This is a genomic window from Paenibacillus camelliae (assembly GCF_023715345.1).
Classification (GTDB): Bacteria; Bacillota; Bacilli; order Paenibacillales; family Paenibacillaceae; genus Pristimantibacillus; species Pristimantibacillus camelliae.
This window is the reverse complement of sequence record NZ_JAMBNY010000009.1, coordinates 1-57,671: the sequence shown is the minus strand read 5'-3', so window position 1 is coordinate 57,671 and position 57,671 is coordinate 1. Positions and strand designations below refer to the sequence as shown.

The window sequence follows — 57,671 nt, the reverse complement described above, 5'->3', positions numbered from 1 at the left end:
AGCCTTTTGTAGCTCCGGCTGAGAGGTTGACACTATGAATAATTGTTTTCTGCGTAAAAATAAACAGTAACAGCAGTGGAGCGATCGTCATTGCGCTGGCAGCCATAATGAGTGGCCACTTTAACCCGTATGCACCTCCTTCCACAAAGAAGCTCCGCAGACCAGCAGACACTAATTGCAGCTTAGGGTCATTGGTAATCAACATGGGCCAAAAGTAGTTGTTGTATTGCTCTATGAAAGTAATGAGTGCTAGTACAGCAAAGGATGATCGGGTAATCGGAACAATAATCGTCCACAATATACGAAAATGAGACGCACCATCTACCTGACCTGCTTCAACCAGCTCATGTGATACCTGTAAAAAGGCTTGCCGGATTAAAAAGATCGAAAATACACTTACACAGTTTGAGAAAATGAGTCCAGCATAGCTATTCAAAAGCCCAAGCTCATTCAAGATCAGATAACTCGGCAAATACGTTGCGGTAGCGGGAATCATATAGCCAATCAAAATCGTGGTCGTAAAGAAACCGCTAAGTCGAAATTTCATATGCGTAATGGCGTATGCAAGCATGCTGGAGTTCAAAACCTGCAGCAGCACGATCATGGATGCAACAAATACACTGTTAAACACATATTGAGCGAATGGTGCAGCCAGCCAGGCTTCCTTAAAGTTGTGCCATAGCGGATTGCTAGGCCACAAGGTTGGCGGGAACTGCCATATTTCATCGTTCGTTTTTACAGCGCTGCTAACCATCCAGAAGAATGGAAATGCCATCGCTATAGATAGGGCAGCCATAAGAAGCTGTCTGAATGATCGAGTAACCAATTGTTTAGATAGCATGAGACCTTCCCTTTCCCGATTAGTTATAGTGAACCGTTTTCCTAGCAACGATAAAGGATAGACCAGATAGAATCAGACATCCCAAAACGATAATGATCGCTATGGAGGAAGCTTCACCGATTTGATAGGATGTGAAGGCTGATTGATAATACATGTACAGCAAGGTTCTGGTTGATCCAGCAGGTCCGCCTTGAGTTAGTACATTAATTTGATCGTAGGCTTGTATTGCTTGAATAAGCTGTACGATAATAAGAAAGAACGTAGTTGGCGATATTAGCGGCAATGTGACGTGAACCAGCTTTCCCCAGTAACCAGCACCATCGAGCTCTGCTGCTTGGGACAGCTCGGGAGGTACGTTGCGAATCGCTACCATATAGAAAATCATTGCCCAGCCAGCTGACTTCCATATCGTTACGATAAGAACAGCGACCAGTGCCCAACTTGGATCCTCTAGCCAGCGGATCGGGTCTTGTCCGAGCCAGGACAAGATGAGATTAATGAGGCCGATTTTCGGCTCATACATCCATGACCACACTATGGATACTGCAACAGTAGGTGTTACCCAGGGTGAAAACAGCAGCGTTTGATAGATAGCCGTGCCTTTCATCTTGCGTTCAAACAATAGAGCAAGCGCGAATCCGATGATTATTATGGGCAGCACACTTCCGATGCAGAACAGCAGCGTGACCCGCAACGCCTGGTAAAATTGTGGGTTATCGAACAATCGGATATAATTGTTCAGGCCTACATAGGTTTTAACAGGATTCATAAAGTCCCATTCCATAAAGCTTAAGTAAATAACGTACCCAAGTGGGATAAACCAAAACAGCATTAAAGGAACAAGGGCAGGTAGGGTAAATGCCAAAGCCTTTGCATCATTCAACAAGCTTTTCCTCACAATTTTTCCTCCTAGATGGTGTTTGAAAATTCAAATTTTATTGAATGTTTGTTATAATTGTAATGCAATACCGTATTTTTTCTCTTTGTTCAAAAAATATTGTACGTTAATTTGTGATATAAAAGGTTAACTAGCTGTAAACATGAATTTAAGCTTTTGTAAATCAGAAATCACTTGCGGAGGAGTTCTTATGAGAAAAGCGAGAATGGATAAACTGGAACAGCATGCCACGAAGGTCGATCAGCTCAGAGCTAAAGTTATTGATGCGATTGCTGTAACGATGGACTTGTACGGAGTAAATTACACGTTCGGCGAATTGTACGGCGTTATGTTTTTTGAGGATCGTCCGATGACGCTGGAGGAGATGCAGGAGAGCATGGGCATGAGTAAAAGCAATATGAGCTATGCGATTCGCTCATTATTGAATACTCAGATGGTAACGAAGCTTAAGGAGAAGGATGAACGTAAAGACCTATATCGTGCGGAGACGGATTTCTTTCATACCTTCCAGACGTTCTTTGCTAATAAGCTCCAGCGTGAAGTTGATGTAATGAAGGAAGCGATATCGCAAGCCATTCCCATCTATACGGATGTAATCGTGGACCGGGAGACAGATGAAGAGGAAAGAAAGCTCTGTCTTGAGGACTTACATAAGCTGAAGGAGGCGTTTAGCTACTACGATTGGCTTCAGCAGTTCGTTAATCAGTTGAAGGAAGGAAGCTTTTTTCCAGAGAATCGTACTCAGAAGTTATAAGAAAAATACAAAAAATATTTGTCTTGTGATGATAATCTAATAAACCTGTGCATAGGATTAATTATCACCATTAGGAAACCGATTCCCAAAGACACCGAGAATCACTCACTTATTTGCCACTTTATCGTGCTGTAAGCGTTTGATTGCGGTGTTTTTTTGTTTAACGATTTCTAAAATGAGAAGGTTGGGAGGTTGCGTCATGAAAATCACCATTGCAGATGTAGCTCAAAAAGCGAAGGTTTCTAAGACAACTGTCTCCCGCATTATTAATGGAAACTATGCACATACAACGGAGGAAACGAAGCAAAAGGTTCTAAGAGCGATTGAAGAGCTTGAGTATCGTCCTAACGCATTGGCCCAAGGATTAAAAGCAACAAAAACGAATGTCATTGGTATGATTTTATCGAATTTGAAAAATCCATTTTGGTCGACTGTCCTTGAAGGCATAGAGGATACGTGCAGAGCATCGGGATATCATTTGATGATATTTAATTCTAATGAGAACGAGCTTGTAGAAAAAGAGCTCATTAAGGAATTTAAGACACGAAGAGTAGATGGCATTATTATTCATCCGACGTGCAAGGATCAGCTGATCTATGACAGGTTAATTGAGGAGAAGCATCCGCTTGTCATTATTAATCGTAGGGTCGACAATCCAATGGCAACAGGTGTTGTGGTGGATAATGTAAAGGGAGCTTATATTGCCGTCAACCATTTGCTCAAATATGGTAGAACCGGAGTGGCGGTCGCAGTTTTTCAAAATCCATACGTAAGCACATGGAAAGAGCGTGTTGAGGGCTACAAAAAAGCAATGCTTGCTAACGGATATGCTGAGGAGCAATGCAAAATTTTAGAGCTGGAGGAAGGCAAGCCGCAAATCGAACCGATTAAACGATGGATCAAAAGAAATTCTGATGTGGATGCCATCTTTTCGACTAACACAACGGTGACGTTGGAGGTTATCGGAGCATTGAAGGATATGGGGAAACAAATTCCACATGAAATTGCGATTGTGAGCTACGATGAAACGATTTGGTCGAAATACATCGATCCACCGTTAACAACGATTAAGCAGCCAGGTTATGTGATGGGTCAGCAAGCAGCGCAGTGCTTAATTGATCAAATAGAGACGAAAGAAATGCTAGAACCGCAAATGAATGTGCTTGTACCTGAATTAATTATAAGAGCTTCATGTGGAGCAATACCGCAGGATTAGACTTGAAAGGGGTGATGTTCCTCTGTAATGGATTGAGACTCCAAGCAGGCGAGCAATAAATAAAATTATGACATGAGGAGAGGGTTAGTAATGAGTGAACAAAAACAAGCAATGACGGAACGTGAACAATTGTTAGAGCTGTATAAGGATCTTCGCGTGACAGATGTACGTGACGGAATGGACTGGGTCGGGATGCATGGCTATGGTACCGTTCATCATGACATTAAGCCTTTGTTTCGTACCCGTGTTGTTGGGATTGCACGTACTGCACGTTATTTGCCATATGAAGGTCCAGCGCCGAAGCTAACGGGCGATGAATATACGAAGTGGGTGAAATGGTACTACAAAGAGGTATGCAATGATCCGTGGGGACAGGATATTGAAGAAGGAGATTTTATCGTCATGGATGTTGCTGGTGTAGATGTCGGGATTCTTGGCTCCAACAATACGCTTGATTTTAAATTAAAAGGGGCAAGAGGATACCTGACGAATGGCGGCGGAATTCGTGATACGGATGAGGTTATTATGCAAGGGATTCCAGTTTGGTCTAAATTTATCTCTCAAGGGATGGATCAAGCACGTATTCGTTTCTACGAAAAAGATACTCCAGTTGCAATTGGTGGCGTAGCGATCTATCCAGGCGATGTTGTCGTTGCTGATGGTGATGGGGTAATCGTGGTACCAAGAAAACTTGCCTTCGACGTTGCTAAGTACGCACATCAAGAGCTTAACGGAGATAAAGCAGGAAGAAAAAGACTATATGAAAAGCTCGGTTGGGAGCTCGATGAAACGGTATTATAAAAACTCCAGTAACTGGTCCTTACTGGAGTATGATCGGAATCCTCTTTAGTGTAGCACAAGATTTGTTTTTCCACAATTTAGAAATAACATAACGACAAAGGAGTTAGAAGAATGACTAAACCATCTGTTGGGTTTCTTGGTCTAGGCGCTATGGGGCTGCCTATGGCAAAGCATCTAATTCAGAATGGCTACCCGTTGCATATTACGTGCAATAGAAGCCGTTCTCCTGTTGATGCGCTTGTCGCTTTAGGCGCTACAGAGCATTCTTCTGCTGAGGAAGTCGCTAAACATAGCACATTCATTGTGACGATACTGCCTACGGATAAAGAGATGGAGGAGGTACTACTAGCTCCATCCTTTATTCAATCGTTAACACCAGGAACTACCTTAATTGAAATGACTTCGGGTTCTCCATCGGTAATGAAACGAATTGCTGAAGCTTACTTAGCTTCCGGTATACAGGTGCTGGATGCACCGGTAAGTGGGGGAACAGTGGGTGCTGAGAAAGGTAAGCTAACCGTAATGGCAGCTGGTGATCCGAGTACGCTTGACCATTGTCAATCCTTGTTGTCCTGCTTTGCCGCAACGATTCATTACGTAGGCTCCATCGGTGCAGGTAAAGGGATCAAGGCAATTAATCAGATGATGGCAGCAGTACACATGCTCGCTGTATCAGAGGCTACAGTGCTAGCCGAGCAGTTGGATATTGAGCCGCATATTTTGAGAGAAGTCATTATGAGCAGTTCAGGGGCATCGTGGATGCTTGAAAACAAACTGGAAGCACTGCTCGAAGAAAACTATATGCCGGGCTTCAAATTATCTCTTATGCGAAAGGATATTCAAATTGCAGTAGGTGAAGGAAAAGCACTGGATTTGCCGCTTTCGAACTTCGCGCTAGCGTTATATCAACAGGCAGAATCAACATACGGAAATTTAGATTTTGCTGCGATATCCCATTATCTATCAGAAAGAGGTACCTGAGGCATCGTATATGTTGATCAAGGGAGGAAACAGGATGTCAAAAATGATGAAATCGCTAATGCTTTATGCGCTAAGCATCATCATGCTTGTTACAGTAGCCGCTTGTAGTTCCAATACTCCAAACGATGCAGCCAATACAACCAGTACCCCAAAAGCTACAAATCAAAATGATCCTAATCAACAAAATGAACAAAACGATAAAAAAGATGAAGTCGAAATTCGGTTTACTTGGTGGGGCGATACGACGCGCAATGAGCTCTATAATGCAATCGTCGATCGTTTTGAGGAAGAATACCCCCATATTAAGGTTAAACGAGAATTCGGTGGCTGGGGAGATTACTGGGATCGGTTAACAACCCAAGTTGCCGGAGGCAATGCACCTGATGTAGTGAGTATGCATCAATTCTATGTTTCTGATTATGCGCGAAGAGGCGCGCTGCTCGATTTATCACAAGTCGTAGATAGCGGAAGCTTGGATCTAACGAATTTCCCCGAGTCTGCCATTAATAGCGGACGTATCAATGACACGCTGTATATGGTTCCAAAAGGGGTAACGATGCCAGGCTGGGCCTACAATACTGCCGTTTTTGATGAGCTTGGTATTGATTACCCTGATATGAACTGGACATGGGAGGACTATGCTGCAAAGGTAACGGAGATCTATGAGAAATCAGGCGGTAGCCTTTGGGGCTCAGTAGATGGAAGTGGTGGCCAACCACAGCCGAATTTCCGCTACTTTACAAGGCAGCATGGTCAGGATCTGTATACAGCAGATGGACAGATTGGCTTTACCGAGGAAACACTCGTTAAATGGTGGAGCATGTGGGATGAGCTGCGTAAAAAGGGTGCGATTCCAGATGCTGCAACTGGTACAGAATATGAAAATGCTCCACTCGAGCAAAACATGTTCGTTACAGGACTAGTAGCGATCACTCAAATCCCTGCGAATCAGATTTATTTGTACCAGCAGCAGTTTTCCGAGGGTGAAATTCGGATGGTAAGGATGCCAACACTTGCTGGTGGTCAAAATGGTGAATATATTGAAGGCGCATACTTAAGTATTACTGAAAAGTCTAAGCACCCTGAGGAAGCAGCGCTGTTTATAGATTTCTTCATTAATTCAGAGCGTTCGCTTGAGTTGTTTAAAGTAGAGCAGGGCTCACCTGCTTCAACAACGATGAGTGAATTTGTTAAACCACTGCTTGAACCTGCTCAGCAGCGTGCAGTTGATTTCATTCAGGAAGTGCTGCCATATGCGACTGATGCGGTTTATGCTCCACTAGGCGCAGCAGAGATTCAGCAGCTGTTCAGTGATCAGGCTAGTAAAATTGCATTTGGGCAAATGTCGGTAGAAGAAGCGGCAAAAGCATTTATGACTGAAGCACAAGCCATTCTTCAACGATAGACGACACTCATCCTAAGGGATAGCAGCATACAGCTATCCCTTAAAGGAGGAAACAGAATGAACAAATTAAAACAAGCCTGGAGGAACAATTGGGTAGGCTATTTGTTTTTAAGCCCATGGTTAATCGGTGTTCTGACTTTAAGTGCTATTCCCATGCTTGCTTCCTTATACCTGTCCTTTACGAGCTACGATATGTTTACCCCTCCTAAATTTATTGGCTTGGATAACTATGCAACGATGTTTCAAGATGCAAAGTGGCGTGACTCGCTTCGTGTGACATCAATGTATGTGTTTTTAGGTGTTCCTTTACAGCTAATCTTCGCACTTGCCATCGCGTTATTTCTAAATCGCGGAATCAGTGGGTTGAAGTTTTATCGTGCAATCTACTATGTTCCTTCTTTATTTGGCGGCAGCGTAGCGATCGCCTTGCTATGGCGTCAGCTATTTGGCAGCAAGGGTCTCGTTAACAGCTTTTTAACTACGCTCGGTTTTGAGACGAAAAACTGGATTGCTTCGCCAGATACTGCGCTTTATACGCTTATTGTGCTTATGATTTGGCAATTTGGCTCACCGATGGTTATCTTTCTCGCGGGCTTAAAGCAAGTTCCGATAGAATTGTACGAGGCGTCTAAAATTGATGGAGCTTCGAAGTGGAAGCAGTTTAGTAGGGTGACGCTGCCACTAATTACTCCAGTCGTATTCTTTAATCTTGTTATGCAGATCATCGGCGCATTTCAAGCATTTACGTCAGCCTATATTATTAGCGGCGGAAGTGGTGGGCCACTTAATTCAACTTTATTCTATACGTTATATTTATATCAAAAGGGCTTCACTCATTTTCAAATGGGCTATGCATCTGCGATGGCTTGGTTTCTGCTGCTGTTCATCGCCTGTGCGACGGCAATCTTATTTATAACCTCGAAGAAATGGGTCTATTATCAAGAGTAGACGAGGTGATTCTATGAAAAAAGACACCGTATACGAAGTAAGAACATATTCAAGCACTTCCATCAGCAAGCTCTCCAAAAAGCTACTAAAGCATGTACTTATTGTGACCATAGGATTAGGTATGCTTTATCCATTGCTTTGGCTGTTTAGCTCCTCATTCAAGCCTAATACTGAAATATTTCAAAGCAATTCCTTCTTCCCTCAAACCTTCACATTAGACAACTATAAGCAGGGCTGGAGTGGTTTGTCCGGCGTCACGTTTGGCAAGTTTTTTGCGAACAGCTTTTTTATAGTCGCGATGTGTATTATCGGAAATGTCATCGCCTGCTCCATGGCGGCATTTGCATTTGCACGCTTGAAGTTTGCTCTTCGCAAAATGTGGTTTGCCATTATGCTGATCACAATGATGCTGCCCTTCCACGTCACGATCATACCGCAATATATTATTTTCAATTCTTTAGAGCTGGTGAACACCTATGTACCGTTAATCCTGCCTAAGTTTCTAGCTGTAGAGAGCTTCTTTATCTTTTTAATTGTTCAATTTATACGCTCGATTCCTGGAGAGCTCGATGAAGCTGTCAAAATCGATGGCTGCGGACCGTTTAAGCTATACATCTATCTCATCATGCCATTAGCACTGCCAGCTTTAGTAACGACAACGATCTTTACCTTTATCTGGACGTGGAATGATTTCTTCGGCCAGCTGCTCTATATTAGTGAAATTAACCTGTACACTGTGGCACTTGGATTACGCATGTTTTTAGATGCTATGGGTCAAAACTCTTGGGGCGCACTTTTTGCGATGTCCATATTATCACTTGTGCCGCTGTTTGCTATTTTCATATTTTTTCAACGCTACTTGATCGAAGGAATCGCTACGGGAGGACTAAAAGGATAAGAGAGAGATTAGGAGGTAGAGCCTTGACGAATCTTGGATTTCGAGTATTGCCTTTAAAAAGACGACCGTCACAGCATCTGATCAATGAATATAAAACGGTGGTTACACCTCATATCAGTGATAATTTGAACCGTATGTTTGCGATGAACGCTTATCTTCAGCCTTACCATAAACAAGGGAAGCTTGTCGGCCCAGCGATTACTGTACGAACACGTCCCGGTGATAATTTGATGGTTCATAAGGCGATCGACATGGCTAAGCAAGGTGATGTCATCGTCGTGGATGCAGCAGGAGATATGACCAATGCTATAGCAGGAGAGATTATGCTGCGTCTTGCGAAGAAAAAAGGCCTCAGTGGATTTGTAATTGATGGCAGCATACGTGATGTTATGGCGTTCCGAGAGGATACGTTCCCTGTTTATGCTAGAGGCGTTACCCATAGAGGTCCATACAAGGATGGGCCTGGTGAGATAAATACTCCGATTAGTGTAGGAGGGGCTATCGTGCACCCTGGAGATTTAATCGTTGGTGATGAAGACGGTGTCGTCGTTGTCCCGTTTGATGAGATTGATCATGTCCTGCAGCTCGTCAAGGCACAACAGATGAAGGAAGCGGAAATTATGCAGGCGATTGAGGAAGGTACCATTGATCGTAGCTGGATCGATCAAACATTGAAGCAAAAGGGATGTGATTATTGTGGTTACACCCCGAACGTATAATTGGAGGATGCTGCTTCAGTTTTGCAGCGAGCTGTTTATTCGAGCAGGCATATCCAAACAAGATGCTGATATTATTGCAGGCTCATTAGTCGAGGCAGATCTACGAGGTGTAGATTCACATGGTGTTGTACGTATGCCAATTTATCTAAAGCGTGTTGAAAAAGCGATGATCAATCCTCATGCGGAGATGAAGCTGGACATGGATCTTGGCCATATGTGCTTACTGGACGGGAGCAATCATTTCGGTGCGGTCATTGGACAACGGGCCTTGGAGCTAAGCGTAGAGAGGGCTAAGAAGCATGGCATCAGTTTAATTGGGGTGAAGCACTCCAATCATTTTGGTACTGGCGCATTTTATGTTCAGCAAGCTACAGCTGAAAATCTCGCCTTAATCGTCATGTCGAATGCTTCCCAAACGATGCCTCCAACTGGAGGAATCAGACCATTTATAGGCACGAATCCTATTGCTGTCGGTGTACCAACGAAGCATGATCCGCCTTATTTGCTAGATATGGCGACTAGTGTTGTTGCACGAGGGAAAATTATTGTTGCAGCACAAAAAAATGAAGCTATTCCTGAGGGGTGGGCAGTTGATAAAGAAGGAAATCCTACGACCGATCCGTTCGCCGCACTGGATGGGGCTGTATTGCCGCTTGGCGGGCCAAAAGGCTATGGCATTTCTATGTTCATAGACATTTTTAGCGGGGTGATGACAGGAGCCGGTTTTGGGAAAACCGTCAATAACATGTATGAGAACTGGAATGTACCTCAAAACGTAGGTCATATGTTTATTGCGATCGATATTGATCGGTTCATGCCAATTGAGCAATTCAAGGATCGAATGGACCAATACATTCAAGATATAAAAGGGGAGCCTAAAGCACCAGGCGTTTCAGAGATTTACATTCCCGGAGAGCTTGAATTCTATCGGAAGCAGAAGAGGATGAAGGAAGGCATTGTTTTATCAGATTCCTTAGTAAAGGAATTAAGTGAGATTGGTACGAGCTATGGTATTCACTTTGAAGAAGCTCAGGCAGGAGGATGAAGTGATGAAGCTAAGACAACAGGTAACCTATGAGATTCCAACAAGGATAGAATATGGGATTGGCAGCATTCGCAAGCTACCGAGCTTGATAGAGCAATTGCAAGGTTCAAAGGTACTCATTGTTAGTGATCCTGGCGTGCAGCGGGCAGGCGTTGTAGACCAAGTGAGTCAGTTGTTGGATCAAGCAAGGCTGCCCTATGTATTATTTACAGATATTAAAGCAGATCCTGATCTAACTTCCGTGGATGGCGGACTTGCACTCGCTAGGCAGGAAGGCTGCAATCTAGTGATTGGGATCGGCGGAGGAAGTGCGCTCGATATCTCTAAGGCGATAGGCATTATGCTAGCAAATTCAGGCCATATTCGTGATTATGTGGGCATCAATAAAGTTCCTAACCAAGGCGCTCCAGTTATCGCTATTCCTACGACTGCGGGAACAGGCAGTGAGGTCACGATATGGTCGGTATTGTCCGATCGAGAGCATAAAGTCAAGCTAAGTGTAGGAAGTACGTATAATTGCCCTGCCATCGCATTGCTCGATCCAGAGCTTACACATTCACTTCCTGCCAGTGTTACGGCAGCTACAGGAATGGACGCGCTCACACATGCGCTCGAATCCTATGTCAATAAGGCAACTCATCCGATCTCAGAAGCTCTCGCGATTCATGCGATGAAGCTCATTGCTAAAAGCTTGCGTACTGCAGTCGCTCAGGGCGATCATATTGAGGCTCGAGCCGATATGCTATATGCAAGCTTGCTTGCAGCAATGGCATTTAACTCCACTCGCTTAGGCTTGTCTCATGCATTAGCATTGCCGCTAGGCGCTCACTTTCATATCCCTCATGGTACAGTCAATGCGATGCTGCTGCCTGAGGTTATGGAGTTTAACCTTATTGGCAATCTGCCTAAATACGCTGAAATAGCAGCCATCTTTGGTGAGCGAACGGAGGGGTTGTCACAGCGTGAGGCAGCTATGAAATCGGTAGATGCGATTAGACGGCTGAAGGTGGATGTGGGGATTACACAGACACTGACAGATTATGGCGTACGCGAGGAGCACTTGACACTTATAGCGGATGCAGCGATGACCTCTGGGAATGTACTAGTAAATCCGCGAGGAGCAACTGTCGAGGATTTAAAAGCGATCTGCCGACAATTAATGGTGTAACCAAGGAGGGGGGAACCGCATGCTGGAATGGCTACAAAACCAAGGTGGAACATACCATAACTTTATTGATGGAGCATTTGTAGAGAGTCGTACCTCGTATACACCGATCTACAATGCTGCCAATGCGGAGCAATTGCTAGGTTATTTTCCAGACAGCTCGGAGCAGGAAGTTAACGAAGCTGTCGATGCAGCAGAACGAGGTTTATCTCGCATTGCCCAGCTCTCCATGACAGATCGATCACATATCATGCTGCGATTTGCTGAGCTTCTGTTAAGAGATCGTCAGGAGCTTGCTTATCGAATCGCGGCGGAGCAAGGAAAGGTGCTGTCTGAGGCGTTAGGAGAAGTGGACCGAGCGAGAAATGAAGCGATATTTGTTGCTACCGAGGCACTTCGTGTGCAGGGCTTGCATGTCCCTGCGGAACGGGCTGGAATGCACAATTATGTTCAACAAGTCCCGATAGGCGTGGTTGCTGCGATTGCGCCTTGGAATTTTCCAGTTGTGACACCTGTAAGAAAAATTGTACCTGCATTTATATATGGCTGCTCGGTCGTATTTAAGCCTGCTTCGTATACTCCATTTGCTGCTGCTAAACTGATGGAGCTATTTGCTGAAGCAAATGTTCCCAGCGGCGCGATTAATATGATCGTAGGCAGCGGTCGAATAATTGGTAAAGCTTTAGTAGCTCATCCTAAGGTTAGAGGAATAAGCTTTACAGGATCTACTGATCAAGGAATGAACATTCAGCAAGTCGCGGCAGCTCGACTCGCGAAAACACAGTTAGAATTAGGTGGGAAGAATGCAGCCATTGTGTTATCTGCTGATCATGTAGCCAAGATTGCTAAGCAAATTGTCAGCGCTGCCTTCGGTTGTACGGGACAGCGCTGTACAGCAATCAGCAGAGTGATTGTGCGATCATCTATAAAGCAGGAGCTAACTAGTGCAATCGTAGAAGAAGCTCAGAAGCTTAATATTGGTCCGGCGTGGAAAGAAAGTTCACAAATGGGGCCGCTTATCAATGCTCAGCATATGAAGTCTGTTTGCACACATATTAAGGGCGCTCTAGATGAAGGGGCAAGATTGTTAACAGGTGGTGGACGGATGACAGGTGGGCTGTATGACAAAGGGAACTACCTTGAGCCAACCATTTTCGATCATGTACAAAGTCAGATGAAGATTGCCACTGAAGAAGTATTTGGTCCCGTATTAACGATTCAAGAGGTAGACTCAGTAGAAGAGGCGATCGAGGTGGCGAATGCAACGAAATACGGCTTGGCGACATCCATATTCTCGACGATTCTCCAAGAAGCCTTCGCTGTTTCTAACGCGATTCAATCTGGGATGATTCATATTAATCATGGTACATCAAGCGCACATCATCTGCCATTTGGCGGTGTGAAGCAGTCAGGCTTTGGCGCTTTTTCTATAGGTTCAACCAATCAACAGTTTTACACGGAGCCAAAAGTAACGTACATTGAATATTAGATATACATTAGATCCGTCGAGTAATGAGATTGCTCGCTTGGTGCTTTGGTGGTGATTATATGAATATTGTTATTGCTCCGGACTCCTTTAAGGGGTCATTGTCCGCAATGGACATTTGCGAAATGATTGAGTCAGAAATTAAGCTGGATCATCCACAAGTGAATTGCATCAAGCTCCCATTAGCAGATGGAGGTGATGGAACGCTAGATGTACTGCTTCATTCAACAAAAGGCCGGAAGCTAACGTGCAGCGTATCCGATCCATTAGGCAGAACGATCGAAGCGTCCTACGGTGAGATCGATGAACAATCGGTATTTATCGAGATGGCTCAAGCATCTGGATTGCCATTACTAGAAGTTCATGAGCGTAATCCGTTGCAGGCCTCTACAAGAGGTACAGGAGAGATGATTGTTCATGCTATGGAAAGTGGATATCGAAACATCTACGTAGGACTAGGCGGCAGTGCTACTAACGATGGTGGAGTTGGTATGCTGGAGGCGCTAGGCATCTATTTGCGCTCGGAGCAGGGTGAACGACTGCCTGCACTTGTAACATCGCTGCAACAAGCAGCTACAATTGATGATAGTAAGCGTCATCCCTTATTAGATGAGACAACTTTCTTCATGGTAAGTGACGTCGACCATATACTGTGCGGTCCTCAAGGAGCAAGTTATATCTTTGGCCCACAGAAAGGCGCAGATACTGCAATGGTCGAACAGCTTGATCGGTGGCTGCAAAGCTTTGGAAAGCTACTGACTAGTAAATATCGCTACGAGCAGCTTGCGCAGCAAGCAGGGACAGGAGCAGCAGGTGGTCTTGGGGCTACCATGCTTGCAGTTTTGAAGGCGCAGCGAAAAAAAGGGATCGAATTTGTATTAGAAGCCTTGCAAGCAGATAACGCCTTTCGTGATGCAGACCTCATTATTACGGGAGAGGGCAAACTGGATCAGCAAACGCTGGGCGGTAAGGTGATTGCAGGGGTAAGTGAACGAGCTCAAAAGTATAATAAGCCTGTTATTGCGCTCTGTGGCAGCATTCAGCTCACGATGGAGGAGCTGAAGCAGCTCGGTTTGCTATCTGCATTTTCTATTGTACGGCAGCCATGCACTCTGGAGGATGCCGTTAATCATAGTGAAGAACTGTTGCGCTGGCAAATTCAACAAATCATTCGTACCTTTATGCATTCGAACGCTATGAAAGGATGAGGGTGCTAATGAAGCCACAAATTTATGTAACGAGGAAGATACCCGATCAGGCTCTCCAGCTGCTATTAGAGCATACTGACGTGCTAATGTGGGAGAATGAGGATGTGCCAGTTCCAAGAGACATACTTGAAGCGCATATCCGTCAAGTGGATGGGCTCTATTCCATGCTCACGGATACGATCGACGCTACGCTGCTCCAGCAAACAACTCGTCTAAAGGTCATTAGCAATATGGCCGTTGGCTATAACAATATTGATATTAACGCAGCCAATAAAAAAGGCATTACTGTGACCAATACTCCTGGGGTATTAACCGAAACGACAGCTGATTTAACGTTTGCTCTATTGATGGCGACAGCAAGAAGAATTGTTGAATCACAGCAGCTTGTTATGGCTGGGCAATGGAAAACTTGGTCACCTATGCTGCTAACTGGCCAAGATATATTTGGAGCAACGATCGGTATAATAGGGATGGGACGTATTGGTGAGGCTTTGGTTAAAAGAGCACAGGGCTTTCAGATGAACATTCAATATTATAATCGAACGAGAAAGCCAGAGCTGGAGCATCAGTATCGTATGACTTACACTGATCTACATACATTACTAGCTACATCCGATTTCGTCTGTATTATGACGCCGCTGACTCCAGAAACGAAGCATATGATTGGAATGGATGAGCTAAAACTGATGAAAAAAAGCGCAATTTTAATCAATACAGCACGTGGCGGAATAGTTGATGAGGCTGCATTGTATGAAGTGTTGAGTCAAGGTGGGATTTGGGGGGCTGGACTTGATGTATTTGAACAAGAACCAGTGCCTGTAGACCATCCACTTCTGTCATTGCCTAATGTTGTGGCTTTACCTCATATTGGCAGTGCGTCGATACAAACAAGAACGAAAATGGCCATTGTTGCCGCACAGCAGCTAATCAAGGTGCTACATGGTGAAAAAGCTGAGCATACAATTACTCTATGAAAGAACAATTGAATTTCGCTCCCAATTATTAGACAGATAAGTCTAATAATTGGGGTTCTTTATGGTTGAATACTATTCAATGTCAACATCTAATGAAAATACGGTAGCTAGATTCATCTCCATTCCTGTAAAATGAAGTGTGAAACTAATTTCTCTGCTTTATACTTTAATTGTTCAAAGGAGACGAATGCGATGTTATTAAACAAAGGCGATAAGTTATTGTTTATCGGGGATTCGATAACAGACTGTGAACGGAAACGACCAGAGGGCGAAGGTCTGTTTGGCGCATTAGGCAAAGGCTATGTCTCACTCGTTGACGCGCTGCTGCAGGCTGTCTATCCGGAATTAGGCATACGTGTTGTGAATAAAGGCTTGGGCGGCAATACCGTTCGGGATTTGAACGGAAGATGGCAAGAGGATGTGCTGAATCACCAGCCAGACTGGTTAGCTATTATGATCGGCATTAACGACGTATGGCGCCAATTCGATACTCCGTTCATTAAAGAGTGGCATGTGTATGCAGATGAGTATGAAACGACACTTCGTAAATTAGTAAGTGAGACGAAGCCTACCGTTAAAGGGCTTGTCCTTATGACACCATTTTATCTTGAGAGCAATGAGCAGGACGGCATGCGAGCTATGATGGATCAGTATGGCTCGATTGTACGGAAGATCGCTGAAGAAAATGATGTGATCTTTATTGATACACAAGCTGCGTTTAACGTAGTACTGGAAGAGCTGTACTCCGCGACATTAGCTTGGGATCGTGTTCATCCAACTGCAGCTGGACATATGGTGCTTGCTCGCGCCTTCTTGGATAACATTGGCTTTGAGTGGAAGCGTTAATAACATTGCAGCATTTTACATAAGATAGTGTCACTAAGCAGCACCTGTCTCGTCACGGTAGGTGCTGCTTATTATTTGTTTGCAATATTTCAAATTATGAGTAAAATAGTAAAAAACAATAAATCAAATATCGATGAATGGGATAGTACTTCAGTCGAACGGTTCAAGCGAGCTGGGTAGGTGGGAGCCAGTACAATAGACTGCAAGGAAGCGCACCCAGGAGATAATTTGCTGAACAGTTGAGTAGGCAAATTCGGTCAAGGACCGTTATCAAATAGAGTGGCGAATCATTTTGATTCGTATATTGAGTGGTACCACGGGAACTAAAGGCTCTCGTCTCAAAAAATGAGACGAGAGCCTTCGCTATTTTAAATAAAAAGGAGCATCGACCTATGGAAATGTATAAACGGATGATCGCAAGGTACATATCAGCATTATTAGATCAAGTGGGGGAAGAGGAAATTACGGCATTACTCGACTACCCTCAGCATGCGGCAATGGGCGATATATGCTTGCCGTGCTTTAAGCTAAGCAAGCTGTATCGGAAATCTCCTCAGCATATCGCTGAGCAATTGACCGAGCAGCTTTCATCAGACATGATCGAGCGTGTAGAGGCGGTCGCGGGTTATGTGAACATTTTTCTTAATAAAGGCAAACTGGCTAAGCAAATCATAGAGCAGATCCTCGGCCAAGCTGACAGCTACGGCTCACGCAATATCGGCCAAGGTAAAACAGTGGTTATTGATTTCTCCTCGCCTAATATTGCAAAACCGTTCCACATTGCGCATCTGCGCTCAACGGTCATTGGACATTCGTTGCATCGTATATTTTCATTTCTAGGCTACAGCAGTATCAGAATTAATCATCTTGGAGATTGGGGAACTCAGTTCGGCAAGCTGATCGTTGCTTATAAGCTATGGGGCGATGATGAACTCCTTGAAGAGCATGGAATAGATGAGCTATTGAAGCTGTATGTCAAATTCCACGAAAAGGCTGAGCAAGAAGTATCCCTTGAAGATGAAGCACGTCAATGGTTTGTAAGGATGGAGGCTGGAGATGAGGAGGCTTTGCAGCTCTGGCACCAATTTGTGAACATTTCCATTACTGAGTTCCAGCGCATCTATGACCTACTAGGAGTCGAGTTTGATTCCTATGCGGGTGAAAGCTTTTATAATGATAAGATGGAGCAGGTCGTATCTGAGCTGGAGCATAAACAGCTGCTTGAAAAAGACGAGGGCGCCTCACTTGTGCGACTAGATGCTTATCATATGCCCCCTGCTCTAATCCTAAAAAAAGACGGTAGTTCACTGTACCATACACGTGATATTGCAGCGGCGATTTATAGAAAATCAACTTACAACTTTGAAAAAGCGATCTATGTAACGGACTATGCTCAGAATCTGCACTTCCAGCAATGGTTTAAGGTTATTGAGCTAATGGGCTATGAGTGGCATAGGGATTTGCTTCATGTAGCATTTGGTCGCGTCAGCTTAGAGGGAATGGGTCTATCGACTAGGAAAGGAAATGTCATTAAGCTTGAGGATGTCCTTATGCAGGCGATTGCGAAAACGAAGGACATTATTGAAGCAAGAAACCCATCGCTGAACGATAAAGATAAGGTAGCTAAAGAGGTGGGGGTAGGTGCGATCATATTTAATGACTTAAGCTCAAGCTGTATAAAAGATATTGTATTCACCTGGGAGGACTCCCTTAATTTTGAAGGAGAAACAGGTCCGTATGTTCAATATGCACATGCACGGGCATGCAGCGTAATAAAGAAGGCAGCACAAAAGCTTGGTCAAGAAGTTGTTGCTACAGATGATGGATTAGCTACATTAACTGATGATGCATCGATTCAGGTCATCAAGCAATTGGCTCAGTTTACTGAAAAGATTGAACTGGCTATGCATAAGCTAGAACCTTCGATCGTTAGTCGATATGCGATTGATCTTGCTCAAAGCTTCAATCAATTTTATCATCATAATCCGATACTGAATGCACAGGATGAGGTTCGTCAAGCAAGGCTGGCCTTAGTGAAGGCTGTGCAAATCACCCTTCGCAATGCATTGTACCTCATCGGTCTTGCTGCACCAGAAGAAATGTAGAATGCGCCTGCCGTAATGACGGCAGGCGTTTATTTTAGTCAAAAAGCATCAGGTTAAGACAAATGGCATTTATTATATTCGAAATAATTACAAATTATTACATTTAATCATATAAGATCACTAGCCGAAATAACGAAATAATATATACAGAAATGTAACATACTGGTATAATCGATCTAGTTATCTAAGATCTTAAGGAGGTATCTTGATTGATGAATTTGAAGTTGAAAAAGGTATTATCTGTATTTATGATCTTATCTATGATCATTGCAGCAGGCTGTCAAGCAGTAGACGGTCTGAACTTGAATCAAGTCATTAAAAATATGACGAAGGTAAAATCAGCCGAAGGTACATATGAGTTTGAGTTCAAGCTAGCGCTGAATGAGGAAGAGATTGCAGAGCAAGTCGAACTAGAAGGTGAGGATGCTGAAGAGCTCCTTTCTCAGCTACGTAATTTTTCACAAATTAAGCTTGCCGTTGACCACTATAAGGTACAGGATGAAACGCATGCATCCATGAAAGGGACATTAACCTTCGGTGAGCATAATGCGATCGGCTTCGATCTACGTATGACAGATAAGCTGATGGTTATTAAGCTAGATGGAGCAAAGCAACCATTCTCTATTGATCTGACGGGCGAGCGTCAGCGCCTGCTTACTAATCACTACTATGAAACAGAGCTAGGCTTCAGCTACGAGGAGCTTTATGCAGATGAAGAATATTATATTGATGAAGAGCTTTATGGTGACGCAGAAGCTGAATATGCAGCTTATGGCGAAGAAATGATTGCAGCTATTCAGCAAATTTCTGAGCTGGTAACCGATTATAGCATTGGTCATCTGCCTAACATCGAGCGTCTTAAGGTCGAGCATACTACAGAGATGATTCGCGGAGAACAAGTTGCGTTGTTTAATCTACAAGGCGAACTTAAGGGCATGGAGCTTTGGAACTGGGCCAAAAAGCTTGTGAATGCACTAGCTAATGATAGAGAAGGTCTAGAGAAGCTGTTCAACGAAATATTTACGATTGTATCTGAGCATGAGGATAGCTTCGCTAATTTAGACCTATCGATGATCTCGCAAGGCTTCTATACAGGCAATTATGAATATACTGCAGCTGGTCCTTATGCCTATGTTGAAGAAGATTACGAAGAGCTAGACTTTGAGAATGAGGACATTATCGATGAATTTATTAGCATGGAGAATGAAGAAGCAGGCACAGACAGCGATGAGAGCACAGAGCCAGAAATGACACCTGAAGAAATCCAAGCTCAAGTTGTTGAAGAGCTCATCAATGCACTGCAAGAGCTGAAGCGTTCAATGAATGAGCTGGAGCAAGAGGACGGGGATACGCTTAAACAAGTGCTGAATGATTCTCTTTCTATTAAATTCAACTACGGAATTGATATGAGCTTAGATGTACGCAAGCAAGGCTTCTCCATTGAGTATCGAGTGGATCCAGCCCTGAAGGAAGAACAGGAGCTGTATGGCTTTGACGGATTTACCATTACGACAAATTCTCAAATGTGGAATGTTAATGGCGAGGTTAAAGCATTAGAGCCAGTAACGACGCTCAGCACCGTAAGTATAGAATCACTGCCATATCTGCAAGGCTATGAAGTTATTCGTTTATTTGAAGAGGATGCACTTATCTCAAATATATTGCGTAATCAGCTTCATATTACAGAGCAAACATACTGGAGCTTTGTTGATGAAGAGTCAGATTACGGTATGTACTTGACTAATAATAAACTGGCGATGATTCCTGCTCGCGAAATCATCGAGGAATTCGGCGGTAAGGTTTCATACGATAAAGTGAAGAACAGCATCGTGCTTTATGATGATGCGACGAACACAACGATCGAGATTCAAACAGGTAGCCGCGATGTTATTGTAAATGGTGTTGAAGCACAATGGGCAGCACCGGTGCAAGCACGCAACGGAATAACGTTTATTCCAGCACGTGATATGGCCAATGCTTTAGGTGCCGATATCAGTTGGTCCAACTCTGGCTATCTTGAAATTACGAGAGAACCTTAATGAATTAAAGGCATAATATTGAATGATACGTAATCTGAAAACCAATCAAGCTATCGAGCTTGGTTGGTTTTTTTATTTATTATGAAATCGATTCATAGATTAGTGAAACTAGCAATATAGTATAGTAAAGCAGCGATGATAGTACGCAGCAAAATTATATTAATCTATGAGGGATAGGTATGTTAAAGCTAGATTGTGAGAATACTAGCTACTAAATAAATGATTGAAGGAGGCGCTGTATTCTATGGAGTGGGTCGTATTTTGCAGTATTGCCTGTTGTATCGCTTTATTTATCTATAGAGAATGTGTCGTCCTTTATATTGCTCGAGCAAAAGCATCAGGAATAATGCTGGAATCATCAACGCTGCATCTTATTCGACACCATACCAATCGACGTATCCAGCGCCTAGATTATTGGTTATTGGCAGCTATTGCTGCAACGCTTCTGTTGTATATCTGGTGGATGGTTCTTCGCATCCATGAAAACCCCGGCATTCAGGAGCTGACGGTGCTGGAGGCAGGAATAGCACTGCTTTTGTACATTGTATTTCCTTCTCGTAATATAACTCATTTCATTACGGAGAAAGGTCTAGAGGAATCAGGGAAAACGACGGATTGGGATCGAATTTACGCGATATATATTTCGCATGAAGGTGCAGCGCGCAGAAGGCTGCTCGTGACCTTTAAAGGTAGGGCGGCTAATGTGGAAGGCTATATGTACGACAGAGATTTGAGTTGTCTAAAACAGCTTGCCGCTGCGCATCCAATTATGTTAAGAGAAATCTAGCGGCATTGCACTTGTTTCTAGTATCATTGCACTTGTTATTCATTTACGCGGTATGCTACAGTCATTTTAATAGAGGCATTATTATTATTGAATATAGACTTACATAAGACAGAGGATACAGAGCCGAATTGGGACGTGTGGCAGGAGATCATGCCTCGCTACCAGCAGACTGTTAGAGAGCTTGCCGAAAAATATCAAGCTATATTCGTGCCGTTGCAGCAGTTATTTAATGAAGCATGTGAAAGAGCAGAAGCAAGCTTCTGGATATATGATGGGGTGCATCCTACTGCTGCTGGCCATCAGCTTATCGCGGATCAATGGCTAGCCATCGTTAAACAGTATGACGAAGTGGCATGGTTCGAAGCTAGAAAGTAAACGTAGAAGAGAAATCGCAATCGCATTTATAACTCCTATCGTTCGGAGCATAATAAACAGAGGCAGAGTTGCTTAGGTACCTGTCTCTAATTTGTGTATGGAGGGAGAAAAGATGGAGTATCATCCATTACCGCTTGAGTTTTATAGCCAGTCCTCTCTACACGTAGCTGAGCAGCTTATCGGAAAGCTTCTAATTAAAGAGACGCAGGAAGGAATCGCTGCGGGATATATTGTTGAGACTGAAGCATATGCTGGTCCTGAGGATCAAGCGGCGCATAGCTACAACAATCGACGTACTCCACGGACCGAGGTAATGTTTGGTCCGGCTGGCTATATTTATACTTATCAAATGCATACACATTGTTTGGTCAATGTCGTTGCCGCTACAGTCGATATACCACAAGCTGTATTAATCCGAGGAGTAGAGCCTTTTATCGGAATTGACCTTATGAGGCGCAGAAGAGGTGAATCTAAACCAGATCGAGAGCTGACTAACGGTCCTGGGAAGCTGTGCAAGGCGCTTGGTATTACAATGAATGATTACGGGCATTGTGTCACTGAACGTCCGCTATGGATAAGTGAAGGTAAAACATTTACAGAGATCACTACTGGCCCGAGAATCGGTATTCCTAATAGTGGTGAAGCAAAGGATTATCCATGGAGATTTTACGTTAGCGGACATCCGAACGTATCACGAGGGTAATCCCATTGGCGAGCAGCTGTATTCGTGCTACCATAAGTATATAAGGTAGTTATTGATATAGAAAAATAGGTGAGGTGTGGAGCTTGGCATATAACTTTGATGAATTAATAGAACGACGTAATACTCGTTCCTACAAATGGGATCAAGTAAAAACGTTGTTCGGCGATGAAGATATTCTTCCGCTATGGGTAGCAGATATGGATTTTTACAGCCCGCCAGCTGTTAGAAAGGTCATTCAAGAAAGAGCAGAGATCGGTATTTTCGGTTACAGCTTTAGAACACCAAGCTATTTGGAATCCATCACAAATTGGTTTAAGCGACGTCATCAATGGACCATTAAAAGTGATTGGATTGTAGATGTGCCCAGCGTAGTAACGACGTTGAGCTTATCGATTGATCTGTTCACCGAGAAGGGCGATTCCGTTGTCATCCAATCGCCTGTATACTATCCGTTTTATGATGTGATTAAAGGCAATGGACGTAAAATCGAGCGTAATCCTCTTCAAATGATAAATGGAAGATATGAGATGGATTTTGCTCACCTAGAAACCCTGTTCGCAGCAGGAGCGAAAATGATGCTGCTATGCAATCCACACAACCCGGGGGGGCGCGTCTGGGAGCGAGAAACGCTGGAGCGTTTGGCTCAGCTGGCACTCCAATACAATGTCATCATCGTATCTGACGAAATTCATTGTGATTTAACTTTCCCAGAACATCCGTATACACCATTTGCATCATTATCTGAGGAAGTAGCCAATATTACGGTGACTGCACTTGCTGCGACGAAAACCTTTAACCTACCAGGTTTACATACTTCATTTGCAGTTATCTCTAATCCAAGTATGCGCGCCATTTTCGATCAACGCGTAAAGGTGCTGAGCATTCATATGGCTAGTCACTTTGCTCAGGATGCCGTTCAAGCAGCCTATAATGAAAGTGAACAGTGGCTGGAGGACATGCTTGTCTATGTGAAAGGGAATATGGATTATGCTGTTGCTTATCTGGCAGAGCATGCACCGGCCATTAAGCCTCTACTATCTGAAGGTACTTATCTGCTGTGGCTAGATTGTCGTGCGATTAGCGAGGAGCCAGCTGTACTGAAGGAATTAATGCATAAGAAAGCAAAGGTCGCTTTCAATGAAGGCTCGATGTTCGGAGTGGAAGGTGCTGGGTGGCTGCGTGTGAATATGGCATGCCCACGCTCAATACTAGAACAGGCGCTTAAGCAGTTTGCTGACGCCATTAAGGGATAGATAGGTAACAACAACATATAAGGCTGGATGGAATCTCTCCAGTCCACGTTCAATCGTAGAACGTGGACTGGAGAGATTTTTTTGTGGAATATGTCTAAATTGTGTCGGCATCATATCATTTGCAAATTAGTGACATTTAAAAAAGTGTGCTCCTCGTCACTCTTAATCCATCGCATATGACGTATTGTATTAAGCAAGGGATACGATTCTATTTATTTTGAAAAGCAGAAATTACTTTTTAGGAGGAAAATACATTGGAAAACTATACAGCTACAATTAATGCTACGGAATACCCGCCGCACCTTAAGCACAAAGTTATTTTTGAAACCTTCAACAAGCTAAATGCTGGTGAAGCGATGCTGCTTATTAACGACCATGATCCGAAGCCGTTACGCTTTCAATTTGAGTCGATGTATGAGGGGCAATATGACTGGGAGTATGTACAGCAAGGACCTACCTTGTTCCAAGTGAAAATTAGTAAGCAATAATATGGATGGGAGTGTGGCATAATGGCTGCTGTTGAAATTATTGATGAGAAAACAATAAAGATCAAAGTTACGGTCGACGATGCCATTACTATGGTTAAGGAGGCAGCTCATCATCTTGATGAATATGCCTCTGAAATCATCACGATTTATAATAAAATGCCAGAGTTTGACTATACGTATTTTTGCTTTTATGCCTATAACAGCGCAAAGCTATTCGAAAAGATGCTGAGCATTGACCCAAAGGAGTATTTGTCCTTTTCTTTAGATGCACCAGACGGTTTTTTCTATGCTTTGTATGGTGGAATGTGTGGTCTATATGATCAGGCAAAGAAATTAGTCTCTTGATAGCTGAGGGGGCATTCAGATGAATAGATGATGCAACCCCCTACTCAAGGAAGTCTACGATCTGAGCTAGGTATAAACGTTGTAGATCTAGAACTCATCAGCGTATATTTGTAAGAACGGTCCTTCCTTTTCATGCGAGAAGCATGTTATTAGGAAGGACTTTTTTATTGCCATCGTCACGAATAGGGAAATCTCCGTAGAGAAAAGGGAATGCCCTAATATAAAGTGTCGCTTCTTCACTTCATAATAAAAAACAACACATGAATAACATTTGATCCCCTCAAATTTATTACATTGTTGATCGTTCAACGAAGGAGTGATGGCGTCACATGAAAAGAAAATTCGGCCTGAAGTTCTTTAAGCCTAAAGAAAACTACTCTAATAACTGGTCTACCCTTGAGGAAAAAAATAGAGATTGGGAAAATATGTACCGTAATCGTTGGTCGCACGATAAGGTTGTACGCACGACACATGGTGTGAATTGCACCGGCTCATGCAGCTGGAAAGTGTTCGTGAAGAACGGCATTATTACGTGGGAAAACCAGCAAATAGATTATCCATCGTGCGGACCGGATATGCCTGAGTTTGAACCACGAGGCTGTCCACGCGGTGCGTCATTCTCTTGGTATGAATATAGTCCGCTGCGTGTGAAGTATCCTTATGTCCGCGGACATTTGTGGCGTATGTGGAAGGAAGCCTTGACGAAAACAAGTAATCCGCTTGAGGCTTGGGGCAGCATCGTTGAAGATCCAGAAAAAGCAAAGCTTTATAAGCAGGCTCGTGGTAAGGGTGGACATGTCCGTGTTTCTTGGCAGGAGGTCGTGCAGCTTATTTCCGCGCAGCTCCTATATACCATTAAAACATACGGGCCAGATCGAATCGCAGGCTTTACACCGATTCCAGCTATGTCAATGATCAGCTATGCTTCTGGCGCACGTTTCATCTCATTATTAGGTGGCGAAATGCTTAGCTTCTACGATTGGTACGCAGACTTACCGCCAGCCTCTCCACAAATTTGGGGCGAGCAAACAGACGTACCTGAGTCATCCGATTGGTACAATGCAAGCTACTTGATGATGTGGGGCTCTAACGTTCCGCTTACACGTACACCGGATGCGCACTTTATGACAGAGGTTCGCTATAAAGGGACGAAGGTTGTCTCCATTGCACCTGACCATGCTGAAAATGTAAAGTTTGCAGACAATTGGCTGGCTCCGAATCCAGGTACAGATGCTGCGCTTGCACAAGCAATGACGCATGTTATCTTGGACGAATTTTATGTGAAGCGTGAGGAAGAGATGTTCCTTAACTACGCGAAGCAGTATACTGACCTGCCCTTTCTCATTATGCTCGATGAGCATGAGGCTTCATTAAAAGCAGGAAGATTTTTGCGAGCGAGTGACCTAGGTCACTCCACTGAGCATGCGGAGTGGAAGCCGGTTATCGTTGATGAGCTAAGCGGCGAGCTGCTTGTACCTAACGGAACCCTTGGGCAGCGTTGGGAAAAGGATACGAAGTGGAATCTGAAGCTTGAGCGCGAGGATGGCTCACGGATTGAACCAGCTTTAACTATGGAATCGCAGCAAAGTGAATGGGTTGATATCGTGTTCCCTTACTTCGATCAAGCAGGGAAAGGTACCTTTGTTCGATCAATCCCAGTTCGTAACATTACGTTAGCTGATGGCAGTGTGCAGCGTGTAGCGACCGTATACGATCTGATGCTTAGCCAATATGGCGTACAGCGCCCAGGCTGCAAGCATGCAGCGAAGGACTATGATGATGCAAGCTCACATTATACACCAGCTTGGCAAGAAAAAATTACAGGCGTGAAGGGCTCACTAGTCGTACAAATCGCTAGAGAGTTTGCTCAAAATGCAATCGATACTGGCGGTAAATCAATGATTATTATGGGCGCTGGCATCAATCACTGGTTTAATAGTGACACAATCTATCGCTCCATCTTGAATCTCGTTATTTTAACGGCATCACAAGGTGTCAACGGCGGCGGCTGGGCGCACTATGTCGGCCAGGAGAAATGCCGTCCAATTGAAGGCTGGAGTACCGTTGCCTTTGCCAAGGACTGGCAAGCAACTTCTCGACAGCAAAATGCAACCTCATTCTTCTATTTTGCAACGGATCAATGGAAATACGAAGAAATGAATAATGAATCTTTAAAATCACCTACTGCAGGTGATATATCGTATAGCCATCCAGCGGACTATAATGTGCTGGCAGCTCGCCTAGGCTGGCTTCCTTCTTATCCGCAGTTCGATAAGAGCAGTCTTTCCTTTGCTGAGGAAGCGAAGCAAAAAGGGAAAGAGGACAATAGCGATATCATTCAAGAAGCATATGAGCAAGTCGTTAATGGCAAAACAAAATTTGCGATCGAGGATCCAGATGCTCCAGAAAACTATCCGAGAAGCTTATTTGTATGGCGATCGAATTTAATATCCAGCTCAGCAAAAGGGCAGGAGTATTTCATGAAGCACTTGCTAGGCACAAGCAATGGTTTGTTATCTACGCCGAATGAAGAGGAGAAGCCAGAGGAAATCGTATGGCGTGATGATGTAGAAGGGAAGCTTGATTTGCTTGTTGCACTTGACTTCCGTATGACTGCGACGCCGATGTACGCGGATGTCGTGCTTCCAGCAGCAACCTGGTATGAAAAGACGGACTTGTCATCAACAGATATGCATCCATTCGTTCATCCATTCAATCCAGCAATTGATCCGCTATGGGAATCAAGATCAGATTGGGACATTTACCGCACGTTGGCACAGACGCTATCAGAAATGGCTAAGGACTATATGCCCGGTGTATACAAGGACCTGGTTGCAACTCCGCTTGGACATGATACACCAAGTGAAATTGCTCAGCCGCTTGGGAAGGTCAAGGACTGGAAAAAAGGAGAGATTAAAGCAGAGCTCGGCAAGACGATGCCTAACTTTACAATCGTCGAGCGCGATTATACTCAAATATACAATAAATATGTAACGCTCGGCCCGAACCTTTCAACTGGTAAGGTAGGCGCACACGGCGTAAGCTTCTCGGTTAGTGAAGAATATGAGGAGCTGAAGAAGATCAACGGTAAGTACGTTGACGATACGATTAAAGCTGGTTTACCGAAGCTGCATACTGCTAGACATGCTGCTAATGCCATCTTGCACCTTTCATCTGCAACAAACGGTAAAGTATCGCAGCGTGCTTGGGAATCGGAGGAGCATCACACAGGTGTTGAGTTAAAGGATATATCTGCTGATCGTGCAGCGGAACGAATTACGTTCCAAAGCATAACGGCTCAGCCAAGAGAAGTGATTCCTACGCCTGTATTTAGTGGCTCGAACAAATCTGGCAATCGGTACTCTCCATTTACAACCAATATTGAGCGTCTTGTACCGTTCAGAACGTTGACAGGACGTCAGCATTTTTATCTCGATCATGAGATCTTCCTGCAGTACGGAGAGTCACTACCAATCTATAAGCCGACTTTGCCTCCAATGGTGTTCGGCACACGGGACAAAAAGATAACAGGTGGCAGCAACGATACACTTGTACTTCGTTATTTGACGCCGCACGGGAAGTGGAATATTCATAGCACGTATCAGGATAACTTGCACATGCTGACTTTATTCCGCGGAGGACCGACTGTATGGATGAGCAATGAGGATGCAGCTCCATACGGGATTGAAGACAACGATTGGGTTGAAGTTTACAACCGCAATGGTGTTGTAACGGCAAGAGCGGTTGTCAGCCATCGTATGCCTAAAGGGACACTGTTTATGTACCACGCTCAGGATAAGCATATTCAAGTTCCTGGTTCAGAGATTACGAATGAACGAGGCGGCAGCCACAATGCACCAACGAGAATCCATTTGAAGCCGACACAGCTAGTTGGCGGTTATGCACAGCTAAGCTATGGATTCAACTACTACGGACCGATCGGCAACCAGCGTGACGTATATGTAGCCGTTCGTAAAATGAAGGAGGTCAACTGGCTTGAAGATTAAAGCGCAAATAGCAATGGTGATGAACCTTGACAAATGTATCGGCTGCCATACGTGCAGCGTAACTTGTAAGAGCACGTGGACCAATCGCGAAGGCGCAGAGTATATCTGGTTTAACAATGTCGAGACCAAGCCAGGCATCGGCTACCCTAAGCGCTGGGAGGATCAAGAGCATTACAAGGGCGGCTGGACGCTGCGTAAAGGTAAGCTAGAGCTTAAATCAGGCAGCAAGCTGTCCAAAATCGCACTCGGAAAAATCTTTAACAACCCAGATATGCCAGAAATGAAGGATTACTATGAGCCTTGGAATTATGACTATGAAAAGCTAACAACATCAGGTGAGAAAAAGCATCAGCCCGTCGCACGTGCGAAGTCATCGATTTCAGGTGAACATATGGACTTGAATTGGGGACCAAACTGGGAAGATGATCTTGCCGGTGGTCATATTACCGGACCGAAGGACCCTAATATCGAAAAGATTGAGGAAGAGATCAAATTTAACTTTGAGAAGTCATTCATGATGTATTTGCCACGCTTATGCGAGCATTGCTTAAACCCAAGCTGCGTAGCATCGTGCCCATCTGGCGCGATCTACAAGCGTGACGAGGATGGCATCGTGCTTGTCGATCAGGAGGCTTGTCGCGGCTGGCGTTATTGTATGACAGGCTGTCCGTATAAGAAAGTGTATTTCAACTGGAAAACAAATAAAGCTGAAAAATGCACATTCTGCTTCCCGAGAATTGAAGCGGGCTTGCCAACGGTTTGCTCAGAAACATGCACCGGTCGTATTCGCTATCTAGGTGTGCTGCTGTACGATGCAGATAAAGTAATGGATGCTGCATCGACGCTAAATGAACAGGAGCTGTACCAAGCGCAGCTAGATTTATTTCTTGATCCCAATGATCCGAAAGTGATCGAGCAAGCGCGCATAGACGGCATTAGTGAGGAATGGATTGAAGCAGCACAGCAATCACCAGTATACAAGCTAGCGATTGAGTATAAGCTAGCATTCCCATTACATCCTGAATATCGTACATTGCCGATGGTATGGTATGTACCACCGCTTAGCCCGATTATGAGTCATTTTGAAGGTAAGGATTCGATTCAAAATCCGGATATGATCTTCCCGGCAATTGAAGAGATGAGAACGCCAATTCAATACTTAGCGAATATGCTCACTGCAGGCGACACGAAGACTGTCAAGGAAGCACTTCAACGAATGGCAATGATGCGCTCCTTTATGCGTGCCAAATTTACAAAGCATCCATTCGAAGATTCTAAGCTTGCAAGAGTTGGCCTAAACGCTTATCAGATGGAAGAGATGTACCGATTGCTCGCGATTGCAAAGTATGAGGATCGCTTCGTAATTCCAACATCGCATAAAGAAGGCTATATGGATACGTATCGTGCGCAAGGCTCAGAAGGCTTCGGAATGGATTGTAATGGGTGTGGTCCTGTATCACCAAGCATGGAAATGAAAAGTGGTAAGGACCTGTACAAAGAGAACTTCTATGGAGGGATCTGGCGTGATTGATCTAAAAAAGCTTGCAGAGCATAGAAGCTCATTTGGATTTTTTGCTGAGCAACTTGCCTATCCTGATAAACGAACCTTTTCCAATATGGACCAAGAAGGAGACTTCCCAGCTCAAGTATCCGAGCTGATCGCAGACTATTGGGAGACTATGAAGCAATTAAGCTTAGATGAGATTCAAGAGCGATACGTAGAGACCTTTGACTTTCAGAAGGACTCCACACTTTATATGACCTATGTCAAATTCGAAGATGCTAAGGAAAGAGGGCAAATGCTAGAGCTGCTAAAATCTAGCTATGAGCTAAACGGAATGGAGATTGCGGATAATGAGCTTCCTGATTATTTGCCATTGATGTGCGAGTTCATCTATGCCGCGAACTGGGAAGACAGCCAGGAGCATGAATGGTTTCAAACGATGCTCGCAGTAATGGAGGATGGAAGCTATGCGCTGCTTCAAGCGCTGCAAAAGCAAGAGAGTCCCTATGCCTATTTAATAAAAGCATTTCGTGAAACCTTCAAGCTATGTCTTCAGCAGGAGGTAGATACTCATGAGCATGCTTAATCAGTTCACGTGGGTCATTCTGCCCTACTTATGCTTAGTTGTATTTATTGTCGGGCTCATCTATCGATACCGTTATGATCAGTTTGGCTGGACAGCCAAGTCAAGTGAGTTTATTGAGAAGAAGCATCTTGTGATCGGGAATTGGCTTTTCCATATTGGCATAGTGCCCGTGTTTTTCGGGCATGTTGCTGGCTTAGGCATTCCTAAGACATGGATGAATGCGCTTGGCGTTAGCGATCATTTATATCATATCGGTGCGATCTACATTGGTAGCTTATTTGGCTTTATGACATTAGCGGGGATGCTTATATTAACGGCGCGCCGCTTCGCAATAAAGACGGTACGCAAATTAAGCTCAGCATCCGATTTATTCGTTAATGTTATGCTGCTAGCGATTGTGTTTATGGGGATGTATTCTACGCTTGTAACGAATTATGTTATACCAGAATTCGATTATCGTGATTCGATCTCAGTCTGGATCAGAGGTTTATTTATGTTTACACCTGATGCATCCTTAATGACGAATGTGCCGCTTTCCTTTAAAATTCATATATTACTTGGCTTTTTTATCTTTGCCTTATGTCCATTTACCCGTCTTGTTCATATCTTTAGCGTTCCCTTGAATTATGTACAGAGAAGCTCTATTCTATATAGAAAGCATAGATCTACTGGCCATAAGAACTAAGGTTTCTGTTAGGAGAATTGAATAAAATGAAGCAGTTTTGCGATAACTTCGATTATCAAATAAAAATCGATGAATTACGGGAAATACTTGGGTGTGACTTTATTTCACTTGCTATAGCAAAATCAGCTTCTGAAGGCTCTGAAATTACATGGCAATACGCTTCTGGCAATTTGAATGATCGCTATAAGCGTATTGTTCTTCATAGCGGTAAAGGAATTGCAGGTATTGTGTTTAAGACAGGTAAGAAGATGGTCGTAGACAATGTCGAGAAAGAGATGCATGACAAAGAGTTGTTTAATTATCCAATTCTTGTGTCGGAGCGATTACGCAGTTTAGTTGCATTTCCACTGTATCAGTATTCACGTGTTGCTGGTGTGCTGCTTGTTGGGTATCGTGAAGAGCAACGTCTAAAGCCGCAGCTGTACGATGAGCTTAATCAACAGTGCCCAGAAGCTCATATTGGAGCTTTTGAAATAAAGGGGTTGTCGGTGTGAAAACATTATCTGGTGAGGTTAGCAAGCAATTGTTGGAGCATATGTTCAACAACAATATCGAGCCGATGTTCTTTTTTGATGCGCGGGGAGCAATGATTGCGATGAACCCTGCCGCTGAGAATATATTAGATCCCTTAGATGTTCAACAACTATATAACGCGCAAGGTAACGACAATTTTTGCCTTACATGCAGGGGCTACACGACTGAAAAAGAACTAACCACCTGCTTGAATTGCTACATGAAGAACGATTCCGCTAATTTTAGTTCATTCCAAATTTATTTGAAAACGAGACATAAAGGTGTGATCCCATTTTCAGCAAGCTTTCAAGAAATTGATAGCAACGGGACTCGATTATTAATGCTGCGGGATCTAACAAGACAGCTTGCAACGCAGGAGACACTGTACCGCAATACAATGATGAAAAATACGATTAAGGCACAGGAGGATGAAAGAAAGCGAATTTCTAGAGAGCTGCATGATAGCGTTGCGCAAGAGTTACTTAGCTCCCTTGTTGATTTGCGAGTATTGAAATATTTGAATGTGCCAGATGAGGTATTGCAGAAGCTTCAACATACGGAAGCTTCTCTTACTCGTCTTTTGGATCAGATACGCAATCTCTCTGTTGAGCTAAGGCCGTCGTCATTAGATGATTTGGGGTTGGAAGCAGCATTCCGTTCCCATTTCAAATGGATTGAAAAGAACTATGGTGTTATTGTGGAATTTATCGCTGAACTACACGGCACACGATACAATAGTGAAGTTGAAACGGTCTTTTATCGAGTATGTCAGGAGTCCGTGCTTAACGCATTAAAATACGCCGGAGTAGATGAAATCTCCGTGAGACTATTTGAAACAGAGCATTTTCTTGAAATGGTCGTTGCAGATAAAGGACAGGGCTTTGATCTTAATAAAAGAGATTCTAAAGGAACAGGACTTGGACTGTACGGCATGAAGGAACGAGCCGAGCTCGTAGGTGGAGAATTGCTTATTACATCACAATTAGGTCAAGGAACAACGATTCATCTAAAAATTCCTACCAGAAGGGAGGAATAACTAATGAAAATTGTTATAGCAGATGATCATGCAGTTGTGCGTAGCGGGTTTGCTATGATTATTAACTTTCAGGAGGATATGGAGGTAATAGCAACAGCAGCAGATGGAATTGAGGCCTACAGTATGGTAGCCCAGCATCGTCCAGACATATTATTGATGGATTTAAGCATGCCACCAGGTGAAAGCGGCTTAATAGCAACAGCCAAAATAAACGAGAATTTTCCGGATACGAAAATATTAATTTTGACGATGTATGATGATGAGGAATATTTGTTCCATGTGTTGAAAAATGGTGCACGCGGATATGTACTGAAAAATTCTCCCGACGAGGAGCTTATAAATGCCATACGCGTCGTACATCGAGGAGAAATTTATATTCATCCAAAGATGGCGACGTCATTAGTACGTGAGTTTGTTGGTCAAAAGCAAGAAGCGGACAGCAATACTCCATTTCAAATTTTAACGACTCGAGAAATTGAAATCTTACCGCTCGTTGCTAAAGGCTATGGCAATAAGGAGATTTCAGAGATGTTATTTATTTCAGTAAAGACTGTCGAAGCGACAAAAGCGAAAATTATGGAAAAGCTTAATCTGAAGACGAGACCAGAGCTCGTAGAATATGCGCTTAAGAAGAAGCTGTTGGATTTTTAAGTGGACCATATCGTCGAACTCTGCTAACGATACAGTAGCAGAAAGGTGGTTACACCATGAGTGCACTTCAGCTAAATAGCACAATACCAGCTATGCGCATCCTTGAACTTGAGCATCGCTACTTATCACATTTGATGAATGAATGGCATCAAATTGTGTTGGCGCTGCAAAAAGGTGGGTATAGCACTGTTCAAGCACGCGGAGAATTAGAACGATTGCGTCAGCTTATTCTCGCATTTAAGCAACCTTTAGAAAAACATTGCAAGAAAGAAGAAAGCTACTTCTTCCCACTGCTTGGTCAATATATCGGCTACGATCAGGGACCGATTATGTCTATTGAACAGGAGCATGAGGAAGTAACATCCTATATTGATCATTTTCTTCACCACGCTGTTGATGAGCATTCATTAGAAGAGATACGCAGCATTGTAGGTGATGCAGCAGAGGCATTTGAAATATTGACCGTCCACTTTGTTAAGGAGGAATCCGTGCTGTTTTCGATGACAGCTCAAGTGATGAGTAAGCTTGATCAAGAGCGTTTAGCTCAGCAGCTGCATACATTAATCGATGAATAATATACAAGCTCACATAAAAACCATGAGTAAGGCCGGTTCGTTCCTGCCACTGCTCATGGTTTTTAGTTTTTTTAGGGTGAATAGGGAATTTACATTTAAACAAAGGGAGTTCCCTAGTAAGCGAAATCGGCAAGCTAAGCTACAATATTTGTAGGGGATCAATTGTAAATTCTTCAACCAAGAAAGGTGATGGATTTGATTAGAAAATTGCAGTTACCATTACAAACAATGAACTTAATTGTTGGCTTTGCAGTATGGGTCGTTATTTCCTCTTTAATGCCTTATATGCGAGAGGATATCAGCATTCCAGAAAGCCAGATTGCTCTTATTACCGCAATACCTGTAGTGTTAGGCTCAATTTTACGTATTCCGCTTGGTTACTATGCAAACGTGATTGGTGCTCGACTAGTATTTTTTATTAGTTTTATTTTGTTATTATTCCCTGTTTATTATATAAGTGAAGCGAATTCTGCTACGGATCTAATTATTGGCGGTTTGTTTCTTGGTATAGGCGGTGCAGTGTTCTCTGTTGGAGTAACCTCATTGCCAAAGTATTACGCTAAAGAAAGACATGGTTTAGTTAATGGTATTTATGGTCTTGGTAATATTGGGACTGCGGTTTCGACCTTTGCTGCACCAATCATAGCTAACCAATTTGGCTGGAGTATCACAGTAAAATTTTATCTCATCGTGTTGCTAGTCTTTGCATTGATTACTTTTATTGTAGGTGATCGTAAGGAAACAAAGGTGAAGACTCCCATTATGGAACAGATTAAAGGCATATACAAAAATGAAAAGCTCTGGTTGTTTTCATTGCTGTACTTTATTACGTTCGGGTCGTTTGTAGCGTTTACGGTGTATTTGCCGAACTTCCTAGTGAGCAACTTTGACCTGAGCAAGGTGGATGCGGGCATTCGCACTGCGATATTCATTGCGGTAGCAACCTTTATGCGTCCCGTTGGTGGCTGGCTGGCGGACCGCTTTAATTCGTTGTATATGCTAATTGCAGCCTTTGCTGCATTAACGGTTGCAGCAATTTTATTGGCATTCTCACCTGGCATTGCTTTATATACGATTGGCTGCTTAGCGATCGCTTTTTGTGCAGGTGCAGGTAACGGGATTATCTTCAAGCTTGTTCCACAATACTTTAACAATCAAGCGGGGATTGCAAACGGAATTGTTTCGATGATGGGTGGACTTGGTGGATTTTTTCCTCCCTTGCTTCTATCAGCGATCCATTCACTTACTGGTCAGTATTCGATCGGATTTATGCTGTTATCACAGGTTGGTTTAGCAAGCCTAGTCCTAATCCTATGGATGCTTTATCATGGCAAATTAACGGTGATGGCAGATGTGTTTAAGAGCACCGCGCAAGGGATTCTTGTAACTAATAGCAACGGTGTTATTGAAAGTGTTAACCCTGCCTTTACGAAAGTTACCGGTTATACAGAAGAGGAAGTCATAGGTAAGAAGCCAAACGTGTTGAAGTCAGGTCGACAATCTAGCGAATTTTATTCTGAAATATGGAAGAGTATAAGAGAACATGGCATGTGGCAAGGCGAGATATGGAATCGTCGAAAAAATGGCGAGGAATATTTAGAACTATTGAATATTAGTGCAGTGAAGGATGAAACGGGTGAGGATATTCGCTATGTAGGGACGTTCTCAGTGCTGAATAAAGAATAAACAATGCAGCTAGAAGAGGTGAGGGTAAATGGATAATCGTTATGCACGACAGACACTATTTAGACCGATTGGCAGCGAAGGTCAGCGAAAGCTTGAGCAAGCGGTTGTTTCAATTATTGGTTGCGGGGCACTAGGCTCCGCAACTGCTGAAACATTAGTACGTGCAGGAGTCGGAACGTTGCAGCTCATTGATCGCGATGTAGTGGAGCTGTCGAACTTGCAACGACAACATCTGTTTACGGAGTCCCATGCTCTTGAAAAAACACCTAAGGTCGTAGCAGCTGAGCAAAGACTTCGTGAGATTCGCTCTGATGTGCTGCTTTCAACAACGATTGATCATGCTGATGGTAGATTAATAGAGCAGCTTGCTCGAACGAGTGATCTAGTGATCGATGCGACGGACAATTTTGAAACAAGATTAATGATTAATGACGCTGCTCATAAATATAATCGTCCATGGATTTACGGAGCTTGCGTAGGCAGCAGTGGTGTTGTATTTCCGTTTATACCCGGTATGTCGGCATGCTTTCGCTGCTTGCTTCCTGTACTTCCTGCACTGAATGAAACCTGCGATAGCACAGGGATTATTGGGCCGGCAGTTCAAGTAACGGCTGCCTTGCAATGTGGAGAAGCATTAAAGTGGCTTACTGGTAATAAAGAAAGCATGATGACCAAGGTGCATCATTTTGATCTGTGGGGCAATGATCGACTAAATATCGGGGTAACAAAAATTAAGCAAGAGCATTGTCCTACCTGTGGCTTAGCGCCGACCTATCCATCATTAACTACCTCTGACCGAGCAAAATTCGTTGTATTATGCGGCAGAGAAACCGTTCAAGTGATCCCAGATCATCAGCGAACGATTACGTTGGACGATGTAGAGCGTGTAGGCAAATGTTCAGCTAAGTTGGTTCGTAGAACACCCTACTTCGTAGAACTTGCACTGGAGCCCTATCGCTTAATTGCTTTCAGCAATGGGCGGCTGCTCATCCATGGGCTTAAAGATAAGCATGAAGCAAGGAGGTTGTATCATCAGCTATTTGGCTAGGGCTTGGATATTTATGTAGTTTTTTATCGTTTGGCTTTCAGTACCAAGAAGATGGCAGGCTAGTAGAGAGCGAGGAGCGCAACGTAGATAACGGCTACGTGAGCACAGAAGCGAACGCTGGCATGACATATTCGCCGTCGAATAAGCTACAGGCTTGAGCTTCGTAATCAAAGTCGAGCGATAAAAACAACAACTCCGCATATCATCTCTACGCTCGGACATTTCTTCGTCAGGAGGTCGCTTTAGAGATGATATGCTCCGCACTCTATTGAAAGAAGATGGCGTGCTAGTAGAGAGCGAGGAGCGCAGCGTAGATAATTGCTACGTGAGCACAGAAGCGAACGCTAGCATGACATATTCGCCGTAGAATAAGCAACAACGCTCGAGCTTCGTAATCAAAGTCGAGCGATAAAAACAACAACTCTGCATATCATCTCTACGCTCGGACATTTCTTCGTCAAATGAACAGCTTCGTAATCAAAGGCGAACGATTAAAACAACCAATCCAATAAAGGTTTTAATCGTTGGGCTTTCAGTACCAAGAAGATGGCGTGCTAGTAGAGAGCGAGGAGCGCAGCGTAGATAATGCCTACGTGAGCACAGAAGCGATCGCTGGCATGACATATTCGCCGTAGAATAAGCAACAACGCTCGAGCTTCGTAATCAAAGTCGAGCGATAAAAACAACAACTCCGCATATCATCTCTACGCTCGGACCTTCCTTCGTCAGGAGGTCGCTTTAGAGATGATATGCTCAGCACTCAATTGAAAGAAGATGGCGTGCTAGTAGAGAGCAAGGAGCGCAGCGTAGATAACGGCTACGTGAGCACAGAAGCGAACGCTAGCATGACATATTCGCCGTCGAATAATCTGCATTGAACAACCTCGTAATCAAAGTAAAACGATTAAAACTACAACTAAAAAGGAGGAGAGAAAAGTGGAGTTCCGAAAACCTATCCCCCTACACTCGGCAATTAAGCTAATGATGGAGCATACTCCACTTCTAGAAGTGGAAGAGATTTCGTTACACGATAGCTACCACCGCATATTAGCTGAGCCAATCATTGCAAAGCATAATATTCCTCCTTTTGATCGATCGCCTTACGATGGCTTTGCGATCCGTTCAGAGGACTCTGCTGGTGCTAGTGAGCAGCAGCGTGTTACTTTCCAAGTTGTAGATCATATTGGAGCAGGAAGCGTATCTAGTCGAACGCTTGGCAAGGGAGAAGCTATACGTATTATGACAGGTGCGGCCATGCCAAAGCAGGCTGATGCGGTTGTTATGCTTGAGCAAGCGAAGCTTTCTGAAGCAGGAGATCGCTTTACAATACGAAAGTCGTTCCAGCAGCTAGAAAATGTTTCGCTTAAAGGAGAGGATGCTGCTGCAGGCAAGGTGCTGCTAGAGGCTGGTGGGCTTATACATCCAGGTACGATCGCATTGCTGGCTACACTTGGATATGCGAAGGTAAAGGTGGCGCGGCGACCTGTTGTCGGCATTATCGCAACAGGCTCTGAATTACTCGAAATTGATGAGCCTTTAGTAGATGGGAAAATTCGCAACAGCAATGAACCAATGCTTCAAGCTCAGCTAGAAAGAATAGGCGTACCGTATCGCTCATACGGCAAGCTGAAGGACCAGCTAGACGATTGCTATAACCTAATAAAGCAAGCATTATCTGAAACGGATTGTTTAATTACGACAGGTGGTGTAAGTGTTGGTGATTATGATTACTTGCCAGCCATCTATGAAAAGCTCGGAGCAAAAGTGTTGTTTAACAAAATAGCGATGCGTCCTGGAAGTGTAACGACCCTTGCAGAGCTAGATGGTAAGCTATTATTTGGCTTATCTGGTAATCCGTCTGCTTGTTATACAGGCTTTGAGCTTTTTACAAGACCTGCGCTTCTTAAGATGATGGGAGCCAATAAGCCTTATTTGCGCCACACACAAGCAAAGCTAAGTGAAAATTTTACGAAGGCTAATCCATTTATGCGCTTTATTAGAGCAAGCATAACCTTGGCAGAAGGACGAGCACGAGTTGCTCCTGCAGGCTTCAATAAATCTAACGCGGTAACTTCTCTAGCACATGCGGATGCACTCATCGCTTTACCTGGCGGCTCCCGTGGTTTTTCAGAAGGAGATGTTGTTGACGTTCTGTTGTTAGGCACGGAGGAAGGTGAGCGCGAGTGGAACCTATGAAAATACTACAGGTTGTCGGCTATAAAAATTGCGGAAAGACGACGCTTATTTCACGATGGACAGAGCTTTTATCGGAGTGTAATAAGCAGGTTGCCGTTATTAAGCACCATGGTCACGGCGGGGCACTTGAGCAGCCTAATGTAGAAACGGATAGTATGCGTTATATGCAGGCAGGCTCCACTAGCTCAATCGTGTTTGATGATCAACTCATTCAGCTGCATATGAAGCAGCAGCCGCCTTCCTTAACGATGGCGATTGAGATGGCAATGCTTGCAGCTCCTGAGATTATCTTGATTGAAGGTGAAAAACAGGCTCACTATCCCAAGGTTGTATTGTTAAGAAGTGCAGAAGACTGGAAGTCCTTACGCTCTCTAGAGAATATCGTAGCAGTCATAATAGATGAAGCTGTTGATGACCCAGAAGATATTTACGACGAGCTCGGAATTCATAATGAATATGAGCCTATCCATGACAACAGCTCAGGTTGTCCCATCATTGGGTTAAAGCGCGATGATCGCGAGAAAATTAATGAATTTTTACTACATTGGTTAAGTAAATAACATTATTCTTTATCATTGTTAGAAATTGTTATAGTGAGGTGAGATTAGCTTATGATTATTATTAAGTATTTTGCTAGATTGAAGGAGATTGTAGGCAAGAGCGAGGAGCAATTAGCAGTTGAATCGATGACTGTTCAGGAGCTAATAGATTGCACATCATTTACTTATGAAGGATTTTCAGCCTATGCAAGCTCACTTCATGTTGCGATCAACGAGGAATACGCTAAGCCAAATGATTTAATTGTTGCAGGTGACGTGGTAGCATTTATTCCGCCTGTAAGTGGTGGCTAAAATGAGGACCGTCGGAGTAGTACTGGCTGGTGGAGAGTCAAGGCGCTTCGGTTCACCTAAGGCTTTCGCAATGATAGAAGGTGAGTATTTTTATGAGCGAAGCTATCGCTTGCTCGCCGAGCAATGTGATGATGTAATTATTGTTACGCGTGAGGAGCTTTTACCGAAATTCCCTATTGGTAAGAAGGTAATAACGGATTGCGCTGAGGTGAAGGGTAACGGTCCACTTTCCGGGATCTATTCTGCCATGCAAGAGGAGGCTGCTGATCGATACGTAGTCTTGCCTTGTGATATGCCCTTTTTAACTGTCACAGCGATACAGAAGCTTCTTGCTGCTGCGATTAGTGAGGCAGTTTATAGTATTCGTCTGGACGATGATTATCATCCGTTAGTTAGCATTTGGCCCCAAGCCGTGCAGATGTACATTAGGCAGGCGCTAAAGCTAAAGCAATTTAGTGTAATGAAATTATTGCAACGGATGGACGTGGTTTGGCTTAATGGAGAAGTTCTTTTTGACAATGCGCCGCTTATTCTTCAAAATATAAACAATAGAGAACAGATGAAAGAAGTGAACAGGCATGACAGCATTCGTAGAAGACAGACACCATAGGCCATTACGTGACTTACGTATATCCGTTACAGATCGCTGCAACTTTCGTTGCACGTATTGCATGCCTAAAGATATATTTGGAGATGATTTTCCGTTTCTACCTAAGCATGAGCTGCTATCTTACGAAGAGATTGTTCGATTAGCAGAGATTTTTGTATCGCTTGGAGTAAAAAAAATTCGTTTAACTGGCGGAGAACCGCTATTGCGTAAAGACTTGCACAAGCTTGTGAAGCAAATTAACATGATTGATGGTGTTGAGGACGTTGCTTTAACGACCAATGGACTTCTACTTCATAAGTATGCAGAATCATTATATGAGGCTGGCTTGCGTCGATTAAATATTAGTCTTGACGCACTGGACCCTAGTATTTTTGGCGAAATGAATGGAAGAGGAATTGAGCCCGCTAGCATCTTGAAAAATATAGATGCTGCAGTAGCAATGGGGTTCGAGGTTAAAGTAAATATGGTCGTACAAAAAGGCGTCAACGATAGTGAAATTGTGCCGATGGCAGCTTATTTCAAGGATCGTAATGTGACGCTTCGTTATATTGAATTTATGGATGTAGGTAATGATAATGGCTGGAGCTTAAAGCAAGTACTGACCAAGCAGGAGATGCTGCAAATGCTGCAGCAGGAATATGAGCTTAAGCCTGTGGAGCAGGCTTATTTTGGAGAGGTCGCGAAATATTACCGCTATAGTAACAGCACCTCAAAAATAGGTTTTATAACTTCGATATCGGAATCGTTTTGTTCTTCATGCACTCGTGCAAGATTGTCTTCGGATGGTAAAATGTATAATTGCTTATTTGCCACGAAGGGCTTTGACCTGCGCTCACTATCTCGCAATCATGCAACCGATGAGGATCTGAAGGCAGCGATATCACATATATGGACAGGACGTGACGATCGCTATTCGGATGAACGTACTGCCAATACAGCTAAGCTGCGCAATAAAATTGGAATGTCTTATATCGGCGGATAGCATGACCTATCGATATCGGATTAATTCAATTAAACCGAGGAAGGATAAATGGGTTTTGAATGAAGAAGCATCATTCTTAGTCCACTAGTCTCCCATTCCTCGGTTTTTTGGTATGTCCTAATTATCAACTTGTGGTCAACGAATCACCTTGTTACTCGAAGTGCTTGACCGCATCGCGCACAATAGCTTGCGCTGGCTGGAGTAACAGTGCCGCAGCCGTCGCATAACAAGGAGGCTGTGTCATCGGCTTGTAAAGACAACGAGCGATATTGAGCATATTTTGCTGAGGGCTCTTCAATAATAGGATTCATTACCTTAAGTGCATGTACTTCATCGCGCATTCCCTTTTTAAGCAAGAGGTATAACAATACTAAACCAACGAGTCCTATAATAATCATTCCGAGTAATCGACCGGTATATTCATTGTCCCAAAGCGCATGCAAACTGATGCTAATAACCATTAGTCCAATCATTATTAAGGAATTAACTTTAGAGCGTTCTAAGTTTTTGTTGTGCAACCCGTACCATAAGCCTGCTGCTGCGATAGCAGTCCATGTCCCATGTCCAAATGGAGAAAGCAGGGCACGAACCCAAAGCACAGCGAGCATGTCTGCAGCAGTACCTTGTTGAAGATATGTCCAGCCATATAGAATGCTTTCTACTGCTGCAAAACCCATACCGATTGCCGCGCCAAATACGATAGCATCCATTAAAAAGCGTTGCTTCCGACCTCGCAGCCATAGGATACAGACTAGCAGCTTCAATGACTCTTCAATTAAGCTTACAGTGATGGGCTCCGCAATTGAGCCAAGCTTGCTTTCTGAGCCTTGCCATCCACCAAATATGAACAGTCGTTCTAGAATAAAAGCACTTGGTGCAGCGGTAATAGCAGCTATGATAAAGACCAATGCTAGTCGTGATACACGATAGCCAAGTAATTGAGTGCCTCTTATAAATGATACAAAGGATACAGGCCCAGCTAGACCGCCAATAAAGAGGGCAGCTCCGATCCATGCTGGATGCCTCAACCAGATTGCACATATTGTCGTTAATATAAATAGTCCACCGAGAGAAAGCACGATACTGATCCAATGATCGCTTTTTTTGTAGTCCTGCTGCTTATCCCTCTGCTCGTTCTCTGCTGATGATCGATCCATATGCTGGTGCTTGTTGTTGGAGATTGACGAAGAAGCTGTATGAGCTAACGAATTAAGCTTTGGTTTAAGCACCTTAATGAGCTCTGGATGACGAATGCAGGCTAGCTCAATGAATTGTCTATGTACTTGCTCGAATTGCTGTAATATAAAATGAAATTCCTCTTTGCCGATGATTAGCAGCTCACTATCCTCTAAAGCAGTAATCGTTCCGCTATATGGACCATCAAGAAGCAGGTCGATTTCTCCAAAGCAATCTCCACTTGCTAGCGTACCGACTTTACGGTCGTTTCGCTTGATCTGAAAACGTCCCTTCGATATCATGTACAGCTGAGTAGACAATTCTCCTTCTGTGAGAATCGTGTCACCGCGTTTAACCTTCGAAATTCGGGTAATTTCTGCTAAGCCTCTTAGCTCTGCGTCTGGGATAGTAGACCATATCGTTGTTTTTCGCAGTAATCCGTGCAGCAAACGTATTCTCGAGGAGAAAAGGAGACTCTCGTGAAACATCGGGCTTGCTTTGGCAAGACGGTAGAAGTCAACCGATTTTAAGCGGAGTACCTCCAGCTGCCCGATTGCTGTTACGTCAGCAGTACGCTTGTCCTGCATAATTAAAGCAATCTCACCGACTATAGCTCCTGGAAGAAGAACATCAAGGGCTATCTGTCGAGCAGTTAAATTGCTACTTGAGACGAGAGCCTTTCCACCTACAATAAAATAGCAGCAATCCCCTATTTCCCCTTCAGTGATAAGCTTTTCATGATCGGATAGCAGCATATAATCCATTGCAGAAACAGCTGCTTCAAGCTCGTGCTCGGGAACACCCTTCATAAGTATGTGATTACGTATCAACTCGATTGAGCTTTCCATGTTCATCTCTCCATAGCAGAACGGAATCTCCCCTATGCAGGAGAGATTCCGTCCAATCATCTGATTAATTTATTATATATCAGATCGTATGAAGTTGTTAACGCATATTTCCAATAATTGAGCTTCTTGAGTCTTGCATTTTTTTAACAAAGTTCGTCATTATATCAAATGCCTCATTACGTTTGTTCGAAAGGCTTTGCAGACGAAGCATATCCATCTGCTGAGAATTTGAGGCGTTATCTACTCTGGCCTTTAATGTAGTAATCATTGTATCGATTTCATGCAAGCTATAGCTTTGTTTTGACTCTGACAATATACCATACTCCTTAAGGGAGTCGGTTGTTGTCTGGTCTAATGTATAGCTAACCTTAGTTGGGTGCTTTTCACTTACTAGAGAATTAATTAACTTATTGAGTTCGGCTAGGAGCTCGTTGCGCTTAGTAACCTCATTAATTTGATCTCTTAATTGTGTTTCTAGCAAGTTAGCACGATTGCTCTGAACCATGAGCAAAGCTGTTTCGATGTCCATGCTTTGTATTTGAAGTGGGTTTATGCCATTTACGCCCATGTAGCCGATCATATTATCTGTTCCGCCACCGTTAATTGCACCTTTTACAGCTTTATATGCTTCATCATTCATCATAATTCCTGTTCCAATAATCATTCCGAACAACATCATGCCAACCATAGAGAGTATGATCTTTTTATTCATTACACTCGACCTCCGCATTTCATATTCAATCTTATAGTTACACTATAGCTCTCTATTCCATGCCGGTCTGTAATGTCAGTTACAAAATTCAAAAAACGTTGAGCGATTAGTTTAGCGATGTAATTAATGACTTGATTCCTCGTAGTCATTAGAAACCTTCCACACGTCGAACAGCTTCAATAGAAGACTAAGCACGATAGCAACTACTGTTGCTAGTGACATGCCGGACATTGCGAAATCACCGATTTTTAGCGTAACGCCGCTTAAACCAACTACTAGCACGACTGTTGTAAGGTAGAGGTTAGAAGGCTTACTGTAGTCAACCTTTGATTCGATAAGCATACGGAAGCCGGATGCTGCAATGACACCGAATAATAGTAGAGATACGCCCCCCATAACCGCTGCCGGAATGTTAGCAATTAGCCAAGAAAATTTACCTAAGAAGGACAATAGAATCGCGATCACTGCTGCGAGTCCAATAACGAACGTTGAGAACACACGTGTAATGGCTAGTACGCCGATGTTTTCGCCATATGTCGTATTCGGTGTAGAGCCGACAAAACCAGATAGGATCGTCGAGATACCATTACCAAGCAGAGAGCGATGTAGCCCTGGATCCTTAGACAGATCTTTTCCAACAATATTGCTCGTTACAACAAGATGTCCAATATGCTCGGCAATGACGACAAGTGCTGCTGGTGCGATTGTAGCAATCGCTATCCAATTGAACGTCGGCGTCGTAAGTTCTGGTGCACTGAAGAATGAAACTGCACCAATGCCTTCAAAGTCCATACCCATGAAGATGGCCAGTACATAGCCGAATATAATCCCGAAAAGGATTGGAATGATACGCATAAAGCCTCGGAACAAGACCGAGCCAAGTACAGTGACTGCTAACGTTGCAGTAGACAGGATAACGGTATTAGGGTCCATCGTCCAATCAAGATCAGTTGGATCACTCGGTATCCAACCAGCCATTCCTGCTGCTACAGGCACAAGCTCAAGTCCAATGATCGCAATAATTGCTCCCATTGCTGCAGGTGGGAAGACAACGTCAATCCACTTTGTGCCTGCTTTAGCTACGATAAGTGCAACTATTGTAAAAATAACACCTACTACGATAAAGCCGCCGAGAGCATCAGAATAGCTGCCACCAGCTTCCTTAGTTATTACTGCTGTAGCTGGAGCGAGGAAGGCGAAGCTCGAGCCTAAGTAAGCGGGAATCTTGCCTTTACAAATTAATATGTACAGCAGTGTACCGATCCCGTTCATCAATAAGCAGATCGCTGGATCGACACCCAAAATGTTCGGTACAAGCACAGTAGAACCAAACATTGCAAAAAGATGCTGAAGACCGAGCATGAGTGACATTGGCAGTGCAGGTCGTTCATTAACCCCTATTGCTTTACGCATGAATGATTAACTCCTTTTATTTAATTGTTTTTAATCCTACATGATTCTACATTAGCATTTACTGTTCGACAAGGACTTTTCTCACTTATTGTTCACAATTTCTTAAAAAAAGATGAGCTGAACATGATTTCTATTCGTAGAAGAGAATGTATCCCAGCTGGGACAATTTGCGAAAGCTATTAGCCATCGTTTACAATTAGGATGACACACACGTAAAGTGACCTGCACAAGAAGTAGGACAAGTGAGGAGATTACGGATGGAAAATTATCAGATCATTTCGAATCAGGTAGAGCAATTTAAACGCCTGCGTGAAGATGTAACTAGAGTGATGATGATGTACCAGTTCGCGCTAAATGAACTCGAAACGAAGATCGAAATTCTAAGGGAAGAATTTCAGCTGCTTCATGACTATAATCCAATTGAACATACCAAATCCCGTGTAAAGACGTTTGATAGCATCATTGGAAAAATTCAACGAAAAGGTCTCCCGTTTTCTCTTGATAGTATCCGTAACGGAATTAAGGATATTGCAGGCATTCGGATTACTTGCTCATTCATATCGGATATCTATCATATTCAAGACATGCTGGAAAAGCATTTTGACGTAGAAATCTACGAAGCAAAGGACTATATTAAAAATCCTAAGCCCAACGGCTATCGCAGCCTGCATCTTATTGCAGGGGTACCGGTCGTCATGACGACCGGCCGTGAATTGGTTTGTGTAGAAATACAAATTCGTACGATTGCGATGGACTTCTGGGCTAGCTTGGAGCATAAAATATTTTATAAGTATGATGAGGCTATTCCATCACACCTCACTCATGAGCTAAAGCAGGCTGCAGATGCAGCTAATGTGCTTGACCAGCAAATGGAAAGATTGCATAAAGAAATTACGATTATTAAGGAAAAGCAAAATCACGATGAAGGTGATGAATTTACGAAGCTGATTCTGTCTCAGGTGGGCCAATCACAATTGAGATTGCCTCCTATTATCGAGCAGGAGCTTAGTCAAAATCTTAACGGACATTCAAAAGGATAATGAGAAAATTACCCAATAGCAATGGACAGATGCTAGAATGTTTAGTAGGATAGTATGCATATTATATTAGCATCACACGTGCTAAGCATAGGGGATGAGGATGATGTTGCCACTAGGATCCAAGATCGTTATTGTTGAGGATCAGTTTGAGCAGAAGCTTCCGATCGGCGAGTACGGGTACATCATAGCATATGATCGCAATGCTGATAATGTATTTGACTATGTTGTGCGTGTCCCTGGGCTTAATCGTAATTTCGCTGTTCCTAAGCAAGATATTGAACTAGAATCCGAGATTATTAAGCAAGAAGCGGAGAAAGTAGAGAAAGCAGCACTTATTGATTATGCACTTGCCACACATAATGAGAAGTTGTTTCACTATATTATGAATGGTGAAGAGGAAGATACGCCAGAGGAAGCGGATGAGACGCCAATGACTGGTGAGGAATTTATACGCCAAATTAATTTGAAAGCTTGGATATAGTACAATATGTAACAAAGGTAAGGAGCAGTTTCGGCCATTTGAGCTGAGCTGCTTCTTTTGCTGTTGTTAGATCATTGCTATAATAGTCTTTGGCAGGATATAATATAAGGCAGAATGTACATAAGAGTTCCCGTAATAATTACGAATACGTGCATTGCAAGGATAGAAAAACTAAGGAGAGTAGTGGAATGAGCATAACATTGAAAGATGTTGAACATGTAGCGAATCTTGCTCGCTTAGAGCTGTCGGATGCGGAAAAGTCTCAGTTTACAGATCAGCTAAATGCGATATTAAAATATGCTGAAAAGCTAAATGAGCTGAATACAGATGAGGTAGAACCAACAAGTCACGTATTCCAGCTTGTTAACGTAATGCGTGATGATGTGCAGAAGGAATCCTTACCGATTGACAAGGTACTACTGAATGCACCAGACGAAGAAGATGATCAAATCAAGGTACCAGCGGTCATTGAATAATTGGAGAAATTGAAGGGAGGAACCTTTGTTGTCACCTTTTGAATTAAGTTTGCAAGAAGTCGGAGCGAAGCTAAGAAGCAAGGAGTTGTCAGTTACTGAGCTTGTTGATGCTTCCTATAAGCGCATCGCGCAAACCGATGATACCATTAAAGCTTTTATTACACTAAATGAGCAGGAAGCGCGCAAGCAAGCGGGCGAGCTGGATCAAAAGCTAGCTAGTTCAGAGGCACAAGGCGCGCTATTCGGTCTGCCAGCGGGTATTAAGGACAATATCGTTACGGAAGGGCTGCTTACAACATGTGCCAGCCAATTTTTAAGCAACTACAACCCAATCTATGATGCTACAGTTACTCGTAAGCTGCGCGATGCGGGTACTGTTACGATCGGTAAATTGAACATGGATGAATTTGCGATGGGCGGATCGAATGAGAACTCCAGCTACTTTGCGACACGCAATCCATGGAACACTGAGCATGTGCCAGGTGGTTCAAGTGGCGGTTCAGCAGCAGCTGTTGCAGCTGGACAAGTTTATTTCTCACTAGGCTCTGATACAGGCGGTTCCATCCGTCAGCCGGCGGCTTACTGCGGTATTGTTGGTCTTAAGCCTACATATGGCCTAGTATCGCGCTTTGGTCTAGTGGCATTTGCGTCTTCACTTGATCAGATAGGGCCGCTTACGAAAAATGTTGAGGATGCAGCACATGTGCTTCAAGCGATTGCTGGCTATGATGCGAGTGATTCCACTTCTGCCAATGTTGCGATTCCTAACTATAGTGAAGCATTGACTGGTGATGTAAAGGGTCTTCGTATTGCCGTACCTAAGGAGTATCTAGGTGAAGGTATTGATCCACGTGTTAAGGAAGCTGTAATGAATGCGCTGAAGACATATGAATCTCTTGGCGCAACATGGGAAGAGGTATCGCTGCCGCATACAGAGTACGCGATTGCTACGTACTATTTGCTAGCTTCCTCTGAAGCATCCTCTAACCTAGCGCGCTTTGATGGTGTACGCTATGGAGTTAGAGCTGAAAATCCTGACAACCTCATTGATCTGTATCGCAAGTCGCGCTCTCAAGGCTTTGGCCCAGAGGTGAAGCGCCGTATTATGCTAGGTACATATGCGCTAAGCTCCGGCTATTACGATGCTTATTACTTAAAGGCACAAAAGGTACGTACTTTAATCAAGCAAGACTTTGATCAGGTATTCGAAAAATATGACCTCGTTATTGGACCAACTGCACCAACGACTGCATTCCGTATCGGTGAGCAAGTAGGTGACCCGCTAACGATGTATTTGAATGATATTTGTACGATTCCAGTTTCATTAGCTGGTGTTCCAGCCATTAGTATTCCTTGTGGACAAGCAGATGGGCTGCCTATCGGTATGCAAATTATTGGTAAAGCCTTTGATGAATCCACTGTATTGCGTGCGGCACACGCATTTGAAGCGAATACTGAATTTCACAAGCAGCGCCCAACGCTATAAGCTCTGCGTGATGACGAAAGGATAGATGAATATGACTACGAACAAATATGAGACGGTCGTAGGCCTAGAGGTTCACGTTGAGCTGCATACGAACAGTAAAATTTTCTGTGGCTGCTCAACTGAATTTGGCGCGCCTCCGAACTCGCATACATGTCCGGTATGCCTTGGTCATCCAGGCGTACTTCCAGTATTGAATCGCCAAGCAGTAGAATATGCGATGAAGGCATCGATGGCATTGAATTGCCAAGTGGCAGATATCAGTAAATTCGACCGTAAAAACTATTTCTACCCGGATTCACCAAAGGCGTATCAGATTTCACAATATGATCAGCCGATTGGTGAGCACGGCTATATTGATATTGAAGTGAATGGCGAAACGAAACGTATCGGGATTACTCGCGTGCATCTGGAAGAGGATGCGGGTAAGCTGACGCATATCGATGGCGGTTACGCGTCGTTAGTAGACTTTAACCGTGTCGGTACACCGTTAATCGAGATTGTATCTGAGCCAGATATTCGCACACCAGAGGAAGCGAAGGCTTACCTTGAAAAGCTTCGTTCCATTATGCTGTACTGTGATGTGTCTGATGTGAAGATGGAAGAGGGCAGCATGCGTTGTGATGCTAACATCAGCTTGCGTCCTTATGGCCAGAAGGAATTTGGTATCCGCGCGGAATTGAAAAATATGAACTCCATGCGTAACGTCGTGCGTGGTCTTGAATATGAGCAAATACGTCAAGCTGAAATATTGAATGCTGGCGGCGAGGTAGTTCAGGAAACACGACGCTATGATGATGCTTCAGGCAAAACATTCTCGATGCGTGGTAAGGAAGAAGCACACGATTATCGTTACTTCCCAGACCCAGACCTAGTAAAAATTCATATTAGCCAGGAATGGAAGGATGCCATTCGTGCGTCGATTCCAGAGCTTCCTGATTCTCGTAAGGCTCGTTACACATCCGAATATGAGCTTTCCAGCTATGACGCTGAGGTCATTACATCCTCTAAGCAGCTAGCTGATTTGTTCGAGGAAAGCTTGCAATATACGAAGGATGCGAAAGGCGCTGCCAACTGGATCATGGGTGATCTACTCGGCTACATGAATCAGAACAACAAGGAGTTGTCCGATGTTGCATTAACTGGGCAAGGACTTGGTGAAATGCTAGAGCTGCTTGCAAAAGGTACGATCAACGGTAAAATTGCGAAGACTGTCTTCAAAACGATGCTTGAAACAGGTAAGCTTCCTCAACAAATCGTTGAAGAGCAAGGACTTGTTCAAATTAGCGATGAAGGAGCTCTACTTGCAATCGTTGATGCTGTTATCGAACGCAATCCTCAATCTGTTGAAGACTACCGTGCAGGTAAGGAGAAAGCGATTGGCTTCCTTGTTGGTCAGCTAATGAAGGAAACTAAAGGTAAAGCGAACCCGGCGATGGTGAATAAGCTGTTAGTAGACCGCTTAAAATCCCAATAGGGGTCAGCTTTGATCACGAAGCTGAACTGAATGATTATTCGACATCGAATATTGAATTCAGCTAAAGGTCTTCCGATGCTCACGTACCAAGTACGTACGCTGCGCTTCTCAATCTCTAGCTTTATCCAATCTTCTCGGTGCTGAAAGCTGACCTGGTCAGCTTTGATCACGAAGTATCACTGAATGCTTATTCGGCATCGAATATTGAATTCAGCTAAAGGTCTTCCGGTGCTCACGTACCAGAAACGTACGCTCCGCTCCTCAGACCTTTGCTTTATCCAATCTTCTCGGTGCTGAAAGCTGACCGTTCAGCTTTGATCACGAAGTATCACTGAATGATTATTAGGCGCCGAATATTGCGTTTTGAAAAAACGCACTTCGGAAGAGTATGCCTCGGTGCTGAAAGCTGACCTGGTCAGCTTTGATCACGAAGTTATACTGAACATTTTGTACGCATAACCTATAGAGTATGAACAGTTGCTACTGCGCGATTTCATGGTGAAATCGCGCAGTAGCGCTATTGTCGACGCTTCGTCATTATTTACATTCATTTAAAAGGAGTACTTGCATGCAGGCAGCAATGGATAGTCCTTGGTATATTAGTGAAGTTGAGATTCTTATTCGCTTGCTCGTTGCACTTGTCCTCGGAGGAATGATCGGCTTTGAACGTGAGCAGCATAATCATGCCGCTGGTTTTCGTACGAACATTTTAGTATGTGTCGGTGCATGCCTCATGATGCTATTGTCCATATACGGATTCTCCGATTTCGTCAATGAGTTGAATGTACGTGTAGACCCTGCACGTTTAGCAGCCGCTGTTATTACCGGCGTAGGTTTTCTAGGTGCTGGGACGATCCTGTTCACCGGCAAGAAAATATCTGGCTTGACGACTGCGGCCTCGCTTTGGGTTGTGGCCGCGATTGGTCTAGCTGTCGGTGCAGGCTTTTATTTTGCATCCGGGGCTGTAACCTTAATGGTCATCCTAACATTATGGCTCTTCAATAAACTGGAGCAACGCTTCATTCGTAATAAAAAGAGCTATGTCATTCACTTGATCTGTGAAGATCGTACCGCATTAATGAAAACGACTCAGGATAAGCTAAAGGAGCATCGTGCTACATTGCACAAGCTTTCATTAGAGGATGCTGATGGTAGTAGGTTGAGGCACGTAAGTGATATCGATGAAAAACTGATCATGATTACATATTTCGTAGATATTGAACGAAAGCAGCATGATGCTATGATTTCTTTAATTCATGAGTTAAAGCAAGTGGAGGGCGTTCGTTGGATCGAGTACGAATAACACGTAAATACTGGTTGATTGCTAGCCTGGCAGTTTTGCTGCCGGGCCTTGGTCATTGGCTCATTGGTAAGCGAGATAAAGCCATATTTATTGCAAGTAGCTTTCTATTCCATATAACCCTTGCATATACATTGTTACATATGGTCGTTATTGAGCAGCCGCTAAGTATTGCTTACATCATCATAATTGTGCCGTATCATTACTTCTATGCAATCTTTAATAGCCTACAAACTGCCCATTATAAGTACCACTATCCGTCTGTCTGGATGCTATGGATGTCCAGCGTTCTGTTAATATTAGCATCAGCGCTATGGGTACCATTTGATATGATGTATCCGTTTAAGCAGCTGGTCATCAAGCTATATCCAATAGCGCTGCTTGTAAGCATTGCCTGCTATTTACTGCTACACCCGTCTCATATAAAAAACGGAAAGCTTTACATTGCTCGTGTAAGTGCAGCGCTAATCCTCCTTAATATCGTCGTGTTGCTTATACTTAAGCAAATCGCACCAATTCAATGGAGCAATTGGATCTATGTGCTGCCGATCATCGTTATGATCGAGCTCATTGTTTTGTTTTTGTATCGTCTTCGAAAACTAGTCCACTCCGGCTACTCCACTGACTTAAGGGGGTTATGCACAGCAATCGTTTTTGTTATTAGCTCTTATGTTGTGGTCGAGTACAGTGATTATCCTTCACAATTGCTAGAAAGCTTCCACGCTCCAGTTATTGATCAAGTGGTGTTGGACGATGCTAATGGTTTCCGCTATGAGCTTCCGCCAATTAAGGTGCCAATCGATGAGTTGACTTCATTTCAGCTTCGTCACCTGAACGGCCATGTCCGTGTTCAGGCTGGTGATGTGCAGGAATTGACGATTATTCCGGTGCTTTATGTTAATTCGCCAGACGAGCAGCCAGCTTTGGATGTAAGAGCTCAAACAAGCGTTGATGTGAAGTTTAATGATGAACAAGGGATTACGATAGAGACGGTAATGCCGCGATATAGCCTTAATCAATACCCTAGATTAAATATGACCGTTATCGTACCAAGATCCGCACGGTTTGTGAAGGATGTGTCAGTTCGTGTGGAACACGGTGCTGCTGTCGTCCAAGACTTTGTTGCATCTGGTGCCATTAAGGTCGAGAGCAATAGGGCTGCTATTCATATGCGAAATCTAATAGGCAGCGTAAATGCTGAAACCAAGCATGGGTCGATTTATATGAAGGATATCATGGGCAATGTATCTGCTCAAAGTAAAAAAGGCGATATAACTATCATTCATCCAACACGAGAGGTTGCTGTAACTGCATTGAGTGGTGATGTCTATGTGAAGCTGAATAGACTCAATGGAGATATGAGCTTAACGGCTACAGTTGGAAATATGCAGGTTAAACTACCCAATGGATCAAATTATAATTTACATGCTAAGGTAGCTTTTGGAAATATTGTCAAAGGGTCGCTAGATGAAGAACAGATTAAAGAGCTTTCAATCCGCAATGGTACTGGGAAGTATGAGATAGAATTGTACGCATCCGATTACATTCTGCTACAAGGCGAGATTCCGTCGATTCATTGACAAAACTTTAGAACTAAACGTACAATAGAATTATTATTAAAAGAAAGGCGTGAGGGGAATGATTGCCAACGTGCAATTGGCTTTAGAACAATTGAAAACGAACGGCGTGCGTATGACCCCGCAGCGACACGCTATTTTAAGTTTTCTGATGGATACAAAAACGCATCCTACTGCTGATGATATTTACAAGGCATTATCACCAACGTATCCAAGTATGAGCGTTGCAACGATTTATAATAATTTGCGTTTATTTGTAGAAGCGGGTTTAGTAAGAGAGCTGACATATGGAGATGATTCTAGCCGTTTTGATGCGGATTTGTCAGATCACTATCATGCCATTTGTAAACATTGTGGATCGATCGTAGATTTTGTTCATCCACCGCTTGTGGAGGTTGAACGCGCAGCATCAGAGAGCACAGGCTTCGTCGTACAAGGTCACCGCATGGAAATTTATGGGATATGTCAATCTTGCAGCCCAGAATAGTTAAATGAACAATTGAAACATGAATCTATGAACGTGCAGATCAGCGAGAAACTCGCTATTTTGCACGTTTTTAATTAGGAGAGAGAGAAACCATATGACACAACAGCAATTCCCGCCACGGCGAAGACATCGTCGACGTGGTGGAGTATACTGGTTGATATTTACGATCGCCCTAGTCATTACCTGTGTAATAGGTTACATGAAGCTTGTACCTTCGTTCGAGCAACAAGAGGTCGTGTATTCTCACGACCATCCTATTTATTACAATGGAGAGCTGCAGCAGCATGGTGCACTTGTTCAGGACGGGCATATTAAGCTACCACTACCCTTGCTAGATGAGCTTTTAGAGGATTCACCTATTCATTATGAGTCAGAGACCAACACCTTAGTACTAACAACCTTGGATAAGGTGCTGCGTTTTAAGACAGAATCTTTGACTGCATTATTAAATGAAAAAAGCTATGAGTTGAATATTACCGCACAGGTAGAAAATGATACAGTATATATTCCTGCAGAATTAATCGAGCAGCTATATGGACTGCATATTGAACAGATGGATCAAGTCATCGCATTATATGATGGGCAGTTCACTATAGATACAGGGTCGATTATTCGTAAAAACGGAACGGCATTACGTTCTGAGCCGACTATCAAAAGCGCCTATTATCGCGAGCTAGCACTTGGCGAAAGGCTCTTAGTCTGGGAGACAGGCGAGGATTGGACAAAGGTGCAGACTGAAAGCGGGACTCAAGGTTATGTTAAATCAGCTCATATTCAAAAAGGGGATGCCATCGTGTATTCGCCTAGCCTAGAGCAATATGAGGGTCTTAAGCACGATCTTTCGGGTAAAAAGATTAATTTGACATGGGAAGCGATTTATAACAGGCAGCCCACATTATCGACTATGCCAAGCATGGAAGGGTTGAATGTTGTTAGTCCAACCTGGTTCGAGCTTGTGGATGCGGAAGGAACGATTCAAGGTAAAGCTACCCATGAATATATGGAATGGGCGAATAAACGTGGTTATCAGGTCTGGGCGCTGTTCAGCAATGGCTTTGAGCCAGATTGGACAACCGCAGTGCTTGCAAGCACTGAGAAGCGCTTCGCTATGATTCAGCAATTAGTTGCATTTGCTGAGTTGTACCAGCTTGATGGAATTAATATTGATTTTGAAAATGTGTATACGGAAGACAAAGAGAATTTAGTACAGTTTGTAAAAGAAATGATGCCGATTATGCACGAGCAAGGACTCGTTGTTTCGATTGATGTTACACCGAAATCGAATAGCGAGATGTGGTCTGTGTTTTTGGATCGTGCAGCTTTAGGTAAGCTCGTTGATTATATGATGGTTATGGCCTATGACGAGCACTGGGCATCAAGCCCTAAGGCAGGCTCTGTTGCATCTTTACCTTGGGTTGAGCAATCAATTAAGAGAATTCTCGAAGAAGATCAGGTAGCACCTGAAAAGCTAATACTAGGGATGCCTCTTTATACGCGTGTATGGTCTGAAGAAACACTTGAGGACGGCTCAACGAAGGTAAGCTCGAAAGCTATTGGTATGACCAAGGCTCAAGAGATTATCACGGAACATCAATTAAAACCTGAGCTAGATGAAGCGAGCGGTCAGCACTATATAGAGTATGTGGAAGATGGGATCAAGCAGCGTATTTGGCTAGAGGATGAGCGATCGATAGCTGGACGTATTGACCTCGTTCATAAGTATAAGCTAGCTGGTGTTGCGACATGGGCGCGCACATTTGCTAAGGACGATATATGGAAGGTTATTGATGAAGAGTTGAATCAATAATGCACTTATTTAATCTTATAATGATATGAAAAAAGCTAGAGGCTGGCAGCCTCTAGCTTTTTTCTTTGCGTAATATGTACTTGGTAGCAGAAAGTGGCTGTGTAACATTTAGAGCAATTCTAATCTGCTGCAGGTATTGTATTCGCTTGATCAGGATCAAGCGTTAATATGGTTTTGCAGTACATGCAGCGATCTGTTTTTCCAAGCATTTTCGTTGGACGATTACATTCAGGGCATTGGAGCATCGTCGCACTGGTTGACATCATTCCTGCCCAAAAGTAAATGGCGACACTAACAAGCAAGGCAATCATTCCAAGTACTAGGAAAATAGCAGCGATAATTTTACCAACATCTCCAAACAATAATATGCCGCCTGTTCCAAGAATCATAACACCCATTCCAACAAGGGTGAAAATCATTCCCCATAGTCGAAACTCATTAATTTTTGCTGTTTTGAAAAATAAGTTTTTCATGAGAATACTCCTTTCTAAAGCGTTATGATAATAAAAGTCACAATTAATTACATAAAACATTTCAAACTTAAGCAGGAATAAACCTATTACTGTCGAAAATTTTTATTGTCTGCAATTTCATATTATATCGTATAACATTGCGATAAGCTATACGGAGGCAGTAGTGGAGGATATAAAAAAACATTTACTAGAAAGATATGATGCAAGCTCAGATGTTCAAGGTTTAGTGCTGATGCATAATACAGAGCGATATCCATTTCATACGAATGAATATGTATACTATGTTTTGGTTGTATCCTCACTTGAATTAATTACACGTAAGATTGAGCATTTAGAGATAGAGAATGAGCGAATCTTCATCCGAACGGTCCATATTAAGGATATTGAAAATCCTTCCGTGAGTTTTAGCCGCTATCATCTAATGGATTGGCTGCTTACAGGTGAAATTATCTCAGACCCTCAAGGTGTTCTCGAGGAGCTAAAGGAGCAAATACTTGAATTTCCTGAGGAGCTCCGCAATCAACGTAAGCTAAAAGCTTACAGTGGATTTATTGAAAGCTTATTTCATGCAAAGCGCAATATGACAGAAAGCAATACTCTCGATGCCTATTCTCAAATATTAGTAGCCATTCACCACTGGGCGCATATTGTGCTAATTGAAGAAGGACTGCATCCAGAATTGACAGTATGGAAGCAGTTGAGAAAGGTTCATCCTGGAATTTATAAGCTTTATGAAGAGCTAATTGCGAGTCCTGAATCGATCGATCAAAGAGTAGAGCTGGTAATGCTAGCGTGTGAATTCTCTGTAATGAGTAAAATGAAGGATTGCTGCTCTTATCTATTAGAGTTAATGAAGGAAAAGAATGAAGCTTGGAGTATTTCAGAATTACAGATGCACCCGAAATTGCGTTACATTGCAGAAGATATTACATTAGTTATTCAAAAGCTTGTTCAGGGACATCTTCTTAAGGAAGTGGCAACGTTTAATAACGATCAGGTTGATGAGGTAATTGAGCTTCGATACATGTTACCATAGCTATGCTGTAGGAGCCTTATTATTTTACCTTTGATACATCGAACAAGGCAGATAGCAAATTATGCTGTACTGCCTTGTTGTTCATTTAAGACAATTGTGCCATCGTACCTAGTAAAACATGAAGAGTTAGGTTCTGCAGCATTACTTTATTACATCTAAAACGACGAGTGTTACGGAATTTTTAATGCATTCGACTTTTTTCGCAAAAAGTATTGACTTCTATAGCTGTTCTATGATAAATTACTACTTGTCGCTCCGAGCGGTGCTGATTTACGAAAGAAACAAAATAAATTTCTTCGAAAAAAACACTTGCAATGAACGGCTAAAATATGATATATTATTCTTTGTCGCCGCAAGAGATTGCGACAGACATACAAAAACAAAATGTTCGCACTTCATCAGTGATTTTGTAAGAAAATGATGAGATGAGAACGACATTGTTCCTTGAAAACTGAACAACGAGTAAGAACTGCCATCAACAATTCAACCCCGTTGGGTTGTTGATAAAAAGCGAAATAGAAGATTTTTTCAAGCGATTCTCGCATTGAAAAAAACTTACAGTAATGAGCAATCAAACACTTTAATGGAGAGTTTGATCCTGGCTCAGGACGAACGCTGGCGGCGTGCCTAATACATGCAAGTCGAGCGGACTTGATGGAGTGCTTGCACTCCTGA

General features: G+C 43.3%; 53 protein-coding genes, 1 rRNA gene and 1 other annotated feature (1 of these 55 running past the window's edge). Of the genes, 48 read left to right on the top strand and 6 right to left on the bottom strand.

What is annotated here, in order from left to right:
* Positions 1 to 841: the 5' portion of a carbohydrate ABC transporter permease gene (locus tag M3180_RS14765; protein ID WP_251668816.1), read on the bottom strand. Its footprint begins 2 nt before the window's first position; 841 of the gene's 843 nt are visible here — the first part of the coding sequence; its start codon is at positions 839 to 841; its stop codon straddles the left edge of the window (only 1 of its three bases is visible, at position 1).
* A gap of 19 nt (positions 842 to 860) precedes the next feature.
* Positions 861 to 1,739 carry a carbohydrate ABC transporter permease gene (locus M3180_RS14760; protein WP_251668814.1) on the bottom strand — a complete coding sequence of 293 codons (879 nt, stop codon included), beginning with the start codon at positions 1,737 to 1,739 and terminating at the stop codon, positions 861 to 863.
* A 190-nt stretch (positions 1,740 to 1,929) separates the two neighbouring features.
* Between M3180_RS14760 and M3180_RS14755 the strand changes: the two genes are divergently transcribed.
* The 37 genes from M3180_RS14755 to moaA all read left to right on the top strand — a co-directional run bounded on the left by M3180_RS14755 (position 1,930) and on the right by moaA (position 41,210).
* The gene (locus M3180_RS14755; protein WP_251668812.1) at positions 1,930 to 2,493 is read left to right on the top strand and encodes a GbsR/MarR family transcriptional regulator; all 564 of its coding nucleotides are present in this window, start codon (positions 1,930 to 1,932) and stop codon (positions 2,491 to 2,493) included.
* A gap of 199 nt (positions 2,494 to 2,692) precedes the next feature.
* Complete coding sequence (locus M3180_RS14750; RefSeq protein WP_251668810.1) at positions 2,693 to 3,709, top strand: LacI family DNA-binding transcriptional regulator; 1,017 nt, start codon at positions 2,693 to 2,695, stop codon at positions 3,707 to 3,709.
* Positions 3,710 to 3,799: 90 nt separating this feature from the next.
* Positions 3,800 to 4,510 carry an RraA family protein gene (locus tag M3180_RS14745; protein WP_251668808.1) on the top strand — a complete coding sequence of 237 codons (711 nt, stop codon included), beginning with the start codon at positions 3,800 to 3,802 and terminating at the stop codon, positions 4,508 to 4,510.
* Positions 4,511 to 4,621: 111 nt separating this feature from the next.
* Positions 4,622 to 5,491 (top strand): NAD(P)-dependent oxidoreductase, encoded by an 870-nt coding sequence (locus M3180_RS14740; protein ID WP_251668806.1) that lies wholly within the window; start codon positions 4,622 to 4,624, stop codon positions 5,489 to 5,491.
* A gap of 34 nt (positions 5,492 to 5,525) precedes the next feature.
* Positions 5,526 to 6,896, top strand: coding sequence for an ABC transporter substrate-binding protein (locus tag M3180_RS14735; protein WP_251668804.1), 1,371 nt, complete (start codon positions 5,526 to 5,528; stop codon positions 6,894 to 6,896).
* Between the two features lie 57 nt (positions 6,897 to 6,953).
* Entirely contained in the window at positions 6,954 to 7,844 is an 891-nt protein-coding gene (locus M3180_RS14730) for a carbohydrate ABC transporter permease (RefSeq protein ID WP_251668802.1), read from the top strand.
* 13 nt (positions 7,845 to 7,857) lie between these two features.
* Positions 7,858 to 8,742 carry a carbohydrate ABC transporter permease gene (locus M3180_RS14725; RefSeq protein WP_251668800.1) on the top strand — a complete coding sequence of 295 codons (885 nt, stop codon included), beginning with the start codon at positions 7,858 to 7,860 and terminating at the stop codon, positions 8,740 to 8,742.
* A 23-nt stretch (positions 8,743 to 8,765) separates the two neighbouring features.
* Positions 8,766 to 9,461 (top strand): RraA family protein, encoded by a 696-nt coding sequence (locus tag M3180_RS14720; RefSeq protein ID WP_251668798.1) that lies wholly within the window; start codon positions 8,766 to 8,768, stop codon positions 9,459 to 9,461.
* Entirely contained in the window at positions 9,439 to 10,506 is a 1,068-nt protein-coding gene (locus M3180_RS14715; RefSeq protein WP_251668796.1) for an Ldh family oxidoreductase, read from the top strand. The genes M3180_RS14720 and M3180_RS14715 overlap by 23 nt, the downstream gene beginning before the upstream one ends.
* Positions 10,507 to 10,510: 4 nt before the next feature.
* On the top strand, positions 10,511 to 11,674 hold the full coding sequence (locus M3180_RS14710; protein WP_251668794.1) for an iron-containing alcohol dehydrogenase: 1,164 nt from the start codon (positions 10,511 to 10,513) through the stop codon (positions 11,672 to 11,674).
* 19 nt (positions 11,675 to 11,693) lie between these two features.
* Entirely contained in the window at positions 11,694 to 13,160 is a 1,467-nt protein-coding gene (locus tag M3180_RS14705) for an aldehyde dehydrogenase family protein (protein WP_251668792.1), read from the top strand.
* 59 nt (positions 13,161 to 13,219) lie between these two features.
* A complete protein-coding gene (locus M3180_RS14700) occupies positions 13,220 to 14,365 on the top strand; it encodes a glycerate kinase (protein ID WP_251668790.1) in 1,146 nt (381 codons plus the stop codon).
* 8 nt (positions 14,366 to 14,373) lie between these two features.
* Complete coding sequence (locus M3180_RS14695; RefSeq protein WP_251668788.1) at positions 14,374 to 15,339, top strand: 2-hydroxyacid dehydrogenase; 966 nt, start codon at positions 14,374 to 14,376, stop codon at positions 15,337 to 15,339.
* A 192-nt stretch (positions 15,340 to 15,531) separates the two neighbouring features.
* Positions 15,532 to 16,185, top strand: a complete 654-nt coding sequence (locus tag M3180_RS14690) for an SGNH/GDSL hydrolase family protein (protein WP_251668786.1) — start codon at positions 15,532 to 15,534, stop codon at positions 16,183 to 16,185.
* 124 nt (positions 16,186 to 16,309) lie between these two features.
* Positions 16,310 to 16,529: a binding site (T-box leader), on the top strand.
* A 48-nt stretch (positions 16,530 to 16,577) separates the two neighbouring features.
* Positions 16,578 to 18,290 (top strand): arginine--tRNA ligase, encoded by a 1,713-nt coding sequence (gene argS / locus M3180_RS14685; RefSeq protein WP_251668784.1) that lies wholly within the window; start codon positions 16,578 to 16,580, stop codon positions 18,288 to 18,290.
* Positions 18,291 to 18,502: 212 nt separating this feature from the next.
* Positions 18,503 to 20,329, top strand: coding sequence for a copper amine oxidase N-terminal domain-containing protein (locus tag M3180_RS14680; protein ID WP_251669052.1), 1,827 nt, complete (start codon positions 18,503 to 18,505; stop codon positions 20,327 to 20,329).
* Between the two features lie 244 nt (positions 20,330 to 20,573).
* On the top strand, positions 20,574 to 21,116 hold the full coding sequence (locus M3180_RS14675; RefSeq protein WP_251668782.1) for a hypothetical protein: 543 nt from the start codon (positions 20,574 to 20,576) through the stop codon (positions 21,114 to 21,116).
* Positions 21,117 to 21,203: 87 nt separating this feature from the next.
* Complete coding sequence (locus tag M3180_RS14670) at positions 21,204 to 21,491, top strand: SGNH/GDSL hydrolase family protein (protein ID WP_251668780.1); 288 nt, start codon at positions 21,204 to 21,206, stop codon at positions 21,489 to 21,491.
* Positions 21,492 to 21,603: 112 nt separating this feature from the next.
* On the top strand, positions 21,604 to 22,194 hold the full coding sequence (locus tag M3180_RS14665; RefSeq protein ID WP_251668778.1) for a DNA-3-methyladenine glycosylase: 591 nt from the start codon (positions 21,604 to 21,606) through the stop codon (positions 22,192 to 22,194).
* A gap of 83 nt (positions 22,195 to 22,277) precedes the next feature.
* A complete protein-coding gene (locus tag M3180_RS14660; RefSeq protein WP_251668776.1) occupies positions 22,278 to 23,447 on the top strand; it encodes a MalY/PatB family protein in 1,170 nt (389 codons plus the stop codon).
* 254 nt (positions 23,448 to 23,701) lie between these two features.
* Positions 23,702 to 23,935 (top strand): DUF2249 domain-containing protein, encoded by a 234-nt coding sequence (locus tag M3180_RS14655; RefSeq protein ID WP_251668774.1) that lies wholly within the window; start codon positions 23,702 to 23,704, stop codon positions 23,933 to 23,935.
* A gap of 21 nt (positions 23,936 to 23,956) precedes the next feature.
* Positions 23,957 to 24,280 carry a hypothetical protein gene (locus M3180_RS14650; RefSeq protein ID WP_251668772.1) on the top strand — a complete coding sequence of 108 codons (324 nt, stop codon included), beginning with the start codon at positions 23,957 to 23,959 and terminating at the stop codon, positions 24,278 to 24,280.
* Between the two features lie 329 nt (positions 24,281 to 24,609).
* Positions 24,610 to 28,287 (top strand): nitrate reductase subunit alpha, encoded by a 3,678-nt coding sequence (locus M3180_RS14645; protein WP_251668770.1) that lies wholly within the window; start codon positions 24,610 to 24,612, stop codon positions 28,285 to 28,287.
* Positions 28,277 to 29,818: a nitrate reductase subunit beta gene (gene narH, locus M3180_RS14640; protein WP_251668769.1), complete on the top strand. Its 1,542-nt coding sequence runs from the start codon at positions 28,277 to 28,279 to the stop codon at positions 29,816 to 29,818. The genes M3180_RS14645 and narH overlap by 11 nt, the downstream gene beginning before the upstream one ends.
* Complete coding sequence (narJ, locus tag M3180_RS14635; protein ID WP_251668766.1) at positions 29,811 to 30,377, top strand: nitrate reductase molybdenum cofactor assembly chaperone; 567 nt, start codon at positions 29,811 to 29,813, stop codon at positions 30,375 to 30,377. The genes narH and narJ overlap by 8 nt, the downstream gene beginning before the upstream one ends.
* Positions 30,364 to 31,062 carry a respiratory nitrate reductase subunit gamma gene (narI, locus tag M3180_RS14630; protein WP_251668764.1) on the top strand — a complete coding sequence of 233 codons (699 nt, stop codon included), beginning with the start codon at positions 30,364 to 30,366 and terminating at the stop codon, positions 31,060 to 31,062. The genes narJ and narI overlap by 14 nt, the downstream gene beginning before the upstream one ends.
* A gap of 26 nt (positions 31,063 to 31,088) precedes the next feature.
* The gene (locus tag M3180_RS14625) at positions 31,089 to 31,556 is read left to right on the top strand and encodes a GAF domain-containing protein (RefSeq protein ID WP_251668762.1); all 468 of its coding nucleotides are present in this window, start codon (positions 31,089 to 31,091) and stop codon (positions 31,554 to 31,556) included.
* Positions 31,553 to 32,611, top strand: coding sequence for a sensor histidine kinase (locus M3180_RS14620; protein WP_432806946.1), 1,059 nt, complete (start codon positions 31,553 to 31,555; stop codon positions 32,609 to 32,611). Before M3180_RS14625 ends, M3180_RS14620 begins: the two co-directional genes overlap by 4 nt.
* A gap of 3 nt (positions 32,612 to 32,614) precedes the next feature.
* On the top strand, positions 32,615 to 33,262 hold the full coding sequence (locus M3180_RS14615) for a response regulator transcription factor (protein ID WP_251668760.1): 648 nt from the start codon (positions 32,615 to 32,617) through the stop codon (positions 33,260 to 33,262).
* A gap of 56 nt (positions 33,263 to 33,318) precedes the next feature.
* Positions 33,319 to 33,837 carry a hemerythrin domain-containing protein gene (locus M3180_RS14610; RefSeq protein WP_251668758.1) on the top strand — a complete coding sequence of 173 codons (519 nt, stop codon included), beginning with the start codon at positions 33,319 to 33,321 and terminating at the stop codon, positions 33,835 to 33,837.
* Between the two features lie 195 nt (positions 33,838 to 34,032).
* The gene (locus M3180_RS14605) at positions 34,033 to 35,523 is read left to right on the top strand and encodes a nitrate/nitrite transporter (protein ID WP_251668757.1); all 1,491 of its coding nucleotides are present in this window, start codon (positions 34,033 to 34,035) and stop codon (positions 35,521 to 35,523) included.
* Between the two features lie 28 nt (positions 35,524 to 35,551).
* Positions 35,552 to 36,571 (top strand): ThiF family adenylyltransferase, encoded by a 1,020-nt coding sequence (locus M3180_RS14600; RefSeq protein WP_251668755.1) that lies wholly within the window; start codon positions 35,552 to 35,554, stop codon positions 36,569 to 36,571.
* Positions 36,572 to 37,507: 936 nt separating this feature from the next.
* Positions 37,508 to 38,767: a molybdopterin molybdotransferase MoeA gene (locus M3180_RS14595; RefSeq protein WP_340837863.1), complete on the top strand. Its 1,260-nt coding sequence runs from the start codon at positions 37,508 to 37,510 to the stop codon at positions 38,765 to 38,767.
* On the top strand, positions 38,764 to 39,327 hold the full coding sequence (gene mobB, locus M3180_RS14590; protein WP_251669047.1) for a molybdopterin-guanine dinucleotide biosynthesis protein B: 564 nt from the start codon (positions 38,764 to 38,766) through the stop codon (positions 39,325 to 39,327). The genes M3180_RS14595 and mobB overlap by 4 nt, the downstream gene beginning before the upstream one ends.
* 51 nt (positions 39,328 to 39,378) lie before the next feature.
* Complete coding sequence (gene moaD / locus M3180_RS14585) at positions 39,379 to 39,618, top strand: molybdopterin converting factor subunit 1 (RefSeq protein WP_251668753.1); 240 nt, start codon at positions 39,379 to 39,381, stop codon at positions 39,616 to 39,618.
* A gap of 1 nt (position 39,619) precedes the next feature.
* A complete protein-coding gene (gene mobA / locus M3180_RS14580) occupies positions 39,620 to 40,228 on the top strand; it encodes a molybdenum cofactor guanylyltransferase (protein WP_251668751.1) in 609 nt (202 codons plus the stop codon).
* Complete coding sequence (moaA, locus tag M3180_RS14575) at positions 40,197 to 41,210, top strand: GTP 3',8-cyclase MoaA (protein ID WP_251668749.1); 1,014 nt, start codon at positions 40,197 to 40,199, stop codon at positions 41,208 to 41,210. Before mobA ends, moaA begins: the two co-directional genes overlap by 32 nt.
* 143 nt (positions 41,211 to 41,353) lie before the next feature.
* On the opposite strand, the gene M3180_RS14570 is transcribed toward moaA, so the two are convergent.
* The 3 genes from M3180_RS14570 to uraA form a co-directional block, all read right to left on the bottom strand.
* The gene (locus M3180_RS14570; protein ID WP_251668747.1) at positions 41,354 to 43,234 is read right to left on the bottom strand and encodes a cyclic nucleotide-binding domain-containing protein; all 1,881 of its coding nucleotides are present in this window, start codon (positions 43,232 to 43,234) and stop codon (positions 41,354 to 41,356) included.
* A 97-nt stretch (positions 43,235 to 43,331) separates the two neighbouring features.
* A complete protein-coding gene (locus M3180_RS14565) occupies positions 43,332 to 43,946 on the bottom strand; it encodes a hypothetical protein (RefSeq protein WP_251668745.1) in 615 nt (204 codons plus the stop codon).
* Positions 43,947 to 44,069: 123 nt separating this feature from the next.
* Positions 44,070 to 45,359 carry a uracil permease gene (uraA, locus tag M3180_RS14560; protein WP_251668743.1) on the bottom strand — a complete coding sequence of 430 codons (1,290 nt, stop codon included), beginning with the start codon at positions 45,357 to 45,359 and terminating at the stop codon, positions 44,070 to 44,072.
* Between the two features lie 257 nt (positions 45,360 to 45,616).
* Here uraA and M3180_RS14555 point away from each other — a divergent pair, with 257 nt between their 5' ends.
* From M3180_RS14555 to M3180_RS14515, 9 genes are all read left to right on the top strand, one after another.
* On the top strand, positions 45,617 to 46,399 hold the full coding sequence (locus M3180_RS14555; RefSeq protein WP_251668741.1) for a GTP pyrophosphokinase: 783 nt from the start codon (positions 45,617 to 45,619) through the stop codon (positions 46,397 to 46,399).
* A 103-nt stretch (positions 46,400 to 46,502) separates the two neighbouring features.
* Positions 46,503 to 46,880: an ATPase gene (locus M3180_RS14550; protein WP_251669045.1), complete on the top strand. Its 378-nt coding sequence runs from the start codon at positions 46,503 to 46,505 to the stop codon at positions 46,878 to 46,880.
* Positions 46,881 to 47,068: 188 nt separating this feature from the next.
* Entirely contained in the window at positions 47,069 to 47,356 is a 288-nt protein-coding gene (gene gatC / locus M3180_RS14545; protein WP_251668739.1) for an Asp-tRNA(Asn)/Glu-tRNA(Gln) amidotransferase subunit GatC, read from the top strand.
* Between the two features lie 28 nt (positions 47,357 to 47,384).
* Entirely contained in the window at positions 47,385 to 48,842 is a 1,458-nt protein-coding gene (gatA, locus tag M3180_RS14540) for an Asp-tRNA(Asn)/Glu-tRNA(Gln) amidotransferase subunit GatA (RefSeq protein WP_251668737.1), read from the top strand.
* A 25-nt stretch (positions 48,843 to 48,867) separates the two neighbouring features.
* A complete protein-coding gene (gene gatB / locus M3180_RS14535; protein ID WP_251668735.1) occupies positions 48,868 to 50,316 on the top strand; it encodes an Asp-tRNA(Asn)/Glu-tRNA(Gln) amidotransferase subunit GatB in 1,449 nt (482 codons plus the stop codon).
* Positions 50,317 to 50,896: 580 nt separating this feature from the next.
* Positions 50,897 to 51,619 carry an MgtC/SapB family protein gene (locus M3180_RS14530; protein WP_251669043.1) on the top strand — a complete coding sequence of 241 codons (723 nt, stop codon included), beginning with the start codon at positions 50,897 to 50,899 and terminating at the stop codon, positions 51,617 to 51,619.
* Complete coding sequence (locus tag M3180_RS14525; protein WP_251668733.1) at positions 51,601 to 53,196, top strand: DUF4097 family beta strand repeat-containing protein; 1,596 nt, start codon at positions 51,601 to 51,603, stop codon at positions 53,194 to 53,196. Before M3180_RS14530 ends, M3180_RS14525 begins: the two co-directional genes overlap by 19 nt.
* Positions 53,197 to 53,254: 58 nt before the next feature.
* Positions 53,255 to 53,680: a peroxide-responsive transcriptional repressor PerR gene (gene perR / locus M3180_RS14520; protein ID WP_251668731.1), complete on the top strand. Its 426-nt coding sequence runs from the start codon at positions 53,255 to 53,257 to the stop codon at positions 53,678 to 53,680.
* A gap of 94 nt (positions 53,681 to 53,774) precedes the next feature.
* Positions 53,775 to 55,487, top strand: coding sequence for a glycosyl hydrolase family 18 protein (locus M3180_RS14515; protein WP_251668729.1), 1,713 nt, complete (start codon positions 53,775 to 53,777; stop codon positions 55,485 to 55,487).
* A gap of 119 nt (positions 55,488 to 55,606) precedes the next feature.
* On the opposite strand, the gene M3180_RS14510 is transcribed toward M3180_RS14515, so the two are convergent.
* Positions 55,607 to 55,960 (bottom strand): DUF2614 family zinc ribbon-containing protein, encoded by a 354-nt coding sequence (locus tag M3180_RS14510; protein ID WP_251668727.1) that lies wholly within the window; start codon positions 55,958 to 55,960, stop codon positions 55,607 to 55,609.
* A gap of 163 nt (positions 55,961 to 56,123) precedes the next feature.
* Here M3180_RS14510 and M3180_RS14505 point away from each other — a divergent pair, with 163 nt between their 5' ends.
* Both M3180_RS14505 and M3180_RS14500 read left to right on the top strand, forming a co-directional pair.
* Entirely contained in the window at positions 56,124 to 56,996 is an 873-nt protein-coding gene (locus M3180_RS14505; RefSeq protein WP_251668725.1) for a nucleotidyltransferase-like protein, read from the top strand.
* A gap of 580 nt (positions 56,997 to 57,576) precedes the next feature.
* Positions 57,577 to 57,671: ribosomal RNA gene (locus M3180_RS14500) — 16S ribosomal RNA — on the top strand; the annotation flags it as partial.

Bases quoted from the DNA above. Each gene is read 5' to 3' on its own strand.
- M3180_RS14755 (WP_251668812.1), top strand. From the start codon at position 1,930: ATGAGAAAAGCGAGAATGGATAAACTGGAACAGCATGCCACGAAGGTC.
- M3180_RS14750 (WP_251668810.1), top strand. From the start codon at position 2,693: ATGAAAATCACCATTGCAGATGTAGCTCAAAAAGCGAAGGTTTCTAAG.
- M3180_RS14745 (WP_251668808.1), top strand. From the start codon at position 3,800: ATGAGTGAACAAAAACAAGCAATGACGGAACGTGAACAATTGTTAGAG.
- M3180_RS14740 (WP_251668806.1), top strand. From the start codon at position 4,622: ATGACTAAACCATCTGTTGGGTTTCTTGGTCTAGGCGCTATGGGGCTG.
- M3180_RS14735 (WP_251668804.1), top strand. From the start codon at position 5,526: ATGTCAAAAATGATGAAATCGCTAATGCTTTATGCGCTAAGCATCATC.
- M3180_RS14730 (WP_251668802.1), top strand. From the start codon at position 6,954: ATGAACAAATTAAAACAAGCCTGGAGGAACAATTGGGTAGGCTATTTG.
- M3180_RS14725 (WP_251668800.1), top strand. From the start codon at position 7,858: ATGAAAAAAGACACCGTATACGAAGTAAGAACATATTCAAGCACTTCC.
- M3180_RS14710 (WP_251668794.1), top strand. From the start codon at position 10,511: ATGAAGCTAAGACAACAGGTAACCTATGAGATTCCAACAAGGATAGAA.
- M3180_RS14705 (WP_251668792.1), top strand. From the start codon at position 11,694: ATGCTGGAATGGCTACAAAACCAAGGTGGAACATACCATAACTTTATT.
- M3180_RS14700 (WP_251668790.1), top strand. From the start codon at position 13,220: ATGAATATTGTTATTGCTCCGGACTCCTTTAAGGGGTCATTGTCCGCA.
- M3180_RS14695 (WP_251668788.1), top strand. From the start codon at position 14,374: ATGAAGCCACAAATTTATGTAACGAGGAAGATACCCGATCAGGCTCTC.
- M3180_RS14690 (WP_251668786.1), top strand. From the start codon at position 15,532: ATGTTATTAAACAAAGGCGATAAGTTATTGTTTATCGGGGATTCGATA.
- argS (WP_251668784.1), top strand. From the start codon at position 16,578: ATGGAAATGTATAAACGGATGATCGCAAGGTACATATCAGCATTATTA.
- M3180_RS14680 (WP_251669052.1), top strand. From the start codon at position 18,503: ATGAATTTGAAGTTGAAAAAGGTATTATCTGTATTTATGATCTTATCT.
- M3180_RS14675 (WP_251668782.1), top strand. From the start codon at position 20,574: ATGGAGTGGGTCGTATTTTGCAGTATTGCCTGTTGTATCGCTTTATTT.
- M3180_RS14665 (WP_251668778.1), top strand. From the start codon at position 21,604: ATGGAGTATCATCCATTACCGCTTGAGTTTTATAGCCAGTCCTCTCTA.
- M3180_RS14650 (WP_251668772.1), top strand. From the start codon at position 23,957: ATGGCTGCTGTTGAAATTATTGATGAGAAAACAATAAAGATCAAAGTT.
- M3180_RS14645 (WP_251668770.1), top strand. From the start codon at position 24,610: ATGAAAAGAAAATTCGGCCTGAAGTTCTTTAAGCCTAAAGAAAACTAC.
- narI (WP_251668764.1), top strand. From the start codon at position 30,364: ATGAGCATGCTTAATCAGTTCACGTGGGTCATTCTGCCCTACTTATGC.
- M3180_RS14625 (WP_251668762.1), top strand. From the start codon at position 31,089: ATGAAGCAGTTTTGCGATAACTTCGATTATCAAATAAAAATCGATGAA.
- M3180_RS14615 (WP_251668760.1), top strand. From the start codon at position 32,615: ATGAAAATTGTTATAGCAGATGATCATGCAGTTGTGCGTAGCGGGTTT.
- M3180_RS14610 (WP_251668758.1), top strand. From the start codon at position 33,319: ATGAGTGCACTTCAGCTAAATAGCACAATACCAGCTATGCGCATCCTT.
- M3180_RS14600 (WP_251668755.1), top strand. From the start codon at position 35,552: ATGGATAATCGTTATGCACGACAGACACTATTTAGACCGATTGGCAGC.
- mobB (WP_251669047.1), top strand. From the start codon at position 38,764: ATGAAAATACTACAGGTTGTCGGCTATAAAAATTGCGGAAAGACGACG.
- moaD (WP_251668753.1), top strand. From the start codon at position 39,379: ATGATTATTATTAAGTATTTTGCTAGATTGAAGGAGATTGTAGGCAAG.
- mobA (WP_251668751.1), top strand. From the start codon at position 39,620: ATGAGGACCGTCGGAGTAGTACTGGCTGGTGGAGAGTCAAGGCGCTTC.
- moaA (WP_251668749.1), top strand. From the start codon at position 40,197: ATGACAGCATTCGTAGAAGACAGACACCATAGGCCATTACGTGACTTA.
- M3180_RS14570 (WP_251668747.1), bottom strand. From the start codon at position 43,234: ATGGAAAGCTCAATCGAGTTGATACGTAATCACATACTTATGAAGGGT.
- M3180_RS14565 (WP_251668745.1), bottom strand. From the start codon at position 43,946: ATGAATAAAAAGATCATACTCTCTATGGTTGGCATGATGTTGTTCGGA.
- uraA (WP_251668743.1), bottom strand. From the start codon at position 45,359: ATGCGTAAAGCAATAGGGGTTAATGAACGACCTGCACTGCCAATGTCA.
- M3180_RS14555 (WP_251668741.1), top strand. From the start codon at position 45,617: ATGGAAAATTATCAGATCATTTCGAATCAGGTAGAGCAATTTAAACGC.
- M3180_RS14550 (WP_251669045.1), top strand. From the start codon at position 46,503: ATGTTGCCACTAGGATCCAAGATCGTTATTGTTGAGGATCAGTTTGAG.
- gatC (WP_251668739.1), top strand. From the start codon at position 47,069: ATGAGCATAACATTGAAAGATGTTGAACATGTAGCGAATCTTGCTCGC.
- gatB (WP_251668735.1), top strand. From the start codon at position 48,868: ATGAATATGACTACGAACAAATATGAGACGGTCGTAGGCCTAGAGGTT.
- M3180_RS14530 (WP_251669043.1), top strand. From the start codon at position 50,897: ATGGATAGTCCTTGGTATATTAGTGAAGTTGAGATTCTTATTCGCTTG.
- perR (WP_251668731.1), top strand. From the start codon at position 53,255: ATGATTGCCAACGTGCAATTGGCTTTAGAACAATTGAAAACGAACGGC.
- M3180_RS14515 (WP_251668729.1), top strand. From the start codon at position 53,775: ATGACACAACAGCAATTCCCGCCACGGCGAAGACATCGTCGACGTGGT.
- M3180_RS14510 (WP_251668727.1), bottom strand. From the start codon at position 55,960: ATGAAAAACTTATTTTTCAAAACAGCAAAAATTAATGAGTTTCGACTA.